Here is a 51043-nt window from a genome sequence, read left to right as displayed (position 1 = left end):
CCCTCCCACCCCCCCCCCCCCTCCTCCCCCCCCGCACCCCGCCCCCGCACCTCCCCCCCCCCCCCGCCTCCCCTCCCTCCCGGCCGCCCCGCGGCGCTGATGGAGCAGGGCGACGTGGTTCAGGCGGCGATGTGTGCAGGTCGACTGCCGGTCATCGCGGAGCGCAGTGCGGTTCGGACCCGGGCGGCACCCGCGGCTGCCACGTCCGCCCCCTGGCCGACCGTGAGGGATCGGGTTGTCAGGCCGGCGCACGGGCGGCAGATGCCCGGTCGGGGCACGGGGTCGTGGCACTTAGCGCACTCGGAGTACCGGGCTGGTGGCCGTGCGGCGGGCCGCGCGGGCGGCATCTTGTGCTCCAGGCGGTAGCGGAGCACGGCGGCCGCCGAGTGCACCGGGGTGGGCAGGCCCGGCAGCAGGGCCTGGGCGAGGTCGGTGTGGGCCGCGCCGCGCTGCAGCCACTGTGCGACGAGGGGCGCGAGTTCGGCGGCTTCGGCCTCGCCCAGGCGCAGTCGGGGCTCGGGGCGGATCACCCGGAACAGCGTGGCGACCGCCTCGCGGACCTCTTCGGTCTCGAAATCCTCCTCCCGTCCTTCTGATTCGACGTCATCGGCCGGACTCGCGGGGAGGGTGGGTTCTTGCTGCCGGTCCTTTACAACAGGGCTGCCAGCGCGCCCGGTGGCCGCTCCACCGGGCGCCGGACGGGTGACATCCGGCGCGAACCATGGTGTGTCGTACACGTGGGTCTCGGTGCGGATGGTGCCGTCCGGCATGCGGATCTTCTCAACGCGGTAGAAGCCCGCGTCGGTCAGCTCCTTCAGGGCCTTGCGGATCGCTCCGCGCCCCTGCGGGCTGGAGTCGGCCATGTGCCGACCGTCCTCCCGCCAGCCGTCGGGGCGGGAGAGGAGATCCGCGAGCAGGCCGCGGGCGGTGTAGCTCAACCGCCGGTACTGAAGCACGGCGTTGGGCAGCACGGTGAAGTTGCGCACGTGGGCGCTCTCTTGAAAATTACCCGGGGCTGGCGACGGTGGTTGTGGGCTTGGCGTGGAGGTCGACGTCGTAGCCGAGGGCGGCGAGTTGGGCGACGAGGCGTCGGGTCTGGCGGGCTTTTCCGAGGCGTTCGGTGAAGTGTTCGGGGCCGAGGTCCCGATAGGGAGTGTCGGAGCCGAGCATGTGCCAGGCCGCGATGAGTACGGAGTGTCCGATGGCCACCATGGTCCGGTTCCTGCCGAGGTGGCCGATCAGCCGCCGGTACCGGCCGGCCAGGTAGGTGCCTTTGGTGCGGGAAGCCGACAGGGCGACGATGCCCAGTGCCCCCTTGAGCCAGACGTCGCCGGGGCGGGTGGTGCCGCGTCGGCGCCTGCCCGCGGATTCGTGGTTGCCCGGGCACATGCCGGCCCAGGAGGCGAGGTGTCCGGCGGTGGGGAAGCGGCTCATGTCGGTGCCGATCTCTGCGAGGATGACCTGCGCGGCCGCGAGCCCCACACCCGGGATGGTGACCAGGAGTTCGATCTGGCGGCGGAAGGGTTCCAACTGCCGGTCGATCTCCCGGCCGAGGCTCTCGATCCGCTCCTGTGCGTGGTCCAGCGCGGTGAGCATCGTGTCGACGACGAAGGCATGGTGTTCGGTGAAGTGGCCGGCCAATGCGCGGTTCAGTACGGGGATCTTGCCGCGCATCGCTCCCAGGGCGAGTTCGGACAGGACCTCGGGGTCGCGTTCACCGGCCACGAGTGCGTCGAGCATGCGCCGCGCCGAGGTTCCGGTGATGTCGGAGACGACCGTGGACAGTTTGATCCCGGCGTCCTCCAGGAACGTGTTCAGCCGGTTGACGTCGCGGGCACGGTCGCGGACGGTCTCGGTGCGATACCGGGTCAGGTCCCGTAACTGGCGGATCTCACGCGGTGGCACGAAACTCGGGCGGACCAGGCCGTGCTCGACCAGCCTGCAGATCCACTGCGAGTCCTTGACGTCGGTTTTGCGGCCCGGAACGGCTTTCATGTGCTGGGCGTTGAGCAGCCACGGCTCGATGCCGTCGGTGGCTTCCAGCAGGTAGTACAGCGGCTTCCAGTACGCGCCGGTGGCCTCCATGCCGACGACCGTGATGCCGTTGTCCACCAGCCAGTCCCGCAAGGCCAGCAGGTCGTCGGTCATCGCGGAGAAGGTCCTCACCTCGCGGTGGGGGCGGACACCCTTGCCGGGTATGCGAATGGCGACCTTGCAGTCGATCTTGCTGACATCGACACCCGCACATCGCTCGTGCAGAACATCCATGTCCCGGGCCCCTCTCTCCCGATCCGTGCGGACACGGGAGACCGCCCGGCGGGGCCACAGGCTACAAAGAAGCTCTCTTGCGTGCTCAGGGCAACAATTCCGGGCGCCTGCATGAGCCCCTGCGTCCGACTACGATGCGGGCTCCACTCGCACCAAGCGCACACGACGTCAGCCGGACGGCCACCCAAGCGGATTTTCCCGCCATCAGGGCGGTACCGGAAGACCGGGGTGACTACGATGGACGCGCATCGGGAGATTCAGCTCCTGTTGCCGGACCCCGGGGTGTTACCAGCACCGCCGGGGTCGCCTGTTTTCTCTTGGAATGCGGAACGTACCACGGCACTTGACGCTGCGTGAGGTGTTTGTGACACCCAGTGCGCTGATACGGCTACCGGCCTGTGGTTACCCGGCGGCGAGGAGGTCCCCACGTTCGACGGCCTCGCGGAGGGCCGTGGCGAACTCGTGGGGCAGGAGGTTGACCGCGTCGAGGGCTTCGATTGTGAGGGGGATCTCCTCCAGGAGGTACTCGCCTCGGCCTTCCTGGCTGAACTCGGGACCGGTGCGGTCCTCGAAGTTCCACTTCTCGATGGTGGCGAGGTAGAACTCCTGGCGCTCGTCGCCGGCTTCGACGGTGTAGAGGAGGCGGACGATCTCGGCTTCGCCGGCGATCTCCTCGCGGACCTCGCGCAGCAGGGCCTCCTCGGGGGTGGCGTCAGTGGGCTCGATCCTGCCGCCGACGATCACCCAGTACGGGGCGATGCCGGGGCGGATGCGCTTGATCAACAGCATGGTGTCGTTCGGGGTGAGGAGTACGGCGCGGACGCGGTGCTGCATGGTGGCTTGCTTCCTGTTCGGTGGGATGGGCCGGTCAGTGGAGGAGCCGGCCGCCGTCGACGTGCAACGACTGGCCGGTGATGAAGGAAGCGCTGGGGCCGGCGAGGAAGGCGACGTCCTCGGGGTGGCCCCGGTCAAGGAAGGCCGGGGTCGCCGGCACCAACGCCACAGGAGCGCTCCCACCCGGCCCAATCGGGTGGGCTCGGCCCCAAGACCCGAGCCCGCTGCGTCCATCACGGCCCGCTCGCGTCGGCCGGCCAGGGTCAGGCGGCTTCGGTCCGATCCACTGCTGCCGCACTCGGCTGTGCGAGCCAGACCAGCCGTGCGGTGATCCCCGGTCGCCCGGCGAAATGGCGCAAGGCCCGATCGGGAGACGCGAGGGTCATTCGCGCCTGTCCGTCGATGCTGATCACGTGCGCTCGCCCACTGTGGTCGGCGACTCCCCAGGCCACGACTCACCCGTCGATGTCCGGGAGGCCCTCGCCCCAAACCTGGACGACAGCGAACAGGCGGGGTGCGGTGTCGAGCACGAGCCCGCACAGCTCCTGGTCGAAGGTCGGGCCGATCGGCAGCCGAGGCGTGACCGGATGAGGGCTTTGCGGCGGCGCAGCAGCCATGAAAGTCTCCAACGTGAATGGGGATCGGACGCGGCGCTGCCACCATCACGGGCAGCGGAACAGCTCGCACGGGCCGATGTCAGATCAGCGAGGCCAGGACGCCACGTGGCCAGTGGCCGAGCCAGAACGCGGCGGTGGACGGTTGGGGCTGGTCCTCGGTGGAGCCGTCGTGGGGCAGCAGTTCGGTGGGGGCGATGTAGCCCTCGCCGGGGTTGATCCGCAGCCGGAAGACACGCAGGGGCAGCCCGAGGGCGGCGTAGGCCCGCAGGTCGTCGGTGTGCGGATAGCGGTCCTCGGGGTCGGCGTGGAGATTGCGGCAGATGGCGCGGATGTCGAGGCCACTGAGCAGGAGGTAGCGGGTTCCGGGACCGAGGTTGAAGCACAGGCGTCGGCGACCGGTGTGCTTGGCCTGGCAGCGGAGTCTGTCCCAATTGTCGATGTGCAGGCCGATGCGGCGGCCGTCCTGGTAATTCGGGGTGGTGGTGAGGGTCTTGGCCGGGCTCCTGGCCTGGCCGAGGTGGACGGCGTCGGGGTCGCCGAGTTGGTCGGCGAGGGTAGCCGGTGGAGGGCCGTCGGGCAGCTTCACCAGTTCCACGAGCGCGCTGTCGGCGCTCCGCTCGGTCGGGCGGAGTTCTGCCGCCAGCACGGCGGTGAGGGGCTGCCAGGGGCCGGCCGGGAGAACGGCCCCGTCCTCGTAGTCGGGCTCGCCGCGAGCGGTGCGGACGCCGGTGCTGTCACACCTGGCGATGAGGGTGGCGGGATCGGTGTGGGCGATGGCGAGAGCCACGCGGGTTCCTCCCGGGCTGGGTTTACCGGTCGTCGAGGGTGTCAGCGAAGGTCACGTCCAGCTCGGCGACCAGGGCTTCGGCGAGTTCGGCCTGCTGGGTGCGGTCGATGAGGACCTTGTCGAGGTTGGCGACGCCCCGCAGTGTGGTGAGGTTGTTGCCTCGCAGATCGAGGCCCTGGTACTTGCCCCGGCCGAACTCGGTCAGCCGCAGGATGCAGGCGTCGAGGACCGCGCTGCCGAGGTCGCAACCAGTGAACGACGCCTCGGTGAGCCCGCACTTGGAGAAGACGACCGCGCCGGTGGCGCGGATCTGCTCAAAGGTCGCGTAGTCGAGCTTGCAGTTGTCGAAGAGGACGTTGTCCAGGGCCACGCCGATGAGCCCGGCACCCATGATCTTGCAGTTGCGGAAGACGACGCGGGAGAGCTTGCTGTCGGTGATGCGAGTGGTGGCGAGGTCGCAGGTGTCGAACTCGACGGAGTCGAGGCGGACCTGGTCGAGCTGCACGCGGTCGACCCGCAGGTTGGAGACGCGGCCGGTGACGAGGCGGGTCTCGGCGAGATCCAGGGCCCGCAGGTCGGCGTCGCCGTACTGGAAGTCCTGGACGATGCCCCGGGCGGAGTCCAGGGTCGTGACGTTGGACAAGTAGAGCCCGGGCTCGTTCAGGTGGGGCAGGGTCACGGTGACACGGCCGAAGGTGATGCCGCCCATGGGAGGCTCCGCTCTCTCGAAGGTCGGGCCGGGCCCGCACCAGCTGGTGTGGGCCCGGGGTGGTCCGGGGTAGCGCTACTTACGCTTGTTCTTGTTCGACCAGTTGTCCCAGGTAGGCCGGTTGTCGAACTTCGGCCCGTTGTTGTCCCAGGTGGGCCGGTTGTCGAACGGCCCGGCGGTGGGGTCCGTCACGTTGACGCCGGTGAGGTCGGCGACGACGGCAGTGTTGCTGGCGGCCAGCAGTTCGAGCAGGGTCATGCGACTTTCTCCTCTTGGACGGTATCGGACAGGGCGGTGACCAGGGCCTGCCGGGACACGCGGCAGTAGTTCGTCTCCGTGGTGTCCAGGCGGCCGTTCTCGAAGTAGCGATTGCCGGCCTGGGCCCCTCGGCAGAAGTCGAAGAGGTCGCAGGTGGCCTCACACGCGTCCAGGCCGGTCAGAAACTCGCGCACATAGCGCAGGCGGTGGGCGCGGTCCAGCATTGAGCCGATGCTCCGCTCCAGGACGTTCCCGGCCCGGAAGTCCTCGTAGGCAGGGTCGGTGATTCCAGCGAGTTCGGGCGAAAGCAGGACGACGTCGCCATTGGAGGCGACGGTCGGGATCGGGTCGATCAACACGCGGTCCCAGGCGGCCCGGTGTCCGGCGCGGACGTCCCGCAGGTAGCCGCCGAGTCGGTCGATCTCGCGGATGGTCAGGTCGCGGTTGCGGCGTGACCAGGCAATGGTGCGGCGCCAGAACGCGCGGGCCTGTTCGGCGGAGGGAACCGCCCGGTCGGTGTTGACGCCTTCCCTTTCCTCCATGTTCAGACCCACCATGTGGCAACCGAGGTCGGCCATGAAGTCGAGCAGGCCCTCGGGGTCGCCGATGCTCTCCGCGCTGACGACCGCGATCGCCGAGAACCGTACGCCGTACTCGCGCAGGCACCCAACGCCCTTCATGATCCGGTCGAAGGTCGGGCGTCCGGACCAGTCCACGCGCCAGCGGTTGAGGGCGGAAGGGCCGTCGACGCTCACCCCGACGCGGAACTCGTACGCGGTGAGGAAGTCGCACCAGGCCGGGGTGATCAGTACGGCGTTGGTCTGCACCGAGTGCTCGACCAACCCGGCCTGCCGCAACGGTTCGAACGGGGCCAGCAGCTCCGCGAGCCGCGTACGGCCAACGGCCAGTGGTTCGCCGGCGTGCCAGACCACCTCGACCGGCCCCGGTGATGCGGTATCGGCGAACTCGGCGACGGAACGGGCTACCGCCTCGGCGATCGCGACCGACATGAGGGCCCGCCGCTTGCGGTCGGGTAGGTAGCAGTAGGCGCAATCCAGGTTGCAGAAAGAGTCGGCTTGGACAACGACCGTCCTCGGACGACGGGCGATGCGGCGCCGATATCGGGCCGGGGAGTGCATCATGCTGCTCCTCCAAGGGTGGAGACTGAGCCGGCGCACGGCCGTTCACGGGGCGGGATCTTGCGCCGGGGCCGCCCGGGGCCGAGCGGCGTGCAATCAGTGAACGACCGTCATAGGTCGTACGGTGAGGCAAAGTTGCAGGCACTCTGGTCCATCTCGACCGGAAAACTTGACCGTCCCATTACCCGGCCCTCTGTACGGACGTAACAACACGACTACGTTGGCCGCATGCTGGCCAATGTCCCGCTCCGCCTCCGGATGTCCGAACGCCGCATGACCAAGGCCGAGTTGGCACGCGAAGTGAACACCGAGATCAGGACCCTCACGGGGAAGCTCGGCTCCGTGTCAGAGCGTACGGTGCACAACTGGCTGACCGGCGCGACCCGGTGGCCGCCCGTGAAGATCCGCCTCGCACTCAGGGCAGTATTCGCATGTGCGCCCGAAGACCTGGGCTTCGTCCCGACCGGGCGGGCCCGCACCACACCGGAGGACGACGTGAGGCGACGCGACTTCATAGCTGCGGCCGGAGGCGCGGCCGTGACCGTGCTCACGAGCCCCCCTGCCGTGGCGGCGGGCGGCCGGATCGGCGTCGGTGACGTGCGGAGACTGCAGGCCCGCTTCGCCGAGGTCATCGCCAGCGACCACCGCCACGGCGGTCGGCTCAGCATCGAGACCAGGGCGACCGCGCTCGCCGAGGAAGCCCTCGGCCTGCAGAAGAACGGCACCGCGACCCAGCGGGTCCGGGCCCAGCTGTACGCGTGCGCGGCATCGTTCATGTCCTCGGCGATGTGGGCCGCGATCGACGGCCGTCGCTTCGACGCCGCCCTCGAACACCACCAGAAGGCAGCCACCCTGGCGGCGATGTCCGGCGACTCCGGCATCCAGTTCCGCATCTGGTCCCACGCGGGGAGCCTGTACCGGCACCTCGGGCAGACAGGCGACGCGCTCGCCGCCAATGAGGTCGCCCGCAGCCTACCGATCGCCCGACGTGACCCGCTGTTCGCCTCTCTCGGACACGCCCGCCACGCGGCCATCCACGGCCTGACCGGGGACTCCAACGCGGTCCGTCGGTCCATCGGGCACGCACAGGACGCCCTCAACCGGGCCGACCTCGACGTCTCCCGACCGGTGTGGATCACCGCCTTCTACGACCAGTCCGAACTCGACTCCCTCGCCCTCGCCGCCCACCTCGCGGCCGGGAACTGGGAGGACGCGGAAGCACACGCGCACCGCAGCATCGCCCAGCGGCGCGACACCATGCAGAGGTCCCGAGCGATCACCACAGTCCGGCTCGCCCGCGCCCAGCTCGGGCAGGGCGATCTGGAGCCCGCGATCGCAACCGCCATGTCCGTCCCGGTCGAGGACTCCGCGCATCCCCGCGTCACCCGGATGCTGGCCGCCTTCGGCAACTCGCTGAACGGGCGGGCCGGCGGTAGTGGCCCGGACCACACTTGGACGGCGTACGCCCACAACACCTGGAGGACCACCGCGTGACCGTCGAACTCCGTCACCACACCACCCTGCCCCCCGGGGCCCGGCAGGACCTGCTGGACGTGTACACCGACGTGCGGGCCCCACTGCTGCACCTGCCGAACTACCGCGTCGACGTGTTCGCCGAACGCCTCGACCGGCATGCCACCGAGCCCGGCTTCGAGCTCGTCCTCGGCTACGACGGCGAGGTACCGGTCGGCTACGCCTATGGCAACACGGTCGAGGCGAGCGACCGGTACTGGAAGCGCATGACCGAGCCCCTTCCAGAGGGCTACACCGAAGCCCCGGCTCTGGCCATCAAGGAAATCGGCGTCCGGAGCCCATGGCGGGGCACGGGTGCCGCCCGCCGAATCCACGACGACCTGCTGCGCCGCCGCGTTGAGGGCCGTGTCACCCTCCTGGTCAACCCGCTCGCCGGAGACGGCAAGGTCCAGCGGCTCTACGAGATGTGGGGCTACCAGGCGTTCAACGCGCAACAGCCCTCTCCGGAGTCGCCCCGGCTGACCGCGATGATCCGCCCGATCCACTGAGCCTCGGGCGTCACCATCTCCTCGGCCACGACGCCAACCACATGTGGACGGCCTTCGGGCCCACCAACGTGGCCATCCACCGGATCTCGACCGCCATGGAGCTCCGCGACGTCCAGATCGCCCTCGACCCAGGGCCGCGCGTGGACTCCTCGACCCTGCCGCTCGAACGCCGGGTACGGCACACACTCGAAATCGCCCCCGAGCAAGTCCGCTACCACTTCATCCCCCGACACCTGGTGACCAACTGGGTCCGCCAACAGCGCGGCAAACCCAGCTGTTTGCCGGCGGGCGTCGCACAGCGGCTCAAGATCGTCACGTGGCGGGGTCGGGCGGCTACAGTCGTCGCCATGAGCGACTCCCAGCCTCACGAGGTCGTGGCCCGGCCCCGCACCGCCGCCGGCGTGCTCTTCTTCGACGAGGACGACCGTGTCCTCCTCGTGCAGCCGACCTACAAGCCCGGCTGGGAGATCCCCGGCGGCTACCTGCACGCCGGCGAGACCCCGAGCGAGGGCGCGGCCCGGGAGGTCAAGGAGGAGCTCGGCATCACCCCGCCGATCGGGCGCCTGCTCGTCGCCGACTGGGCACCTCACCCCACCGAGGGCGACAAGCTGCTCTTCGTCTTCGACGGTGGCATCCTTCCCGCCGACGAGCTCGACAGCATCACCGTCGACCGGGTGGAGATCGGCGAGTACGCCTTCCACGCCGCCGACCAGCTCGACGACCTCCTCATCCCGCGCCTCGCCCGCCGCGTCCGCGCCGCCCGCGTGGCCAGGACCCAGTTCGAGACCGTCTACCTGGAGCACGGAGCGACCCGCCCGTAGGGCCACGCCGCACAGTGGTTGCACGGCGCTTCTTCCTCGGCTGCGACTGGACGTGACTACCTCGTCTCAGCGAAGACGAAGGCTGAGGGCCGGCCCCGAGCGTGTCCGAAAGATCGCTTATGCGCCCCCTGGCCGTGCGACGCGCGGCGGGGGGTGGGGGTGGATGGCGGGGAACGGCGGTGAACCTGCTCAACGAAGCAGATGGCGCGCGGGTGTCCACCCGGCGGCGGGCGAACCCCAACCTGGGCCTGATCTACGGCATCCACATCGACGAGTCCGACGTGGCCACCATCGACATGACGCTCACCTCGGCGGCCTGCCCGCTGACCGACGTCATCGAGGACCAGGCCAAGACCGCCACCGACGGCCTGGTGCAGGACCTGCGCATCAACTGGGTCTGGATGCCGCCGTGGGGCCCGGACAAGATCACCGACGACGGCCGCGACCAGCTCCGCGCCCTCGGCTTCAACGTCTGAGGACGTTCGCCGATCGTCAACCTGCTGCCGCGCAAACCTCTCCTTCGAGGGAAAGGTTTGTGCGGCAGTGGTATATCTGCGACCGGGCGGCCAGGCTGGAGCCGCGACCGTGGAGGGAGCGACGAATGGCTGTGGAAGCAACCGGGCACTGGACGTTGCCCGACTCGCCGTACGCCATGTGGGTCCGGGGCGAGCTCCAGGGGTATCTGCGGATTCCGGACGACGGCACTCGGGTCGAGGTCATCGGAGGGGAGTTCGTCGTGTCACCGGCGCCGGCAGTTACTCATGCGGTGTTCCTCTCGCACATTGAGCGACGGTTCGCGCTGGCCCTGGGTTCGGATCCGGCCTTCCCGTGGAGGGCACTGCAGACGGTCAATCTGGACCTGGTGGAGATCGGTGACGGCTACATCCCGGACCTCGTCATCGTGGGCACCGAGGTGGAGGAGCGGGCTCTGAACGGAGACGTCTCCCGCCTCCACCCGGACGACATCGGCATGGCGGTCGAGGTGACCTCCCCGTCCAATGCCCGCTACGACCGCCGCCCGATGTTCGGTCGGCAGATCAAGTCCACCAAGTGGAACGGGTACGCCCGGGGCGGAGTGCCCTACTACCTGCTGGTGGACCGCGACCCGCGGCAGTCCGGTGTCACCCTGTTCGGGGAGCCGAACCGGGGCGAGGGAACGTACGAGGTGCTGGGCGAGTGGAAGTTCGGTGAGACCGTCCGGCTGCCGAAGCCCTTTGACGTCGAGATCGACACCGGCAAATGGAAGCCCTGGGAGTAGGGACCGAAACGCCGGCTGCCCGGGACTTCTTCGGAAGTCCCGGGCAGCGGCTTTTCTCGTGGGGTCAGGCCGTGGGCCTGGGCTTGCGGGCGACGGCCATCGCCAGGCCGGTGCAGGCGAGGGCGGCGAGGGCGGCGAAGCCGCTGACGGAGGGGAGGAGGCCGTAGGTCTGGACGAGGGCGCCGAGGGCGATGATGGGGGCGGAGCTGCCGAGGTAGACGATGACCCAGAGGGTGCTCAGCTCGGAGCCGCGGCGTTCCGGGTTCATCGCACCGACGGCGGCGGTGAACAGGGAGCGGAAGGCCACGCCCTGGGAGATTCCGCCGAGGACGCTGCCGATGAAGAGCAGCGCCGGGGTGCCGGTGTACTGGGCGGCGACGACCAGGCCGAGGCCGGCGGCCAGGCCGGCCATGCCGAGGGCGGTCACCACGCGGTCCGAGGTCGGCGGGACGAGCAGCTGGGTGGCGGCCGAGGAGCCGAGCAGGAGGGCCGCCACGATCGCGCCGACCAGCTTGGAGTCGGTGTGCAGCAGCTGGGCGGCGAAGGCCGGGGCCAGGCTGAGGTAGACGCCGAACACCGCGTAGGAGATGAAGCCGGCGGTGGCGGCGAGCAGGAACTCGCGGCGCCCGGTGCGCGGCAGCCGCAGGCGCTGCGGGCGCAGGTGGGCCGGGGTGGTGATGCGGGGCGGGGAGGCCGGCGGGCGGCTGCGGCCGGGCATCCGGGGGTGGAGGAGGGCCAGCGGCACGCAGAGCGCCAGCAGGGCGACGGCGTGCAGCAGGAACGGGGTGAGCAGCGGGTCGGAGCCGCCGGCCAGCAGGGCGCCGACCACCGGGCCGAGCGCGACGCCGCCCGCCGAGCAGGCCAGGGTGATCTTGGCGGCCTGGGTCGGCCGGTCGGGCAGCAGGTCGCCGAGGGCGGCCCCGGCGGCTCCGGTGGACAGGCCGACGGCGATGCCCTGGACGGCTCGGCCGGCGGCGAGCTGCCAGAAGCTGCCGGAGGTGGCGAACACGACGTCGCCGGCGGCGGCCAGTGCGACGGCGGGCAGGATCAGGGCGCGTCGGCCGAGGTGGTCGGACCAGTGGCCGACCACGGCCAGCACCGGGACCAGCGCCAGTACGTAGATCGCGAACAGGACGGTGGTGTCGAGCGCGGTGAGGTGCAGCCGCTGCTGGAGGAGCGAGTAGATCGGCGTCGCGAGGTTGGCGCCGATCAGCATCAGCAGCAGGGCGGCGGCCACCAGGCCGACGCGGACGCCGCGCAGCGCGTTCCAGCGGCTGATCGCGGCGAGCTGGAGCTGGGCGCGCGGCGCGAGCTCCAGGGGAAGCAGGGCCTCCGACAGTCGGCGTCCGTCGAGCTGCGCGGTGCGCAGGCCGGAGCCGGCGGGGGAGAGGTCCGCCATGGCAGGGGTCTCCTGTGGCCGGGCACCACCGGGGTCGGCGGGGTTGTGCCGGCGCGCCCGTCCGGAGGCGCTGTGGTGGTGGCCGCGGGTACGGGCTCCCTGGTGGGGCGAGGTGAGCTGAAGAGGGCCCCTCCGGCCCGGGGTCGGGCGGAGGGCGGTTGGGCTTCGTTGCCCCGGTGGCAGGCGCGGGGTGTGCGCGCTACCAGACCGAAGGATAAGGGGTGGGCGCACGTCCATGGCGCGCGCCCCTGGGTGCGCCCCGTACGGCCGGGCATCGGGGGTGCCCGGCCTATACGCTGAGGTGATGGATCGGTACGCGGCGCTGTTGGGCTGACCGCTGGCTGAGGGAGAGCGCACAACGATGGCCGGACGACGTCGCAAGAACACCGGGGCTTCGGCGGGGGAGGGCGCGGCCGAGGCGGTGCTGCCCGCGGACCTGGAGCTCCAGGACCTCTACGGGGCGTTCGCCGCGCACGGGCTGGACGACGAGGACCTGGACGACGCGGCCGTCCTGGTCCCGCCGGTGAAGCTGCCCGCCGAGCGGGAGCTGGCCGAGCAGGCGAAGGCCGTACCGATGTTCGGGTACGCGCTGGCGCTGGCCCGCTGGGCCGCCCCGCACCGGGAAGTGGACGAGTTCGGCGACCTGGTCGAGGCGGACCGGGCACCCGCGGCCCGGCTGCTGGGCCTGGCCCCGGCCGAGGGCGAGGTGCCCGAGGAGGCCGAGGTCGAGGCGCTGCGGGCCTGGTCGCTGGCCTGCGACCTGGACCTGGTGGAGCTCGGCACGACCGCGGACGGCGAGCACGTCGCCGTCCCGGGCCCGGACCTGGAACCCGCCGAGCAGGGCGACCCGGAGACCGTCCTGGAGCTGTGGCTGACCGCCGCCGGGATCGTCCGGGAGCTGGCCGTCGAGGCGGACTCCGTCCCGGAGGGGGCCGAGGGCGCGGCGGAACCGGCCGGGGACGGCGCGGACGAGGAGGAGGACGAGGACGGGCTCTCCGAGGTCGAGGAGGCCCGCGACGAGGCCGCCGAGCTGCTGGACGAGGCCCTGCAGGTGCTCTACGAGACCACCGCCTTCGCCGAGCCGGGCAACGAGACCGTGCCGCTGGGCGTGCTGGCCGCGCTGCTGGTCGTCCCGGAGGGCGAGGAGCCCAGCGAGGAGCTGCTCGGCGACATCACGGACGTGATGGTCGCGCTGGACCCGATGCTGGGCGACCTCGCCGAGCTCGGCCTGCTGGACTACCGCCCGATCGACCCCGAGCTGTTCGACGAGGAGGACGGCGAGGAGTCCGCCGTGGTCGGCGAGGAGCCGCTGGACGAGGAGGAGTCGGCCCGCTTCGGGCTGGTCCGGCTCACCCCGCTCGGCCAGTACGGCATCCGCCAGTGGCTGCTGGAGGACGGCTACGACGCCCCGCTGGTCGGCGACCTGGCCCGGGGGAACGCGGCCGAGCTGCTGCGCGGGGTGTGCGAGTCCGCCAACGTGCTGCCGGAGGAGGAGCTGCGGGTGTGGACCGCCGACCGGGAGCCGGTGGCGGCGGCGCGCGAGCTGCTCGCGGCGGCGCGCGGCACCGACGGCTACGGCCCGCTGCGCCGGATGCTCTGCGTCTCGGCGCTCAACCTGCTCGGGCCGGACGCGGAGCCGGCCGTCCGGGAGGCCGTGGACGACCCGGAGCTGGGTGGCGCGGCGCGGGCCTGGCTGGCCGCGCAGGGCGCGACGGACGTGCCGGTGCCGGACCGGGCGATGGCCCTGTGGACGGTGGTCGACACCTTCGCCGCCCAGCTGCTGGACAACGGCGGGGACGCCGAGCTGCTCCGCGAACTGATCACCGACCTGCCGGTGAACGGCGATCCGGCCGGGTGGTTCGGCGAGCTGTGGCGGGTCGACCACCCGTACACGGCGGACGTCCTGGAGGCGATCGGGGAGCTGCACCCGGACCGGGCGCTGGCCAAGGAGGCGCGCAAGGCCGCCTTCAAGGCGCGCTCCAGGAGCTGATCCTCCCGCCCTTCACGGAGTGCGCCGAGCCGGGCCCGGGTCACGGAAGGTCCAGTGAGCCGTCCTCGGTGAAGGGGAAGAACGGGTTGTGGGCCAGCTCCCAGAGGTGGCCGTCCGGGTCCTCGAAGTAGCCGGAGTAGCCGCCCCAGTCGGTCGGGACCGGCGGCTTGACCACCACGGCGCCGGCCTCCACCGCCGTCCGCAGCGCGGCGTCCACCAGGGCGGGGGACTCCAGGTTCACCGCGAGGGTGACGCCGCGGAAGGAGGGCTCGCCGGCGGGGGGCAGGCCCGCGTCGGCGGCCAGCTCCTCGGTGGGGAAGAGCCCGAGCGCCGAGTCGGCGGTGCGGAACCAGACGATCTCCGGGCTGGAGGCGGCGGAGCGCTTCCAGCCGAGCGCCTCGTAGAAGCGGGCGCTGCGGTCGAGGTCGGTCACCCCGAGGGTGACGATGCTGATCCGGGCGGGGAAGACGCCCTGCTGGGTCCGGTCCTGGGCGGCGCCGTCGTGCGCCGCCCCGTTCTGTGCTGCCTCGTTCTGTGCTGCCTCGTTCTGTGCTGTCATGCCGCCAGGTTAGGGAGGGCCGCTGACAACGGGCGTCCTGACACGGCCACCACCCCCGTCCGGAGGCGGAGCTGATGACCCGGCAGCTGCGGGCACGTAAGGTGGCGTCAGCGGTGCGGGTGCGAGGAATCGGGGGTGCGGCACAGGATGATGCGGGAGAACGGCGGCAGGCACCAGAAGCGGAACACCGGGCCCTCGGAGTCCGTCCCGGCTCCGGACCGGCCGGTCCGGGAGGACCGTTTCGCCGGTCGGCCCGCGGAGCGCGGCGCGGACCGGACCGCGGAGCAGCCCGCCGACCGGCCGTCGGGCCGGGCGGCCGAACCGCCCGTGGACCGGACCGCCGGCCGGCCCGTCGACCCGTTCGCCGATCAGGAGGCGTTCTCCCGCCGGACCCTGGCGGCGGCCGACTTCCCGGTGTACGGCGTGGTCGCCGGTCGAACGGTGGCCGGGGACGTGCGGACCGGTGACGCGGCGGCCGGTGACGGGGCCGACGGTGAGGCGCTGGACGGTGAGGCGCTGGCCGCCTTCGAGACCTCCGGCGGCGAGCTGCGCTGGGTCGAGGTCCAGTGCGGTGACTGGCGCTCGGCGGCCGGCCCGTACGTCACCGTGCGCACCTACCGGCCGGGCGCCGACCGGGGCGAGCGGCTGCCCGAGCTGGAGGACCTGGTCGAGGACGAACGGGACCGCGTCTACGAGCAGTTGGGCATCGACGAGGGCGACGGGCCGGGCCGGGTACGGGCGTTGCGCGCCTGGATCACGGTGGACGGCGAGCCCTGCGCGGTGGAGGTGCACGAGGACCGGCCGGTGCCGGAGCCCGGCGCCCCGGCGGCGTCCGGGCCGGAGGCGGTGTGGGCCGGGCGACTGCGGGTCGGCGGGCTGACCGTGACGGTCTGCGGGCGCGGGGTGGCCCCCGGCGCGGTGGAGCTCGGCGCGATCGGCGACTTCGAGCGCTGCCTGCGCGGACGCACCGGACTGCTGCGCGACCTGGCCGCCCGGCGGGCCCGCCACGTGCCGGTCGAGGAGCGCGAACTGCCGCCCGCCGTCGGGATGGAGGCGCACCGGGCGCTGATCGCGCAGACCGTCGCCGAGTCCGCCGCGATCGAGGCGCAGGTGCGGGTCGGGCGCACGCCGCGGCTGCCGCGCGGGCTGCGCGGGGACGTCGGCGCGGTGCGCTGGGAGACGGCGGTGCGCCAGCAGATGCGGCTGGCCACCGAGACCCGGGAGGAGGCCGCGGCGGCGGTGACCTCGATGGTGAACCACCTCAACCGGCTGTCCCAGCAGACGCACTGGCTGGTCGGCACGGCGGAGGGCGAGGCGGCCGTCGAGGAGGTGGTCCGGTACACGGTGTTCGCGAGCGAGGTGGCGAGCCTGCCGGCGCAGCGGGCCTGGGCGCAGCTGTGGCGGGAGCGGCCGGGCGGCGGCGGGGCGGGCGTGTGGGAGGAGCAGCGGCTGTCCGAGCAGCTGTGGCTGGCGGCCTGGGAGCAGTGGCGGGCGGCGCGGCACTGACGGGCTGTCGGCCCGCGCGGCGTCCGACGGAGCGCCCCTCCGGAGGGGGCCGGCGTAAAGCCGAGGTCATGTGAAGGTCATCGGTCGGCAAATGGCCGCCTGGGCGTGAGGTGGACGTCATGCCGGGTTCACCCGTCCGGCGGAGCCTGCTGGGCGTCGGCATCCCGCACCGACGCCCCCGCTCATCCTCAGGAGTTGCTGCCATGTCGCTGTCCCGCCGGGACTTCGTCAACCGTTCCACCCTCGTCGGGGCCGGCGTGCTGATCGCCGGCAGCGCCGAGGCGCTGGCCAGCGCCCCGGGCGCGATCGCCGCCCCGGTCGGCGGCGAGGCCCCGGTCGCCGCGGCCGCCGGGACCAACTCGGCCGCCGGCACCGCCGTCGGCTACGGCCCGCTGGTCCAGGACCCGGGCGGCCTGCTGTCCCTGCCGAAGGGCTTCTCGTACAAGGTCCTCAACCGGGCCGGCGTCACCAAGCTGCGCACCGGCGAGTTCACCCCGAGCAACCACGACGGCACCTCCGCCTTCGAGGACGAGCGCGGCGGCAACTACATGGTCGTCAACCACGAGCTGGCCGGCGCCCGCGCCAACTGGCCGCACCCGGTGCCGCTGACCGAGGGCCACGTCTACGACCCGGGCGCGGCCGGCGGCTGCACCATCGTGCACGCCAAGCGGGACGGCTCGGTCGAGCAGTGGGTCGGCATCGCGGGCACCGCCACCAACTGCGCCGGCGGCGTGACCCCGTGGGGCACCTGGCTGTCCGGCGAGGAGACCGAGGACAAGGCCGGCAAGAACGGCTTCACCAAGGACCACGGCTACATCTTCGAGGTCGACCCGTTCGACGACGACTACAACCGCGACCCGCAGCCGGTCAAGGCCTTCGGCCGCTACGCCCACGAGGCCGTCGTGGTGGACCCCAAGCGCGGCCAGGTCTACCTGACCGAGGACGCCTCGAACCCGAACGGCCTGCTGTTCCGCTGGACCCCGCCGGCCGGCTTCAAGCACGGCCGCTACAAGCTGCGCCGGCTGGCCGCCGACGCCGGCGTGCTGGAGGCCTTCAAGGTCTTCGACGCGCAGGGCAAGTTCATCGACGACCTCTCCCGCGCCACCGCGGTCGGCACCACCTACGGCGTGGACTGGGTCAAGGTCGCGGACCGCGACGCCAAGACCGTCTCGGTGCGCAAGCAGTTCAAGGACGGCGAGGTCACCCGCGCCCGGAAGCTGGAGGGCATGTGGTGGGGTGACGGCGGCTTCTACTTCGTCTCCAGCTTCGCCCGCTCGGAGAGCCCGCTCCAGCACGACGGCCAGGTCTGGTTCTACAACCCGGCCCGCCGCACCATCACCCTGAAGGTCCTGCTGGGCGTCAACACCGACGTCTGGGGCGACCACGACAACTTCGACGGCCCGGACAACATCACCGTCTCGCCGTACGGCGGCATCGTGATCTGCGAGGACGGCGAGGGCGTCTCGCACCTGTTCGGCGCCACCGAGGAGGGCCTGGTCTTCCCGATCGCCCGCAACGAGCTGAACATCGGCACCGCCGAGAAGCCCGAGTTCAGCGAGTTCACCGGGGTGACCTTCTCGGACGACGGCAAGACCCTCTTCGCCAACATCCAGACCCCGGGCATCCAGCTGGCCATCAGCGGCCCGTGGCGCCGGCTGAACGAGCACAAGCGCGGCCAGGGCTACGGCGAGTGACCCTCCGAGCGTGAAGGGCTGCCCGCGGACCACTCGTCCGCGGGCAGTCGCAGTTGCAGCATGGCCAGCAGGCGCTGCTGCGGCTGGGCGAGGTCGATGCCGGTCAGCTGCTCGGCCCGGCGGACCCGGTAGCGCAGGGTGTTGGGGTGGATGTGCAGGGCGTCCGCGGCCACCCGGACCTCGCCGAGCGCGTCCAGCCAGGCCAGCACCGACTCGGCGAGCCGGGTGCCGTGCCGGCGGTCGTACGCGGCGAGTGCGGTCAGCCGCGGGTCGCGCAGGCCGGAGCGTTCCTGGAGCAGCGCCAGCATCTCGCTGACCAGCACCTCCGCCTGGACGTCGATCAGCGCCGCGACGTCGAGGTCCACCCCGCCGCGGCCCATCGCGTCCAGGATCCGGTCCGCCTGCGCGCGGGAGTCGGGCACCTGGGCCAGGCCGTCGACGGTCGAGCCGATCGCGGCGCGCAGCGGGACGCCCAGGTGCTCGCGGGCGGCCGTCACCACCTCGGAGGCCCAGTCGCGCACGGTGGTCATCGGCAGGCCGGGCGGCAGCTCGGGCAGCAGCACGTACACCCGGGACTCGATCGGGGCGAGCAGCGCGGTGCGGTGCCGGGCCGCGGTGTGCACCGAGATCAGGCCGGTGACGTCGGAGCGGTGCAGCGCGTCCGTGGTGCGCGCGCTGTACGCCAGCACGGTGGCCGGGCGGCGCAGGTCCAGGCCGAGGTGGGTGGCGAGCGACTGGGGGCCGGTGGAGCCCTCCAGCAGGCCGGTGAGCAGGGTCTGGGTGAGCCGGACGTCGGCGGACAGCTCCCGGCGGCGGCGCACCAGCTGGGCGGCCGCGACCCGGGCGGCGCCGACCAGGGACTGCTCGGCCAGCGGGGCCAGCGGCTGGGCGCCCTCCTGCACCCAGATGGTGCCGAGCGGCTGCGCCCCGGCCCGGATGCCGACCGCCAGGCGGCGGCGCAGGCCCAGCTCGGGGTGCGGCTCGACCGCGATCGGGGCGTCCGAGCTGCGCAGGTGCTGGAAGATGCCCCACTCGCGGAGCTTGGAGAGGTACGGCTCCGGGCCCTGCCAGCCGAGGATGGACAGCCGGCGCAGGTCGTCGACCTCGTCGGAGTCGGAGGAGCGGGAGTAGGCCAGCACCCGGCTGGAGGTGTCCTCGATCGAGACGATGCCGTTGGTGAGCACGGCGACGGTCTGGGCGAGGGAGAAGAGGTCGCCGGCGTTGGGTTCGGGGGAGCCGGGGGCGTCCGGGGCGTCCGGGCCGGCGATGATCGCCCGGGCGAGCGAGTCGAGGTGCTCCCAGCGGGTCTCGCGGCGCACCGAGAGCAGGGCGACGCCCGCGTCGGTGGCGGCCTCGCGCAGCGCGTCGGCCTGGCCGGGGCCGTCCAGCTTGACCGCGACGGCGGCGGCCCCGGCCCGGCCGGCCGCGCGCAGGGCGGGCAGGGCGGCGCGGCCGCGGGCGCCGATCGCGAGGACGAGCTCGCCGGGGGCGGCGGTCGGCGGGTCCTCCGGGTCGAGGATGGCGACGTCGCGCACCGCGACGTCCAGGCCCTGCGGGGCGGCCTGCAGTTCGACCAGCGGTTCGCCGAGGGACATCAGGAGTTGACGGAGCGGCAGGCCGGAGGTGGTCACGCCGGTCCTCCTTCATCCGCCCGGACAACGTTTCGCGGTCGATTTTAGCCGGGCGGACAGAGTTCGGGGCTGTCGTCGGGCGGAAGGCCGTCCGTGACCCCGCCGGCGCACCGCGTGCGCCGTCCGCGCACCGTTCGGAGGCCGAGCGCTGTTCGGAGTCCGAGCGCCGGAGCGCGAGCCGGTGGCCGGGGCCAGGAGTGTGAGCCGGTGGTGCACGGAGGTGTGAACCATGGGGTTGGAGGGGACGATTCGTGACCGCGGCGTGACCAGGTTCGTCGGGCCGGACAACGCCGTACGGGGGAATTTAGCCGCGCGGCCAATCAAGTGGCCCGGTGGCCAGGAATAGCGTTCGTGCTGTGGTCGGCGTGCAACCCGCGCCGGCAGTCCCCCCGCACTGAACGAAGGAGAGCGTGCGCTCTATGGACGCTGTGACCCAGGTCCCCGCGCCGGTGAACGAGCCGGTCCACAGCTACGCCCCCGGGAGCCCGGAACGGGCTCGCCTGGAGGCCAAGCTGAAGGAGCTGGGCGGCCAGGAGCCGGTCCAGCTGACCATGACGATCAACGGTGAGCGCCGGATGGGCGGCGGCACCGAGATCCACGTCGTCCAGCCGCACAACCACGCGGCTCGGCTCGGCACCCTGCGCAACGCCACCCAGGCCGACGCGCAGGACGCCATCGACACTGCCCTGGCCGCTGCCCCGGCCTGGCAGGCGCTCTCCTTCGACTCGCGCGCCGCGATCTTCCTCAGGGCCGCCGACCTGCTGGCCGGCCCCTGGCGCGAGACCCTGGCCGCCGCCACCATGCTCGGCCAGTCCAAGACCGCCCAGCAGGCCGAGATCGACACCCCCTGCGAGCTGGTCGACTTCCTGCGCTTCAACGTGCACTTCGCCCGCCAGATCCTGGCCGAGCAGCCGATCTCCTCGGACGGCGTGTGGAACCGCAGCGACCACCGCCCGCTGGAGGGCTTCGTCTACGCGATCACCCCGTTCAACTTCACCGCGATCGCCGGCAACCTGCCGACCGCGCCCGCGCTGATGGGCAACGTGGTGCTGTGGAAGCCCTCCCCGACCCAGCAGTTCTCCGCGCACCTGCTGATGCAGCTGCTGGAGGAGGCCGGCCTGCCCAAGGGCGTCATCAACATGGTCACCGGCGACGGCCTGGCCGTCTCCGAGGTCGCGCTCAAGCACCCGGCGCTGGCCGGCATCCACTTCACCGGCTCCACCGCCACCTTCCAGCACCTGTGGCGCGAGGTCGGCAACAACATCGCCGGCTACCGCACCTACCCGCGGATCGTCGGCGAGACCGGCGGCAAGGACTTCCTGGTCGCCCACCCGTCCGCCGACCCGAAGGTCCTGAAGACCGCGATGACCCGCGGCGCCTTCGAGTTCCAGGGCCAGAAGTGCTCGGCGCTGTCGCGGGCCTACGTCCCGGCGTCGATCTGGGCCGGCCTCAAGGACGAGTTCGCCGCCGAGGTCGAGGGCCTCACCATGGGCGACGTCAGCGACCTGAGCAACTTCATGTCGGCCGTCATCGACGACCGCTCCTTCGCCAAGAACAAGGCGGCCATCGACCGCGCCCAGGCCGACCCGCAGGTCGAGGTCCTCGCCGGCGGCAGCTACGACGACTCGGTGGGCTACTTCGTGCGCCCGACCGTCCTGGTCTGCCAGGACCCGGCGAGCGAGTACTTCAAGGACGAGTACTTCGGCCCGATCCTGGCCGTGCACGTCTACGAGGACGAGAAGTACGAGGAGATGCTGGCCCAGATGGAGTCGGTGTCCCCGTACGGCCTGACCGGCTCGATCATCTCCCAGGACCGCGCCGCGGCCCAGGACGCGATGCACAAGCTGCGCTTCGCGGCCGGCAACTTCTACATCAACGACAAGCCGACCGGCGCCGTCGTCGGCCAGCAGCCCTTCGGCGGCGGCCGGGCCTCGGGCACCAACGACAAGGCGGGCGCCAAGCAGAACCTGGCGCGCTGGACCTCCACCCGCTCGGTCAAGGAGACCTTCGTCCCGCCGACGGACTACCGCTACCCGCACATGGGCTGACCAGCCCCGTGCCGCTGATCGTACGGCTCGTCCAGTAGCCACCGGTCACCCGCGACGCCCGGTCCCGCAGCCGGGCGCCGCCCGCCGGGGCGGCGGGGCCCACCCACCCGTCGCCCGCCGCCACCCTTCTTGGGACGCGCTGCGCGCGGCTCCCCGGATGCCCGCCGCCCCGGCCCTTCTGCCACCCTTGGAAACACCAGCTCCAGGAGTCACGATGCTCCGTTCCGCCCTTCTCGCGGCCTCCCGGTCCCCGCAGGTCCGCACCGTGGTCGAGAAGTTCCCGCCGACCCACGCGATAGTCGAGCGCTTCGTCGCCGGCGACGTCCTCGACGACGCCGTCACCGCCACCGACGACCTGATCGCCACCGGCCGCAAGGTCACCCTGGACCACCTCGGCGAGGACACCCAGGACGCCGCCCAGGCCGCCGGCACCGCCGAGGCCTACGAGCACCTGCTCAAGGCCCTCAAGGACACCGGCCTCGCGGCCGGCGCCGAGGTGTCGGTCAAGCTGTCGGCCGTCGGCCAGTTCCTCCCGGTGGACGGCGAGAAGATCGCGCTGGAGAACGCCCGCCGCATCTGCGAGGCCGCCGCCGACGCCGGCACCACGGTGACCCTCGACATGGAGGACCACACCACCACCGACTCCACCCTCGCCATCGCGCGCGAGCTGCGGGCGGACTTCCCCTGGCTGGGCGTCGTGCTCCAGGCCTACCTGCGCCGTACCGAGGCCGACTGCCGCGACTTCTCGGGCGAGGGCTCCCGCGTGCGCCTGTGCAAGGGCGCCTACAAGGAGCCCGAGTCGGTCGCCTTCCAGGGCAAGCACGAGGTCGACCTCGCGTACGTCCGCGCCCTGAAGGTCCTGATGGCGGGCGAGGGCTACCCGATGATCGCCTCGCACGACCCCAACATGATCAAGATCGCCGGCCAGCTGGCCCAGTGGAACGGCCGCAAGCGGGACTCCTTCGAGTACCAGATGCTGTTCGGCATCCGCCCCGAGGAGCAGCTGCGCCTCGCCGGCGAGGGCAACACGATGCGCGTGTACCTCCCGTACGGCCAGGAGTGGTACGGCTACTTCATGCGCCGCCTCGCGGAGCGCCCGGCCAACCTGACCTTCTTCCTGCGCGCCATGGCCACCCGCGGCTGACCCGGCGCCCCAGGCCACGGCCCGCACCCCTGACGGGGGGTGCGGGCCGTCCGCGTTCCCGGCGTCAGAGGAAGGGCTTGGTGTCGAGGTCGAATGCGAACGGCGCGGGGATGGCGAGCGGTTCACCGAAGGCGGCGAGGTGGGCCTCGGTGTACTCCTCGCGATGCGGTTTGCCGAAGAGGCTGACCTGGGACTTCTCGCGGTCGATCAGCAGGTAGAGCGGGATGCCGGCCCGCGCGTAGCAGTGCCGCTTGGTGATCCGGTCCTGATCGGGTTTGGCGGACGTCACCTCCGCGACCATGGCGACACCGTCCGGTTCCATCCAGGACGGCGCGCCGCGGAAGAGGCGGAGCTCCTCGGGAGCGAACGTGGCGTCGGGGATGACGTGGTTCTTCGGGCAGAGCCCGCCGCTCACAAGGCGCAGGCCCTTGCCGCCCGAAACGCTCATGTCGGTCCTGGAGAGGCGGATCACCTGCTTGAGCAGGTGATTGATGTGGTCCTCGTGATCGCCGTCCGGCGGTGGTGCCACGATGATCTCTCCCTCGATGAGCTCGGCTCGGAAGCCTTCGGGGGAGTGCAGGCTCAGGAAGCTCTCCAGCAGGATGTCGGCCTGCGTCGGGGAGCCCGTGATCGGTTGCTCATGCGCCACAGCACTCATGATGCCCCTCCTTCAGAGGGTGGTCACGCTATTGGCGGCTCGACCGGGCTGTGCCGTAGACGGCGGAGTTTCACTCGATGGTGTGAGTTTGAAGCCTGGCATAGGATCCGGGCTGGTGAACTGGGCTGTCGGTGAGAGGAGTTGGCGATGCTGAAGGCTTTCGCGGAGCTGTCCACGCCGTTGGTGGCGGACGCCTGTGTGCGGCTCGGGGTGGAGCCGCGGGTGGCGCCGGTGGGAGTGGGGGCGGTGGTGGCCGGGGCCCGGGTGGCGGGGCGGGTGCTGCCGGTGCGGCACTACGGGAGCGTGGACGTGTTCCTGGAGGCGTACGGCGCGGCCCGGGACGGGGACGTGCTGGTGGTCGACAACGGCGGGCGGACCGACGAGGCCTGCATCGGGGACCTCGCGGTGCTGGAGGCGCGGGCCGCCGGGGTGGCCGGGATCGTGGTGTGGGGGCTGCACCGGGACACGCCCGAGCTGCTGGAGATCGGGCTGCCGGTCTTCAGTTACGGGGCGCTGCCGCTCGGCCCGGTGCGGCTGGACGGCAGGGAGCCGGAGGCGCTGCTGACGGCGAAGTTCGGCCCGCACCCGGTGAGCGCCGAGGACGTGGTGTTCGCCGACGCGGACGGGGTGCTGTTCGTGCCCGCCGACCGGGTCGGCGAGGTGCTGGAGACGGCCGGCGCGATCGCCCGGACCGAGCGCGCGCAGGCCGGGCGGATCGCGGCCGGGGACACGCTGCGGCGGCAGACCGCCTTCGACGAGTACCTGCGGCGCCGCGCCGCGGACCCGGCGTACAGCTTCCGGCAGCACCTGCGGCGGGTCGGCGGGGCGATCGAGGAGTAGGACGGTTACAGCGGCCGGTGCATGACGTGCAGGCCGACGTATCCGTCCACCGGGTGGAGGAAGGCCTCGGGGACGGTGCCGACGATCTCGAAGCCGAGCGATCGGTAGAGCTTCACGGCGTGGTGGTTGCTGGCGACCACCGCGTTGTACTGCATGGCGCGGAAGCCGGCCCGGCGGGCCCAGTCGAGGGTGTACTCGACCAGGGCCCGCCCGATCCCCTCGCCGTGGTGGGCCGGGTCGACCATGTAGCTGGCGCTGGCCACGTGCGAGCCGTTGCCGGGGCGGTTGCGGTTCATGTTGGCGGTGCCGAGGACCCGTCCGTCCTCGTCCACCGCGACCACCGTGCGGTTCGGGGCGGCGAGCATCCACCACTCGCGGCCCAGCTCGGAGGGCATGTCCAGCGGGTAGGGGAAGGTCTCGCCGGCGGCGACGACGGCGTGGAAGAACGGCCAGATGGCGGGCCAGTCCTCGGGGGTGGCCTCGCGGATGTCGATGGGCATCGGACCAGGATGATCCCCGACGGGCGGGCGGGCCACCGGTTTTCGGTGGTCCCGCCCGTCGGGCCGGTCGTCGGGGGCCGCGTCGCGGGGCGGGTCAGCCGCCGAGGAGGGCGTCCTCGACCAGGGCGGCGGTGTGGGCCTGGCCGCGGGCGTTGGGGTGCACCACGGCGTATTCGAGGGGGATGACGCTGGTCAGCACGCCGTCCAGCCAGTGGTCGGCGTCGCAGACGCTGTGGCCGGCGCTGGCGGGGTAGAGGTTCACGAAGGTGTCGCCGCGGGCGGCGGTGTCCTGGGCGATGAGCGCGTTGAGCGGCTCCAGGAGCGCGGTGCGGGCCCAGGCGAGGTCGCCGGTGGTGAAGGTGCCGAACTGCAGGGGGTTGCCGAACTGGCAGAGGGTGGCGTCCTCGGGGACGAGGTGCGGGTAGCCGACGGTGAGGACCCTGGCGGACGGGGCCTTGGCGTGCAGCGCGGTCAGCATCCGGGCGTAGTCGCCGCGCAGCCGGTTCAGGCGGTCGGGCAGGCTCGCGTCGAACTTGTTCTTGCAGGGCGTGCCCCGGCCGAGCTGGACGGCGCCGAGTTCGATGCAGCTCTTGAGGATCTCGGCGAAGCCGAGGTCGTTGCCGCCGATCCCGACGGTGACCAGGTCGGTGGCCGGGTCGACGGCGTCGATCTGCGGCGGGACGGACGGGTAGGGGCCGTTGGGGTCGGTGCCGAGCGGCGGGAGCGGCCGGCCGAGCGGGGACTGCGCGCCGGTGTCGACGCTGCCGGTGGTGGCGCCGCTGCAGCTGACGTTGCGCAGGGCGACCAGGGAGCCGAGGTCGCGGCGGAGGATCTCGGGATAGGAGTCGACGGTGCGGGCGCAGCCGTCGCGCGGTTCGGTCTCGTCGCCGGTGGCCACGACGACCCCGGCGGTGTAGGAGTCGCCGAGGGCTGTCCACCGCAGTGCGGCGGCGCGGTCGCCGGGCCGGGCGGCGGCCTGGGCGGTGGTCGGGGTGATCAGTCCGGCGGCGAGCACGGTGGCGGTGCCGGCGACGGCGAGGCGGGACAGGAAGTGTGGCACGGCTCTCCTCCTCGGGGGCGCGGGGGAGAGAGCGGATTCACCCCCCTGAGAGTCAATCGAGTCGCCGTGGTGGTGACTTGATGCCTCAAGGGGGTGAATTCACGGGCGCGGATGTGACGTCGTGAGGTCGTCGCGTGGCGTCGCGGCCTCGCGGGACCGGCGGCGGTGTGCGGGCTACAGCGCCGCGGCGGCGGGCTCGATCATCGCCCGCGCGGTCTTGCCGTCGACGTACTCGCCGATTGCCGTCATCTCCCACTCGCCGCCCGGACGGCGGACCAGCTTGCACATCATCACACCGGTGTGGGGCTCGGAGTTGGTGAGGTCGAAGCGGACCAGCTCCTCCTCCGTCCGGGCGTCCAGCAGACGGCAGTAGGCGTCGCGCACGTCGGTGAACTTCTGGCCGGAGAAGGAGTTCACGACGAAGACCAGCCCGTGGACCTCCGCCGGCAGGCCCTCCAGGTGGACGGTGATCGCCTCGTCGTCGCCGCCCTCGCCGCCGACCAGGTTGTCGCCGGAGTGGGAGATCGCGCCGTTGAAGATGCTCAGCTTCATGAACCAGGCCGTCTCCAGCCGCTTGTGCCGGGCGTCGAAGGCGAGGCAGGAGGCGTCCAGGTCGATGTCACGGCCGCGGCCCGCGGACTTCCAGCCGAGAGCCATCCGGACGGAGGAGAGGAACGGGCGGCCGTTCTTGACCAGGGAGACCGAGCTGCCCTTGACCAGGTTGACCCGGCCCTTGTCCAGGGTGATCTTGGCGGGGGCGGCCGGGGCCGCGGGCGCGGCGGGGGCCGGGGGAGCCGCGGGCGGGGCCGGGACGGCGGTCTGGCCGGTGGCGAGGGCGATCCGCGGGTCGACCGGGGTACCGGAGACCGGGGTGGCGGTCGGGTGCCCGGCCGGTGCGGGCGGCGCGGGCGGGGCGGCCGGCGGAGCCGGGAGCTGGACGGTGCGGTCCACCGGGGCCGGCGGCGCGACCGGCGCGACCGGCGCGGCGGGGGCCTGGGCGGCCGGGGCCGGGGCCGAGGAGGCGGGGGCCGGGGAGTCCTCGACGGAGACGCCGAAGTCGGTGGCGATGCCCGCGAGGCCGTCGGCGTAGCCCTGGCCGACGGCGCGCACCTTCCAGGCACCGCCCCGCAGGTAGACCTCGACCACGATGAGCGCGGTCTCCAGGCCCAGCCGGGGCGGGGTGAAGGTGACCAGCACCTCGCCGGTGTCGGCGTCGCGGACGGTGGCGGTGGGCTCCATCCCGGCGAAGGTGGAGACCTGGTCGGCGGGGCTCGCGGTGACCACGATCTTGGTGATGCCGGCCGGGACGGCCCGGGTGTCGACGGTGATCGCGTCGGGGGTGCCGGCGGTGGCCGGGCGGTGGCTGACGCCGGGGCCGTTCGGGGCGTTGAAGAAGACGAAGTCGTCGTCCGAGCGGACCTTTCCGGCATCGGTCAGCAGCAGGCCGGAGACGTCCAGCGCCTTGGGCGCGGTGACCTCGACGCTCACTCGCGCGGCGGTCAGCGGTGCGTTGCCGCCTTGGGTCAGGACGGTGGACACGGACTCCTCCTCGGGTGCGGAACGGCGGCCCGGCCGGGGCCGTCGGGGCGCCGGGCCGGGGTGCTGCCCACAGTAACGAACGAGGTTCGGGGATGTGCCCGTCCGGAACGGCCGACCGCGGATCGTCGAACGACCGTTACACCCGGCCGTCGGCAGGTCAGCGCGCCGCGGTGGCCGGGGCGGTGGACGGTGCGGAGCCCGGGGAGGGGGCCGGTGCGGGGGCCGTTGCGGAGGCCGTTGCAAGGGCCGGGCCGTCGGCCGGTTCGGGGAGCTGCGAGGCGGCCCGGGCGCGGGGCGCGCACGGCTCGACGGGCGGCGGCTGCGCCGGGCCGAAGCCCCCGAGCGCGGCGACCGCGCGGGGGTGGCCGAGGGCGAAGGCGGAGACGCTCCAGCTCTCCGCCGGGGCCGCCTTGCGCGCCGCGGCGGACGGCTCCGCGGCCGGACGGGCGCCGCGGACGCCGAAGGTGTAGTGGCCGGGCCGGACGTCGGTGCCGGGCGGGGTGGTGAAGCGGTAGACGAGGGTGCCGCGCTCCTGCTGGGCGGTGACCACGGCGCCCGGCAGGTCGGTCCAGGCGGCGCCGGCGCCGGGTGCCGACTCGCCCGGGGCGAGCCGGAACTCGGCCTGGAACGCGGTGACCGGCTCGGCCACCGCGAGGGTGAGCCGGTGGCGCAGGCCGTCCCGGCCGAGCGGGGAGAGCAGGGCGGCGCCGGACAGCGCGTGGTCGGTGTCCGGGGCGCTCCCGGGGTCGGCCGGGCCGGCGCCCTCGACGGGGTCGACGGGGGCGGTGGGCCCGGTGGGCGCGGTGGGCGCGTCCTTCCCCGGGGCGCCCGCGGCGCCGACGTCCGGGAGGGACGCGGCGGGCGGCGGCACCGGGCGGCCGGGCACGGTCGGTCGCAGCCCGGGGATGTTCGGTCCCTGGCCGGGGGCGGAGGGGTCGTAGCCGGGCTGCTGGGCGTTCCAGGGCGGGGCCGGGACGGAAGGGGAGGGCGAGGGGCCGGCCGGGGCGTCGGCGCCGGTGCCGGTGAGCTGGGTGCCGTGGGCCGGTGCGTCCTGCCCGGCCGAGGCCTGGCCGCCGGTCTGGGGCGTGCCAGGGCCCGGTGTGCGGGACGCGGGCGGGGTGGCGGCGACCGGCGCGGCTCCCGACGGGCGTGCCGAGAGGTGCGAGGAGGGGGCCGTCGAGGGGTGGCCCGCGGCGGGGCGGCCGGCGGCGGGGGCGGACGACAGGCCGTCGGTCGGGGTCTGCTCCGAGGCCGCCTCGGCCTGGTCGGTGGCGCCCGGCGTGGGCGGCGGGGTGGAGCCGACCCGGGCGACGCCGGCCCGGCGGCCGATCCCCTGCTGTTCGTTGAGCAGCAGGGTGGTGGCGATGCTGATGCCGACCACGGTGGACATCGCCATCGCGGCACCGGACAGGCGCAGGGTGGGCAGCCGGAACAGGCCGCCGAACGGGCGCGGCCGCCCGTGCCGACCCTGCCGTGCGGGCTCGTGGTGCACGTCCCGCGCGGTGTCCTCGCGCACAGCCACCGGACCCCTCCCTCCCCGAAGCCGCCGTCGCGTCGCCGTATTCTCCCACGCGTCGCCGCCGGGTCCGGCTCCGGCCGTCGCGGGCCGGTTCCGCGCGGGCCCGCCCGGGGAGAGGGCAGAGCGTACCAGTGGGTGATCACCTCCCGGTCGGCCCCCGTCCATTTCGTGGACGCCCTTTCGACACACGGAAGTTGACGGTCCGTCTGACAAGGGCTGGTAAGGAGCGGCCGCCCCGGACGGGGGTTATTGCAACCCCCTTGCAACCCTTGCCCGGTGCGCCGGGCGTGACGCAGGCTGAGGTCATCCCACGCCGTCCCGGAGAGACCGTCATGCCGCCCGACCCGCTGTCCGCAGCCTCAAGTGCACCCCTCGCCGCCACCCCCACGGGCGGCGATGGGGACGGCTCCACCGCCGCTCCGGCGGCGGTGGAGGAGGTGCTGATCCTGCGGATCTCGCTGGGCGAGGAGGTGGTCGGCGAGGTGCGCACCCGGTTCCGGTTCGTCGCCGCGCGCCCGTACGAGGTCCTGCTGACCTTCCACCTGGGGCGGCCCGACGAGGCCGACTGGGTGTTCTCACGCGAACTGCTGCGCGACGGGCTGCGCGCGCTGAGCGGCCAGGGCGACGTCAAACTGTGGCCGGCGTACTGCCCGTGCCACGGCGCGACGCTGCACCTGGCGCTCGAATCCCCGCACGGCAGCGCCCTGCTGGAGGCCTCCAAGCCCCGGGTGCAGGCCTGGCTGGACCGCACCTACGCGCTGGTCTCCGAGCACCAGGAGCGCCGCTGCGGTCCCACCGACGCCGAGCTGGCCGCGCTGCTCGCGAACGGCTGACGACGGGGCGCCGGATCCGCTCCGCCCGGCCGGCGGCGGAGCGTCAGCGGCGCTCCGTCGGCGCGGCGACGCGCGGCGGCGGCAGGGGCGGCGCACCGGGCAGCCGGGCCGTCCCCGCGGCCAGCGCGGCCCGCAGCCGCCGCACGGCCGGGGCCGAGGAGGAGGGCAGCAGGTCGTACGGGTCGTCCGGCCCGTCCACGGTGACCAGCACCGACTCGGCGATCCGGTACGGCCGGTGGGCCAGCAGCCCGCCCAGGTAGCGGCGCAGCCGGGAGAGCTCCGCGCGCACCGTCACCGTCCGGCCCGGGTCGCCGAACAGCGCGTCGGCGAGCTGGGCGGCCGTGCTGCCCTCGCGTCCGGTGGCGAGCAGGAGCAGCAGTTCGGCGTGGCGCGGGCTGAGCGGGTGCGACCAGCTGTCGGCCGCGCCCCGGACGGACAGCCCGGGGCGCTCCGGGCGGCGCAGGTCCAGCCGGAGGTGGGCGCCCTCGGCCTGCTCGGCGGTCACCGTGCCCGAGCCGTTCTCCCCGGGCGGCCGGACCGGGCGCACCAGCCAGCCGTCGGCGAGCGGCTCCAGCGCGCACTCGCCGAGGCCCGGCACCCAGTGCACGCCTGCCGGGGTCCAGCCCTCGCTGGGCACCCGCAGCCGGCTGGGCGGCGGCAGCCCGGCCGCGGCGGCGGTCCAGCCGGCCGCGTCCACCACCAGCGCCGGGCCGCCGACCCGGGCGAGCAGCGGGGCGGCCAGGGTGCGCAGCTGGTGCAGCGCCTCCAGCCGGTGGGCGCGCAGCTCGGTCTCGGCCAGCCGGGCGGCGGTCGCGGTGAGCTGGAGCAGGTACGGGCGGATGCTGTGCGCGGGGCCGCTCAGGTTGATGGCGCCGACCAGCTGCCCGGTGCCGGGGTCGCGCACCGGTGCGGCCACGCAGGTCCAGGAGTGGTGGCTGCGCAGGTAGTGCTCGGCGGAGTGGACGTGCATCGGGCGCCGGGCGCGCAGCGCGACCGCGATGCCGTTGGTGCCGACGCTCTCCTCGATCCAGCGGGCGCCGGTGATGAAGCCGATCCGGTCGGCGCTGCGGCGCAGGCCGCGTTCGCCCTCCTGCCAGAGCACGTGGCCCTCGGCGTCGGCGACGGCCAGCAGCAGCGGGGCCGTGCCGCCCGTCTCCACCAGGGTCTCGCGCAGCACCGGCAGGACGGTGTCGAGCCCGCTGGTGCGGCGTCGCTGTTCGATTTCGCCGGGGCCCAGCAGGACGGCGGCGGCGCCGGTGTCGGGGTCGAGGCCGAGGCGGCGCAGCCGGGCCCAGGAGTCGCCGATCTCGGGCCGGGGTTCGAGCAGGCCGGGGCCGCCGGTCTCCTCGGTGCGGGCGGGGGTGGACAGTTCCCGGGCGGCGGCGTCGGCGAGGGTGCGGTCGTGGACCTTGGCCAGCTCCGTCGCGGACGGCGGGGTGCGGCGCTCTGGTCGTCGGGACTGCCGTCCGGTCTGCCGCACTCGCTTCGCTCCTCGCCGCCGTTCGAGGACGCGTCGGGGCCGACGCGCTGACGAAAGCGTACGGGTGCGGTGGGCCGCTGGGGACGGGGTCGGGCAAGTCGGCATACCGGGCGGTACGGAACGCGGGTCCGGCCCCGGGCCCGGCCGTGCCCACCGGGGTGCGGGGCCCGACCCCCGGCGGCCACGGCCGGCGGTCAGCGCTGGGCGCCGGAGCCCTGCTGGGCCGCCTCCACGGTGTGGTGCAGGTCGGCGGTGGCCTCCAGGGCGGCGCCGGTGCTCAGCGCCAGGCAGGCGGCCAGGGCCACGGCGGCGGCCCGCAGCCAGGTGCCCGGGGCGGAGGCCGGGCGGGGCCGGAGCAGTGCGGCGACCCGGCGCGGGACCGGGCCGGAGTGGGCGGTGGCGACCGTCCGGGGGCGGGCCGGCCAGGGGGAACGGCTCGCGGCCAGGGCCGCCCGGCCGACCGCGCGGGCGGTCACGGCGCGGTCGCCGACCCGGGCCGCCGCGACCTCGTCGGCCCAGCGCTCCAGGTGGTACCCGAGGGGTGCGCGCAGCGGGCGCAGCGCCGGATGGACGTCGGCGGCGTGCTCGGCGAGGGCGAGGAAGAGGTGGTGGCGGGCGGTCAGGTGGGCCCGTTCGTGGGCGAGCAGGGCGGAGCGCTCGGGGCCGTCGAGGGCGCGCAGCATGCCGGAGGTGACCACGATCCGGCCGGGCTCGCCCGGTCGGCCGGGGCGGCCAAGGCGGCCGGGCAGGGCGAAGGCGTCGGCGCAGTCGTCGTCCAGCACGGTGAGCGGGTGGTCGGCGGGCCGGAACAGCGCGGCGGGCCGCAGGAGGGCGACCGGCCGCAGCCGGGTGAGCGCGGGCGGCGACGCCGAGGGGCGTGACCGGCGCACGGAGGCGCACGGGGGGCGCATGTCCGAATGCTGGGCAGAGGAGGGGGCGCGGCCCGGCCGGTGGGCGCCCGTCCGGTCCGTCCGGTCCGTACGGTGGCGGTCGGTGCGGTCGGTGCGGTCGGTGCGGTCGGTGCGGTCGGTGCGGTCGGTGCGGTCGGTGCGCTCGGTGCCGCCGGTGCCGTCGGTGGGTCGGCCGGGGTGGTCGTGGGCCGGGAGCGCGGCCCGGGCGGTGCGCAGCTCCCGCTGCCGCCGGTGGACGGTGCGCGCCGCCAGTGCGCCGAGTGCGAGGAGCGCCAGGGCGGCGAGCGCGGCCGCGAACGGCGCGCCGGGCGAGGCGGCGGTGAGCCAGGGCAGCGAGAGGTGGCCGAGGGCGGCGACGGGCGGGAGCTGGAGCAGCCCGTCGGCGGCGAGCAGGCCGAGCGAGCAGAGCGTGCCGCCGGCCAGCACGGCGGTGGTCGCGGCCAGCATCCAGGCGGCGGCCCGCGGCGGCAGCGCCTCGGCGAGGCGGCGGGCCAGCGGGGCGGCCAGGAAGGGCAGCAGCAGCGGGACCCAGACGGCGAGCATCATCGGCCGGCCGCTCCCGGGGTGCCCGGGCCCGCGGTGTCCGGGCCCGCGGCGCCGGCCCCGGTCGCCTCCGCGCCCGGGGCGCCGTCGCCGAGCAGTTCGCGGAGCAGCTGCTCGTCCTCGGCGGAGAGGTCGGAGACGAAGCGGGCCAGCACGGTGGAGCGGTCGGACTCGCGGCCGAGTTCGGTGTGCATCCGGCGGGCGGCGAGCCCCGCGGTGTCCTGGACGGTCGGGGTGTAGGCGTAGGCCCGGCCGGCCCGGGTGCGCACGACCGTGCCCTTGTCGAACAGCCGGCCGAGGATCGTCGCGATGGTGGTGCGGGCGAGGTCCCCGCCGAGCGCGGCCTGGACGTCCTGCGGCGTCATCGGCTGCCGGGCGGACCAGAGGGCGGCCAGCACCTCGGCCTCCAGCTCCCCGGCGGGCCGGCGGGCGGACGGTACGTCGGGCATGGCGGCGCTTCCTCCAAGTTTCGTCTACAGTCATGTAGACCGTCTACGCAACTGTAGACGGTCTGGGCGGGTTCCGATGCGAACCGCCCCCCAACGTACGGGAGGTCCGTCGGCCTTGCTCCAGTTCCTCGCCGATCCGGCCGTTCACCTCGCGGTGAACCCGCTGGACGCGTCCTCACTGCTCGCCGCCTTCGGCGCGCTCGGCATCGCCGTGGTGCTGTTCGCCGAGACCGGCCTGCTGGTGGGCTTCTTCCTGCCCGGTGACTCGCTGCTGTTCACCGCCGGACTGCTCTGCGTCCCCGGCGCCACCAAGGGCCCGCAGCTGCACCTGTGGCAGGTGCTGCCCGCCGCCCTGGTCGGCGCGCTCGTCGGAGCCCAGGTCGGCTACCTGATCGGCCGCCGCGGCGGCCGGGCGCTGCTGGCCCGGACCCGGAGCAAGAGCCTGCTGGAGGGCGTGGCGCGGGCCGAGGAGCTGTTGACCAAGTACGGGCACGGCAAGGCGATCGTGCTCGCCCGGTTCATCCCGGTGGTCCGTACGGTGCTGAATCCGCTCTGCGGCGTACTCGACGTGCCGGTCCGCTCGTTCACCCTCTGGCAGGTGCTCGGCGGCGTGGTCTGGACGGTCGGCGTGGTGCTCGCCGGGTACGGGCTCGGCTCGTCCGTCCCCAGTATCGACCGGTACCTGCTGCCCATCATCGGTCTGGTAGTAGTTGTCTCCGTGCTCCCCATTGTTCTCGAACTGTTCCGCGCCCGTAAGGCGCGACGTCACGGAGGTGACATGTGACGCCATCCCGGGCGCTCGCCGTGTACGACGGCAGCGGAATCGACGGCGGCCTGTACACCCGGGTCAACGGCTGGGCGCAGTCGGCCCCGCACTGGCTGGACGAGCTGATCAAGGTCTGGTCGGCGCTCGGCCTCGGGCTGTTCGCGGTCTTCATGCTCCTCGCGTGGTGGCGGGCGCGCGGCGCGGACTCGGCCGTGATGGCCAGGGTGCTCGCCTCGCCGGTGATCGTGGTCGTCGCCTACGGCGTCAACTCGGTGTTCAAGGGCATGGTCGAGGAACTCCGGCCGTGCGCCCAGATCCCCGGCAGCGTCGCGCTGGAGACCTGCCCGGGAACCGGGGACTGGTCCTTCCCGAGCAACCACTCGGTGATCGCCTTCGCCGCCGCGGCCGCGCTCTGGTTCGCCGACCGGCGGCTCGGCTGGGTGGCCGGCCTGTTCGCGGTGCTGATGGCCGCCTCCCGGGTCTGGGTCGGCGTGCACTACCCGCACGACGTGGCGGTGGGCGCGCTGGTCGGGCTGCTGGTCGCGGTGGTGCTGGCGCCGCTCGCCGGGCGCTGCGGACCGCTGGTGGACCGGATGCGGGCGGGTGCGCTGCGGCCGCTGCTCGGGCCGGGCGCGCTGCCCCCGGTCGACCGCGGCTACGCGACGCAGGGGCGCTGACCCCGCCGCCGACGCCGCCGGGCACTCCGACGCCGCTGCGCGCTCGGACGCCGTTTCCCGGGCCGCCCGCCCCTTGTCCGGTTTCGGACGACGGGTGGAGCATGTGAGCCGGGCGTGGGGCCTCCTCCGGGGGGGGGGCGCCCGCCCGGCTCAGTCGTGCTCGGGCGCGCGGGCGCCGGGCGTGCCAGCGGAGGGAGTGCCGAATGCCGTACCGACTCGACATCACGCAGGGGGACTGGCCGGGGGACCTGCTGCACAAGGGCGTCGAGGGGCTGCTGGCCGAGGCCATGGTGCTCACCCTCGCCACCGCGGGGCACGAGCACGGCCCGCACGCCAACCTGGCCTTCTTCGCGTACGACGACGACCTCGTCCTCTACTTCGTCAGCGAGCGCTCCACCCGGCACAGCCACCACCTGGCCGAGGAGGCCCGGGCCGCCGCCACCGTCTTCCTGCCGCCGCCGGTCTTCGGCGAGCAGCTGCGCGGCCTCCAGCTGACCGGCAGCGCGGGCGAGGCCTGGGGGCGGCAGGCCGAGGCGGCGCTGGCCGCCTACCAGGGGCGCTATCCGGCCTTCGCGCGGGACGAGGAGGCCCGGCGGCAGTTCCTGACCGGCGGCGGGGCGGCTGCGCTGTACCGGTTCCAGGTGGAGGAGCTGACGGCGGTGGACGAGCCGAACTTCGGCCGGCGCAACTACCTGCGGGCGCGGGTGGTGCGGTCGTAGCCGCCCCGGTCGTCCCGACGGGCCCGGCGGCTGCGACCGCCGGGGCCGCCGGGGCCGCCGGGGTCACGGGGCCGCAGGCGCGGCCGGGGCCGTGGGCGCCACCCCCGAATGGCCGTCGGGTTGTCTGTACAACTTCCCAGGTGGTTCATCTCCGGGACGGCAGTCCGACGCCCCTCGGACACCCGGGCGCATCAGCCTGGACGCATGAGAGTCATCGTCGTAGGAGCAGGCGTGCTCGGCAGCATGCACGCCTGGCAGGCCGTCGAGCGCGGCCACGAGGTCGTCCACCTGGAGCGCGAGACCGAGGCCCGCGGCGCCTCGGTGCGCAACTTCGGCCTGGTCTGGGTCAGCGGCCGGGCGCAGGGCGAGGAACTGGACACCGCGCTGCGGGCCCGCGAACTGTGGGAGTCCATCGGCGCCCGCGTCCCGGACCTCGGCTTCCGGGCGAACGGGTCGCTCACCGCGATCCGCACCGAGGCCGAACTGGCCGTCGCCGAGCAGGCCCTGACCCTGCCGGACGCCGCCGCCCGCGGCTACCGGCTGCTCGACCCGGACGAGACCCGCGCCGTCAACCCGGCCCTGCGCGGCAAGCTGCTCGGCGCCCTGTGGTGCGAGCGCGACGCCGCCGTCGAGCCCCGCACCGCCCAGCGCGCGCTGCGCGGGTACCTGGAGTCCACCGGCCGGTACACCTTCCTGCCCGGGCGCGAGGTGCGCGAGGTGGTCGGCGAGAACGCCGTCCGCGACGACCACGGCGACATCCACACCGGCGACCTGGTGATCCTCTGCACCGGAGCCTGGCTCGGCGGCCTGGTCCGCGAACTCGCCCCCGCCCTGCCGGTCCGCCGGGTCCGCCTCCAGATGATGCAGACCGACCCGCTCGGCGAGACCCTGACCACCTCCGTCGCCGACGGCGACAGCTTCCGCTACTACCCGGCCTTCGCCGGCACCGCCCTGGACCGGCTGCGCGAGACCCAGCCCCAGCCGCCGGTCGCCGCCGAGCACAGGATGCAGCTGCTGATGGTCCAGCGCCGCGACGGCGGCCTGACCATCGGCGACACCCACGAGTACGACCAGCCGTTCGGCTTCGACGTCGTCGAGGACCCGTACGACCACCTGGCCGGCGTGGTCGAGGAACTGCTCGGCCGCCCGATGCCGAGGATCCGCCGCCGCTGGGCCGGGGTGTACGCCCAGTGCGTCGACACCACCCGGGTCGTCCACCGCGAGCGCGTGCGCGACGGCGTCTGGCTGGTCACCGGCCCCGGAGGCCGCGGCATGACCTGCTCGCCCGCCATCGCCGAGACCACCGCCCAACTCGCCAACCTGTAAGGAACCTTGTTGTGACCACCGATATCCGCCTGGTCGTGCTCGACATGGCCGGCACCACCGTCGCCGACGACGGCCTGGTCGAGCAGGCCTTCACCGCGGCCGCCGCGTCGCTCGGCGTCGAGGCCGGCAGCCCGGAGTTCGACCCGATGCTGGCCCACGTCCGGGCCACCATGGGCGAGTCCAAGATCTCCGTCTTCCGGCACCTGTTCGGCGAGGAGGAGAAGGCCCGGCGGGCCAACGCCGCCTTCGAGGCCGCCTACGACGACCTGGTCGACGCCGGCCACTGCGCCGCCCTGCCCGGCGCCGCCGAGGCCATCGCCGAACTGCGCGGCCGGGGCCGCAAGGTGGTCCTCACCACCGGCTTCTCCCGGACCACCCAGGACCGCATCCTGGACGCCCTGGGCTGGCGGTCCGTCGCCGACCTGACCCTCTGCCCCGCCGAGGCCGGCCGCGGCCGCCCGTACCCCGACCTGGTGCTCACCGCGCTGCTGCGCACCGGCACCGACTCGGTCCACCAGGTCGCGGTCGCCGGCGACACCGGCTACGACATGCTGACCGGCACCCGGGCCGGCGCCGCGGTCGTCGCCGGCGTCCTCACCGGCGCCCACGACGAGGCCCGCCTGCGGGCCGACGGCGCGACCCACGTCCTCGGCTCGATCGCCGAACTGCCCGCCCTGCTGGGCTGATCCGGCACCCCGCCCCGGGCCCGGCCCGGGGCGGTTGCCGGTCGGCTCAGACGGTCGACGGCCCGGGCCGGCGCACCGACCAGAGCACGACGCCGTCGATCAGGACGTTGCAGCCGAGGAACAGCAGCAGGTAGGCGGGGGAGTCGACCTCGCCGGGGAGCTTGGGGGCGACCCGCCCGGCCGGGTCCATCCGGACGGTGACCACGTCGCCGCGCTTGAACAGCGCGTCGCGCTCCTCCAGCGGGCCGCCCGGGACCTCGTCGTTCAGCTCCGTGGCGGCCAGGGTGTACGCCCGCCCGGTGCCGTGGAGCGAGTCGGTGACCTTCTCGTCGACCACCACGGCCCGCACCGTCCGGCCCGAACCCAGGATCAGGTTGGTCCAGGCGGCGGAACCCGCGAGGTACGCGACGAAGGCGACCGCGCAGATGCCCGCGCTCCAGCCGAACATCCTCTTCTGGAACGCGGGGTTGGTGTCGGCGTCGCGGCGCAGGGCGAACGCGATCAGCATCACCAGGGGGTAGCCGAACCCGACCACGGTGGCGAGGAACGAGTTGACGTAGACGTCCAGCGCGATGACGGCGACGAGCACGGCGGTGGAGAGCGCGATGAGCGCCACCGCGCCCCCGAGCCGGCGCGGGCCGCTTCGGGTCTCCTGGGCGGGCGGAGCGACTGTCATCCGAAGGCCTTCCGGACGTTGTCCCACTGGTCGGGCGGCGCGGTGTCGCGGCTCTCGTCCCGGGGCGGGTGGAAGGAGATGCCCCGGTACGCGGCGGCGACCAGCGGCAGCCACTCGTCCCAGTGGTCGACGTCCTCGGTGGTGAAGACGGCGGCGACCACGTACGGGCTCCACGGGTGCGGGATCAGCAGTTCGAGCTGGCGGACCGTGCCGACGGCCGACTCCGGTACGCCGAAGACCGCGCCGGGCACCGGGACGGTCAGCTCGCGGGCGGCCAGGGCGGCGCGGCCGAGCGGCAGGTCCACCACGCCGACGTCGGCGTCCGGCCAGGCCTCGGCCAGCTCCGCGGCGACCCGCGCGGGGTAGCTGCCCGGCGCGCCGAGGTCCTGCGGGCGGAGGAAGACGGAGAGCACGCCGTGGATCGGACCGCCGTCCCCGGCCCGGACCAGACAGCCGGACACGTGGACGGCGCCCTCCCGCAGCTGGGCCTGGAGCGCGGTCTCGGAGGCGATCACGGCGGCGAGCTTCTGCTCGGCCCCGGCATCGGGGAAGAGCGCGTCCAACTGCTCCGCGGCCCGGGCCATCCGGTCGCCGGGGTCCTCGTCCAGGTCGACGGCGGTGAAGCCCGCGGGCAGGTCGAGCCAGAGCGGCGGGGCGGTGGCCCCCGGGGTCTCAACGGCCATAGCCGGCCGCCCATCCGCCCATGCCGAGCAGGTTGCCGACGGTGGACACGCTGCCGATGATGACGTTGGCCTTGCCGCCGCCGGCCGCCATGCCCGCCGAGCCGATGACGCTGTTGCCGCCGGTGGTGTAGTTGACCGCGCCGGCGAGGTTGTCGCTCGGGTTGTCCTGGGTGAGCGCGTACGCGGTCGGGGCGTTGAGCCCGGCGGTGGTGGCGGCCTGGACGCCGTCGGAGACGTTCATCGCGGTGGCCTTGGAGACGCCGAGCTTGATGGCCGGCTTCTCGATCGCCGTGGTGAAGAGCGGGTTGGCCGGGTCGATCCCCCGGGCGGCGGTCCGGACCTCGGTGGACCCGGCGGAGACCGCGCCGCGCACGCCCGCACCGGCGGCGCGGGCCTCCCGGACGGCGGTCACGCCCTTGGCCGCGACGCCCACGCCGGGGATCGCGCCGAGGACGTCGCCGCCCAGGGTCAGCCAGTTGCCGATGTTCTTCTGCGGCGGCCACAGCTGGCCCTTGGCGGCGTACTGGGTCGCGTGCGCGCCCGCGGCGGCGGCGCTCAGCAGGAGCGCCGGCAGCGCGAAGGCGGGGAAGAAGATCGCCGCGACGCCGCAGACGCCGGCCGCGACGGTCAGCAGGTCCGCGCCGTGGTTCTTGAACCAGTCGCCGACCTTGCTGAGCCAGCCGGGCTCCGGCGGGGCCTTGCTGTCGGCGGCCTTGCGGACGGCCTCGGCCGTCTTCCTCGCGTCCGACTGGTGGGTCCCGGCGAGCTCGTGGGCCTGCTTCTGGAGGCCGGCCAGCTCGTTGGAGGCGCTGGTGAGCAGGCCGGCGGCCGAGTCGAGGTGGCTCTTCGCCGTGTTGTAGCGCTGTTCGGCGGCGGCGAGGCTCGCGTCGTCGGAGTAGTGGCGGCCGGCCAGTTGGAGGTCGGGGGCGGCGGCCGCGGCGCTGTGCGCCCGGTCCGCTTCGTCCTTCTTCTTCTTGGCGGCGACCGCGGAGGCGGCCAACTCGGCCGCTTTGGGCTGGTGTTCGGTCAGCGCCTTGTACCAGACGTCGAGCGCCGTGTAGGCCGCGGTGATCGAGTCGGCGGCGTCCTGGAGGTAGCCGGGGAGCTTGTCGAACTGCTTGGCGAACTGCTTGGCGGCCTCGCCCGTCCACTCGCCCTGGTTGGAGGAGAGCTGGGAGAGCGTGGTGTGCACGCCGGTCAGGTGCTGGCCCACCCGGCGCAGGCCGGTGCTGAGCGCGGTGACGGCGGCGGAGTCGCCGGGGGTGGGGTTGAAGCCGAGGCCGGACCAGTCGGGCGCCGGCGGCGTCGGGGCGCTCACGACTGCCCCGCCGGGGTGAGGACCTTGACGATGCTCTGCTCGGTGCCGTCGTAGTTCTTCTGCACCTGCTCCAGGCCCTCGTCCAGGACCTTGACGCACTCCCGGACCTTCTTCAGGCCGAACTGCCACTTGTCCTTGAAGTGCCCGCAGGCCTCGTCCAGGAAGTCGAAGCCGGTGCCGGTGTGGCCGGCCGCTTCGAAGGCCTTGAGCCCCTGTTCGAGTTCGTCGCCGCAGCCTTTGAGGTCCTGGGCCAGCTTGGCGAGGAATTCTGTACTGACTTTGAAGTCGGACACTTTCGCCCCCCGATGCGTCGTTTGTCGGACCGGGCGAGCATAGCCCCGACCAGTGCGCCGATGATCGCCCGCGCCGGGGTCCGGGGGAGGATGTTTGCGGGACCTTTACGGGCCGTCGACGCCTTCTTGACGTCGGCGGCCCGGCCCGGTGGGACGTGCGAGGGTCGGTCTCAGCGGCGCCAGAAGCCGCGCTTCTTCGGGGTGACGAGCTGCACCACGGCCGTGACGAACAGTTCGGCGACGGGCGAGGGCCCCGGGCCGTGGTTGAGGTGGCTCTCGGCGGTCCACTCGCCGAGGACGGTGCCGGGGCTGCCGTCGAAGGGGCTGAACGCGTGCTCCAGGGTCACGTAGCGCACCGACCTGGCGCCCTGGGGCTGGACGGCGGCGACGAAGTGGGCCTCGGTGGCGCCGACCGCGGTGGGCAGGGTGACCAGCAGCATGTGGTGGCCGTCGACCGACAGGTGCCGGCAGTCGAGGCCGTGGTGTGGCAGGCGGTCCTCGGGCGGCAGGGCGGCGCCGAGGTCGTCCCAGATCTGGGTGACGACGGGCAGCAGGCTGCCGCCGTCCGGGGTCGGGGTGGCCACGCGCGGGCCGAACTCCAGTACCTGGCGGGCGAGTTCGCGGTGGACGAAGCGGTAGTGATGGGGTCGGGGGTCCGTCATGGGGGACACCGTAGCGAAGGCTTCGGGGCGGGAGGCCGGCACGTCCGACGTCCCGCCCCGACAGGGTGGTTGACCAGCGTATTCGGAACTTGACGGAGCGTCAGAACGGCGTCAGGAGTGTCCGCCCTTGAGGTTGAGCACGACCACCCCGACGATCACCAGCGCTATGCCCAGCCACTGGAGCCGCCCGAGCGACTCGCCGAAGGCGACCACGCCGATCCCGGCGACCGCCGCGGTGCCGGCCCCGGACCAGACCGCGTAGGCGACCGAGACCGGTATGTGCTTGAGCGCGCGGCCGAGCAGCACGAAGGAGAGCGCGTAGCCGATGCCGACGCCGAGGCTCGGCCAGAGCCGGGTGAACCCCTCGGTGAGCTTGAGGCAGCTGGTGGCGCAGACCTCGCTGACGATGGCGAGGGCGAGCAGGAGATAGGGCATGTCAGGGTCGAACCGCGCCGGGACCGGCGAGCTTCCCGAGCAGGGCGAGGTCGGCCTGCTCCAGGCTGGCGAGCAGGGTGATCCGCTCGCCCCGGGGCATCGGCACCGCGGTGGACGGCACGGCGAGCACGGCGCAGCCGGCCGCGGTGGCGGAGGCGACCCCGGTCGGGGTGTCCTCGACGGCGAGGCAGGCCGCCGGGTCCAGGCCGAGCCGCTCGGCGGCGGCGAGGTACGGGTCGGGCGCGGGCTTGGTGCGCTCGGTGTCCTCGGCGGCCAGGGTGACGGCGAACCAGTCCCGGCCGATGGCGGACAGCACCAGGTCCACCACCCGGCGCGGGGAGGCGGAGACCAGCGCGGTGGGCACCCGGGCGTCGCGCAGCGAGGCCAGCAGGGCCAGCGCGCCGGGGCGCGGAACCGTCTCGGCGGCGACCTTGCCGGCGAAGGACTCGCCGAGCCGGGCGGCGAGTTCGGCCTCGCCGAGCGTGGTGCCGCTGACCCTGTGCAGGTGGGCGGCGGTGTGCTCGATGGCCTGGCCGAGCACCTCGGGGGCGTCCTGGTCGGTGAGCGGGCGGTTCAGTTCCTCGGCGAGTTCGGCGGCGGCCTGCCACCACAGCTGCTCGGTGTCCACCAGGGTGCCGTCCATGTCGAAGAGGACGGCGGCGGGCAGGACGGCGGCGGGCAGCGCGGCGGCGGGCGGGGCGGAGTTCTCGGGCAGGACGGAGTCGGGCAGGGCGGAGTCAGGCATGGCGGTACCTTCGGTGGTTCTTCGGTGCCCCGGTGGACGGAGCAGGGAGGTACGAGGTTCTCAGGCGGTGCGGCGGTCCACCAGCACCGGGCGCTCCGGCAGGGTGAGCGCGGCCCGGGCGCCGGCCGGCAGGGCGGCGGCGGCCTCGGTGGGCAGGTCGGCCTTGACCTCGGTGCCGTCGTCCAGGCGGACGGTGAGCCGGGTGACGGCGCCCAGGAAGGAGGCGGTGACCACCAGCGCGGGGCCGTCCTCGGCCGGGGTCAGGGTGACGTTCTCCGGGCGGACCAGCACCTGGAGCTCGCCGTCGGCCGGGATCGCGCCGTCCACCGCGTGCCGGCGGCCGAGCACCTCGACGCCGTCCGAGGTGCGGGTGCACGGGATGCGGCTCATGGTGCCGACGAACTCGGCGACGAAGGCGGTGGCCGGCCGGCTGTACAGCTCGGACGGGACGGCGCACTGCTCCAGCCTGCCGGCCCGCAGCACCGCGACCCGGTCGGCCATCGACAGCGCCTCCTCCTGGTCGTGGGTGACGAACAGGGTGGTGATGCCCAGCTCCTGCTGGAGGCGGCGGATCTCGTCGCGCAGCTGGAGGCGGACCTTGGCGTCCAGCGCGGACAGCGGCTCGTCCAGCAGCAGGACGCGCGGCTGGAGGGCGAGCGCGCGGGCGAGCGCGATGCGCTGCTGCTGGCCGCCGGACATCTGGTGCGGGTAGTGGTCGGCGCGGTGCGGCAGGCCGACCAGCTCCAGCAGCTCCTGGGCCCGCTTGCGGCGCTCGGCCTTGCCGGTGCCGCGCATCCGCAGCCCGAAGGCGACGTTGTCCAGGGCGGTCAGGTGCGGGAAGAGGCTGTACGACTGGAACACCATGCCCGCGTCGCGCTTGTGCGCGGGGATCGCGGTGATGTCCCGGCCGTCGACCAGCACCTCGCCGGAGTCGTGCTGCTCGAAGCCGGCCAGGATGCGCAGCGCGGTGGTCTTGCCGCAGCCGGACGGGCCGAGCAGGGCGATCAGCTCGCCCGGGTGGACGGTCAGGTCCAGGCCGTCGAGGGCGGTGGTGGTGCCGAACACGCGGCGCAGGGAGCGGAATTCGACGGTGGCGCTGCCGGGGGAGAGCGAGACGCCGTTGGCGATGGCGGTGGCCGTGGTCATGACTGGTGACTCCGGGGGGTTTCAGGAGGTGGCGGTCTTGGCGCGGCGCTCGCGCCCGGCGGTGGCCAGCAGGAGCAGCAGCAGCCAGGTGAGCAGCAGGCTCAGGATGGAGACCGCGACCGACATGTGGGCCTGGCTGTTGCCGACCGAGTAGATCCAGACCGGGAAGGGCTGGAAGCCGAGGATCGAGGCGGTGGTGAACTCGCCGAGGACCAGGGCCAGGGTGAGGAAGGAGGCGTTCAGCAGGGCCCCGCGCAGGTTGGGCAGGACCACGGTGAACACCGCGCGCGGCCAGCTCGCGCCGCAGTTGCGGGCGGCCTCGACCAGGGTGCGCACGTCCATCGAGCGCAGGCCGGCGTCCAGGGCGCGGTAGGCGAGCGGCAGGGCCATCAGCACGTAGGCGATGACCAGCACCAGCGGGAAGTCCGGGTCCTGGACGAACACGAAGGTCTGGAAGAACGGGGTGTCCATCAGGTAGTCCGGGCCCCAGCGCAGCACGCCGATGAGGCCGGCGGTCAGGGCGACCGGCGGGACGACCAGCGGCAGGGTGCAGAGCACGTCGATGACCGGGCGCAGCTTCGGCGAGCCGAGCCGGACGGCGATCAGCGCCGGGACGAGCAGGAGCAGCAGCACCACGACGGTGACCACGGCGAGGCCGAGGGTCAGCCAGAGGCTGTCCAGGAAGCCGGGGGCGGAGAGCAGTCCGGTGTAGGCGGAGAAGGAGATGCCCTTGGGCTCGTCGATCGAGAACCAGAAGGAGGCCGCGAGCGGGACGACGAAGTAGACGCCGGCGAGCAGCAGCACGGCACCGCGCCACCAGCGCACGTCGCGTCGGCCGGGGCGGGCGGGGGTGGTCAGCTGAGCCATCGGGCGCTCCGGCGCTGGAGGGGGAGGTACACGGCCATCACCAGGACGGCCACGACGATCATGTTGAGGCTGAGGGCGAGGGCGAGGTTGCCCTGGCCGACCAGCACGTTGCCGGAGAGCGCGTCCGCGATCGAGCGGCTGACCAGCGGGACGGTCGCGCCGACCATGGCGGCGGCCGTCGCGTAGGCGGCGAAGGCGCTGCCGAAGAGCAGCACGAAGCCGCCGAGCAGGGAGGGCAGCAGGATCGGCAGGGCGACGTGGAGCCAGTACTGGACGGTGGTGGCCCGGTTGTTCTGGGCCGCCTCGCGCCACTGGGTCCGCAGGCCGTCCAGGGCCGGGGTGATGGTGAGCACCATCAGCGGGACGAGGAAGTACAGGTAGACGACCGTCAGGCCGGTGAAGGAGTACAGCGACCAGCCGTGGTCGGTGAGGTGCAGCAGCCTGGTGATCTCACCGGCGTTGCCGAGGGTGGCGACGAACGCGAAGGCGAGCGGCAGGCCGCCGAAGTTGGCGAGCACGCCGGAGGCGGTGAGCACCGCCTGGCGCAGCCAGCCGCGCCGGGAGGTGACGACGGCCTGGGCGAGCGGTACGCCGAGCACGGTGGCGAGCAGCGCGGTCAGCGCGGAGAGCTTGAGGCTGCTCAGCATGGCCGTCCGGTAGCCGCCCTGGACGGAGGCCGTCAGGTTGTCGAAGGTGAACTGCCCGGCGCCGCTCTCCGCGTCGCTGGAGGTGGTGAACGCGCCGATCACGATGGCGACGCAGGGAAGTCCGAAGCCGATCAGGAAGAACAGCAGCAGCGGCACGGTGGCCAGCCAGGAGGCGCCGCCGAGGCGGGCGAGCGGCCGGCGCCGCGGGGCGGGGGCGGTGCTCGTGGGGGAGGTGGTCGTGGCGGTGGCGGACGCCCCCGCGCCGCCACCGGGGGAGGTGGCGGCGGGGGTGGTCGGCACCGGGGTGGGAGCCGTGGTCATGAGTGCCTTTTCTCAGCCCGAAGTGCGGTACGTGGCCGGGTGTCAGCCGGCGACGGCCTTGGTCCAGTTCTCGGTGACGACCTTCTTGGCCGCGTTGATCTGGTCGACGGTCGGGAAGGTGGTGAACGGCTTCTCGACGGCCGGCAGCTTGGCGGCGGCGGTGGCGTCCAGGGTGCCGTCCTTCTTCAGGGCCTCGAAGGTGGACGGGGTGGCGTAGCCGCCGAGGAAGAGGTTCTGGCCCTCGGTGCTGAACAGGTACTCCTGCCACAGGCGGGCGGCGGCCGGGTGCGGGGCCCACTTGTTGACGGCCTGGTTGTAGAACTGGGCGTAGGAGCCGTCGGTCGGGATGGAGACCTTCCAGTCGACGCCCTTGTCCTTGAACTCGTCGGTGTAACCGGCGTTCAGGTAGGACCAGTCGATCGAGATCGGGGTCTCGCCCTTCTCGATGGTGGCCGGGGTCGACTCGACCGGGTTGAAGTTGCCGGACTGCTTCAGCTTGCCGAAGAAGTCGATGCCGGGCTGGACGTTGTCCAGCGAACCGCCGTTGGCGAGCGCGGCCGCGTAGACGCCGCCGAAGGCGGAGCCGGACTTGGTCGGGTTGCCGTTGAGGGCGACCTGGCCCTTGTACTCGGGCTTGAGCAGGTCGGCGAAGGTCTTCGGGCAGTTGGCGATCTTCTTGGCGTCGCAGCCGATGGAGACGTAGCCGCCGTAGTCGTTGACGGCGGCGCCGTTCGCGTCCTTCATGGTGTCCGGCACCTTGTCGAAGGTGGCGACCTTGTAGGGGGCGAGGATGCCGTCCTTGACCGCCTGGAGGGCGAAGGCGCTGCCCAGGTCGACCACGTCGGGGGCGCGGTCCTGGCCCTTGCGGGAGTTGACCGCGTTGATCTCGTCCTGGCTGGAGCCGTCCGGGTTCTCCTCCTCGACCTCGATGCCGTACTTGGCCTTGAAGCCGTCGATGATCTTGCCGTAGTTCGCCCAGTCCCGGGGCAGCGTGATGACGTGCAGCTTGCCCTCCTTCTTGGCCGCGGCGATCAGGCCGTCCATGCCGCCGAAGTCGGCGGCCGAGGTGGCCGTCTTGGCGTCCTTGGCGCCGTCCTTGGCGGCGTCGCCGGACTTGGCGCTCGAACCGGCGGAGCCGCAGGCGGTGAGGGAGAGCGCGGCGGCGGTCAGTACGGCCGCGAAGGCGGCGGCGCGGGCGCGGTGCACGGTCACGGGGAAGTCTCCTGTTAAGGGGGCGTACTGCGAGGGGCGTTCGCGGGGGGTTCCGCGGGCCTGCGTCTCGCGAAGGGCGGCGGACCGGCCGGGTGAGCGATCGATCGACGTCGTCCGAGTTGACTAGCCAACTTCGCTGACAGCAGTAAGTACGCCGGAGGCCGGTGACGGGAAGGTGAACGGACGGCCCAGAACCGGGGTCGGCTGCGGGAACGGTGGAATCCGGCCATCGGAGCGTGAACCGTTCGGTGCGATGCTTCGAAGGCGCAGCGGGATAAGGTCGGGCTGTCCGCGCCGGTACGGCTGCGCAGGACACCGCCCCAGGAGGGACATTGACTGACGTGGCAACTGAGCCCCAGCGCCCCGGGGCCGAGGGGCGCCCGGCCGCCGGGGACCACTCGGCCGCCGGGGACCACTCGGCCGCCGCGGAGCCCGCGGCCGAGCGCCCCGGCGCGCTGTACCGGAAGGTCGCCGCCGACCTGCGCGAGGCGATCACCACCGGCGCCTACGGCGAGGCCGGCCGGCTGCCCGCCGAGGGCGCGCTGGCCGAGCAGTACGGCGTCTCCCGCGGCACCGTCCGCCAGGCCCTCGCGGTGCTGCGCTCCGACGGACTGGTCACCTCCCGGCGCGGCACCCGCCGGGTGGTCCTCGGCGGCGCCCGGGTGCAGAGCTTCTCCGAACTCCTCAGCTTCACGCACTGGGCGTACTCGATGGGCGAGGAGCCCGGCGGCATCCTGGACTCGCTGGTGCGCCGCCCGGCCGACGCCGCCGAGCGCGAGCAACTGCGCCTGGAGCCGGGTGCCGAGGTGTACGTCATCGTCCGGCTGCGGACGCTGTCCGGCACGCCGGTGATGGTCGAGCGCACCGTGTACCCGCCGCGGGTCGGCGAGATCGTCGCCGAGCTGCCGCCGGACGTGGTCTCGCACACCGAAGTGCTGCGCGAGCACGGCATCCTGTTCACCGACGCCGACCACACCATCGACGTCGTCCCGGCCAACGCCGAGGACGCCCGGCTGCTCGGCTGCCGCCGGGGCGGTCCGCTGCTGCGCGAGCGGCGGCGCACGACCGACCCGACGGGCACGCCGGTGGAGTGGTCCCAGGACCGCTACCTGCCGGGGACGGTGGCGTTCAGCGTGCACAACTCCCTGGCCACCTCGGCGCTTTCGCGGCACGCGCGAGAGCTGGACTGAGCCCCTCGCGCGTGCCGCCCGGGTGCCCCCGGCGCGGGGGCGTCACCGTGCGGGCGTCCTGACGGCGTGAGCAGTGAGCGCCCGCACGGCGTGAGCGCCCTCAGCACGTGAGCGCCCTCAGCGCGTGAGCGTCCTCACCGCATGAGGGCGGCGAGCAGCGGGCGGTAGTGCTCGAAGCCGGGCGTCGGGGCGCCCGCCACCTTCGCCCGCTCGTCCCAGCGCCGCACCGCCACCGCGTCCCGCGCGCCCGGGAGTTCGGCGAAGGCGGCGGCCCGGCGCTCGTCCATCGGGCCGCCCTGGACGCCCAGCGTGTACTCGGAGGCCGCGGAGAGCCGCTCCCGGTACCCGGGCTCGACCGCGCACAGGTAGCGCTTGGCGGCCACGTGCAGCCGGACCGGCTCGGTGACCTCCGGGCCGAACCAGCGGGCCAGCCAGTCGGCCCCGGAGTCGCTGTGGCGATTGTCCTGACCCTCCATCAGATCCCTTCCGTGCGCGGATCCCTGGCCGTGCTCGTCGAAGAAGTGGCCGACGTCGTGCAGCAGCGCGGCGGCGACCAGGTGCGCCGGCGCCCCGGCGGCCTCGGCGGCAGCGGCGGCCTGGAGCATGTGCTCGGCCATGGTGACCTCCTCGCCCAGGTACTCCCCGGCGCCCTCGCCCGCGAACAGGGCGGCGATCGCGTCCAGCGCGGCGGTGCGGCGGCGCAGCACCGCGAGGGTGCTGTGCAGGGAGTCGAGGTCGGCGTAGCAGCCCTGGAGGTGGCGGTGGCCGTCCTGCCGGAAGGCCGTCCGGGCGTGCATCAGGCGGGTGTTGTCGAAGATCAGGCAGTCGCCGGGGCCGAGGCGGAAGGTGAGCCGGAGCCCGGGGCGCAGGGTGATCGCGGCGAAGCGCCGGTAGGCGGCGTAGAAGGCGTTCAGGCCGTTCGGGGCGCCGGCCCGGACGGTGCCGATCGAGCGGTTGTTGAACCTGACCTCGCGGATCCGGCCCAGCGGGTCCACGTCGATCAGCGGGCGGTCGGCGCGCAGTTCGGTGCCCCGGTCGCGGAAGACGAACGGGACGGGCGTACGGGTGAGGACCTCGAACGCGGCCGGCGCCTCCTCCCGGAGGAGCGCCGCGGCCTTGAACCCGTCCACCAGCCCGGAGTCGCCGCCGGTCGCCGAGTTCTCCAGGCAGTGCAGCAGCTGGAGGGTCGGCACCGGGTCCCGGTACGGGTTGTCGGTGTGCGGGGCGATGGCGACGCTGGTGAAGGCGAGGTTGTTCGGGTCCGGCTCGACCCGGACGTCGAACAGCTCCCCGTAGTTGGTGACCCGTACGTGGCCGAAGCTCTCCGCCACCCGCAGCACCTGCCGCTCGACGGCCGGCACCCCGCGCAGCACGGCGAAGCCGTCATCCCGTACGGCGGCCAGCACCGCGGCCCGCTCGGCCGGGTCGGCCAGGTAGGCCTCCCACCGCGCCTGCGGGAGGCCGGACGCGAAGTCCGCCGCCGTCCAGAGCCGCTTGCCCCGCTCGGTGCGCCCGTCGCCCTCGTCGGCCCGGTCGAGCCACTCCAGCGGGTAGCGGGAGCGGTGGCCGTCCGACCAGTGCACCTCCAGGTGTCCGTCGGCCTCCGCGCTCCCGGCGACCGCCAGGTCCTCGGGCAGGTCGTCGATCTGGAACAGCTTCTGTCCGTTGCGCGGGTCCCGGCACTCGGCGCACGGGCAGTTGTCGCGCAGCCAGTACGGCGGCAGTTCGGTCATCGGTCTTCTCCTCGGCGGCACTACGGCTGTCGTATGGGCTGAAGTTGTATAGCCAACTTCAAGCACTGTCCGGGAGCCTGCCTGCCGCCGGTGAGTTCCACGTGCCGGGCGGGTGAACGCTTCGGAAACTGTGCCGGCGGGCGGTTCCCGCGGGCTGTTCGGGTGAGGGGCGCGGGGTGCGGGGCGTTTCGGGGAGGGGAGGCGCCCGGGCTGGGGCACTGTCGGAGGAATTCCTCCTGCTTCGAGAGGCGATCGGCCATGGCCCATTCCTCATCCAATCCGCCCGGCTCGGGGCACACCGGGCTGCGGCGCGAGGTCGGCGTCATCGGACTGCTCTGGGCCTCGGTCGGGGCGATCATCGGCTCCGGCTGGCTCTTCGGGGCGCAGAAGGCGGCGGTGGCCGCCGGGCCGGCGGCGCTGCTGTCCTGGGGCATCGGCGCGGTGGCGATCATCCTGCTGGCGCTGGTCCACGCCGAGCTGGGCGGGCTGTTCCCGGTGGCGGGCGGGACGGCGCGCTACCCGCACTACGCCTTCGGCGGGTTCGCCGGGATGTCCTTCGGCTGGTTCACCTGGCTGCAGGCCGCGACCATCGCGCCGATCGAGGTGCAGGCGATGATCAACTACGCCCAGCACTGGAGCTGGGCGGACGGCCTGCTGAACAAGAACCTGACCCTGACCGGCTGGGGATTCGTCGTCGCGGCCGCCCTGCTCGGAGTCTTCGTCGCGGTCAACTTCCTCGGCGTGCGGCTGCTCGCCCACACCAACAGCGCGGCCACCGTGTGGAAGGTCGCCATCCCGGTGCTGACCATCTTCGCGCTCGGCCTCACCGAGTTCCACGGCTCCAACTTCGACGTGCACGGCTTCGCGCCGGACGGCGCCAAGGGCGTGCTCACCGCGATCAGCAGCAGCGGGGTGATCTTCGCGCTGCTCGGCTTCGAACAGGCCATCCAGTGGGCCGGGGAGAGCCGCAACCCGCGCCGGGACATCCCCCGCGCGGTGCTCGGCTCGGTGGTGGTCGGCACCATCGTCTACGTGATGCTCCAGGTGGTGTTCATCGGCGCACTGCCGCCGGAGACCTTCGCCCAGGGCTGGAGCACCCTCGACTACCCCGGGATCAGCGGACCGTTCGCCGGCCTGGCGACCCTGATCGGCCTGGGCTGGCTGGCCACCGTGCTGTTCATCGACGCGGTCATCTCGCCGGCCGGCACCGGACTGGTCTACATCACCTCCAGCTCCCGGGTCACCTACGGCCTGAGCCGCAACGGCTACGCGCCGCAGGTGCTGCAGTCCACCGACAAGCGCGCGGTGCCCTGGCTGGGCCTGCTCATCGCCTGGGTGGCCGGGGTGATCTGCTTCCTGCCCTTCCCGAGCTGGCAGCGGCTGGTCGGCTTCATCACCTCGGCGGTGGTGCTGATGTACGCGGGCGCCCCGCTGGCCTTCGGGGTGCTGCGCAAGCGGCTGCCGAAGATGGAGCGCTCGTACCACCTGCCCGGCGGCTCGGTGATCTCGCCGCTGGCCTTCGTGGTGGCGAGCCTGGTCATCTACTGGTCCGGCTGGGACACCCTGTGGCGCCTGGGCCTGGCGATCGTGATCGGCTACGCGCTGCTCGGCGGGTACTCCTGGTACGCGCGCTCCAAGGGGCTGCCGAACGCGCCCCGGATGGACTTCCGGGCCGGGCAGTGGCTGCCGGTCTACCTGCTCGGCATGGGCCTGACCTCCTGGCAGGGCACCTTCGGCGCGGGCGCCAAGGGGAACCTGCCGCTGTGGTGGGACATCGTGGTCGTGGTGGTGTTCTCGCTGGTCGTCTACTACTGGGCGCTGGCGATCGCGCTGCCGACGGAGGAGATCGAGCGGAACATCCGCGGCGTCGAGGTGGTGGACGTCAACGGGCACTGAGCCCGGGCACGGCCGCGGCCCCCGCAGGAC

51 protein-coding genes are annotated in these 51043 nt (G+C 73.4%); 19 read left to right on the top strand and 32 right to left on the bottom strand.

The genetic code is table 11. The features are described 5' to 3' along the window. Positions 1 to 119: 119 nt before the first annotated feature. The 9 genes from ACFVGO_RS31380 to amcB all read right to left on the bottom strand — a co-directional run bounded on the left by ACFVGO_RS31380 (position 120) and on the right by amcB (position 6612). Entirely contained in the window at positions 120 to 986 is an 867-nt protein-coding gene (locus tag ACFVGO_RS31380) for a hypothetical protein (RefSeq protein WP_380635388.1), read from the bottom strand. Between the two features lie 19 nt (positions 987 to 1005). Then, the gene (locus ACFVGO_RS31375) at positions 1006 to 2268 is read right to left on the bottom strand and encodes an IS110 family transposase (RefSeq protein WP_380635386.1); all 1263 of its coding nucleotides are present in this window, start codon (positions 2266 to 2268) and stop codon (positions 1006 to 1008) included. A gap of 402 nt (positions 2269 to 2670) precedes the next feature. Next, entirely contained in the window at positions 2671 to 3102 is a 432-nt protein-coding gene (locus tag ACFVGO_RS31370; RefSeq protein WP_359905319.1) for an NUDIX domain-containing protein, read from the bottom strand. 34 nt (positions 3103 to 3136) lie between these two features. After that, entirely contained in the window at positions 3137 to 3271 is a 135-nt protein-coding gene (locus ACFVGO_RS31365) for a hypothetical protein (protein ID WP_359905322.1), read from the bottom strand. A 286-nt stretch (positions 3272 to 3557) separates the two neighbouring features. After that, entirely contained in the window at positions 3558 to 3719 is a 162-nt protein-coding gene (locus ACFVGO_RS31360; RefSeq protein ID WP_380635384.1) for a hypothetical protein, read from the bottom strand. Positions 3720 to 3798: 79 nt separating this feature from the next. Then, positions 3799 to 4506 (bottom strand): hypothetical protein, encoded by a 708-nt coding sequence (locus ACFVGO_RS31355; protein WP_380635382.1) that lies wholly within the window; start codon positions 4504 to 4506, stop codon positions 3799 to 3801. A gap of 22 nt (positions 4507 to 4528) precedes the next feature. After that, positions 4529 to 5215, bottom strand: coding sequence for a pentapeptide repeat-containing protein (locus ACFVGO_RS31350; protein ID WP_380635380.1), 687 nt, complete (start codon positions 5213 to 5215; stop codon positions 4529 to 4531). Positions 5216 to 5290: 75 nt separating this feature from the next. Further along, on the bottom strand, positions 5291 to 5473 hold the full coding sequence (amcA, locus tag ACFVGO_RS31345; protein WP_380635378.1) for a multiple cyclophane-containing RiPP AmcA: 183 nt from the start codon (positions 5471 to 5473) through the stop codon (positions 5291 to 5293). Beyond that, on the bottom strand, positions 5470 to 6612 hold the full coding sequence (gene amcB / locus ACFVGO_RS31340; protein ID WP_380635393.1) for a cyclophane-forming radical SAM peptide maturase AmcB: 1143 nt from the start codon (positions 6610 to 6612) through the stop codon (positions 5470 to 5472). The genes amcA and amcB overlap by 4 nt, the downstream gene beginning before the upstream one ends. 537 nt (positions 6613 to 7149) lie before the next feature. Here amcB and ACFVGO_RS31335 point away from each other — a divergent pair. The 5 genes from ACFVGO_RS31335 (at position 7150) to ACFVGO_RS31315 (ending at position 10712) form a co-directional block, all read left to right on the top strand. Next, positions 7150 to 8106: a hypothetical protein gene (locus tag ACFVGO_RS31335; RefSeq protein ID WP_359905336.1), complete on the top strand. Its 957-nt coding sequence runs from the start codon at positions 7150 to 7152 to the stop codon at positions 8104 to 8106. Continuing rightward, positions 8103 to 8633: a GNAT family N-acetyltransferase gene (locus ACFVGO_RS31330; RefSeq protein ID WP_359905338.1), complete on the top strand. Its 531-nt coding sequence runs from the start codon at positions 8103 to 8105 to the stop codon at positions 8631 to 8633. The genes ACFVGO_RS31335 and ACFVGO_RS31330 overlap by 4 nt, the downstream gene beginning before the upstream one ends. Before the next feature lie 347 nt (positions 8634 to 8980). Further along, positions 8981 to 9454, top strand: a complete 474-nt coding sequence (locus ACFVGO_RS31325; RefSeq protein ID WP_359905342.1) for an NUDIX hydrolase — start codon at positions 8981 to 8983, stop codon at positions 9452 to 9454. A 179-nt stretch (positions 9455 to 9633) separates the two neighbouring features. Continuing rightward, positions 9634 to 9930: a metal-sulfur cluster assembly factor gene (locus tag ACFVGO_RS31320; protein ID WP_380635376.1), complete on the top strand. Its 297-nt coding sequence runs from the start codon at positions 9634 to 9636 to the stop codon at positions 9928 to 9930. Between the two features lie 125 nt (positions 9931 to 10055). Then, positions 10056 to 10712 carry a Uma2 family endonuclease gene (locus tag ACFVGO_RS31315; protein WP_380635374.1) on the top strand — a complete coding sequence of 219 codons (657 nt, stop codon included), beginning with the start codon at positions 10056 to 10058 and terminating at the stop codon, positions 10710 to 10712. Between the two features lie 64 nt (positions 10713 to 10776). Here the strand turns inward: ACFVGO_RS31315 and ACFVGO_RS31310 are convergent, their stop codons facing one another. Continuing rightward, entirely contained in the window at positions 10777 to 12111 is a 1335-nt protein-coding gene (locus ACFVGO_RS31310; protein ID WP_359905349.1) for an MFS transporter, read from the bottom strand. A gap of 361 nt (positions 12112 to 12472) precedes the next feature. Here ACFVGO_RS31310 and ACFVGO_RS31305 point away from each other — a divergent pair, with 361 nt between their 5' ends. Beyond that, a complete protein-coding gene (locus tag ACFVGO_RS31305) occupies positions 12473 to 14101 on the top strand; it encodes a hypothetical protein (protein WP_359905352.1) in 1629 nt (542 codons plus the stop codon). Positions 14102 to 14141: 40 nt separating this feature from the next. On the opposite strand, the gene ACFVGO_RS31300 is transcribed toward ACFVGO_RS31305, so the two are convergent. Next, on the bottom strand, positions 14142 to 14660 hold the full coding sequence (locus ACFVGO_RS31300; RefSeq protein ID WP_380635371.1) for a VOC family protein: 519 nt from the start codon (positions 14658 to 14660) through the stop codon (positions 14142 to 14144). A gap of 135 nt (positions 14661 to 14795) precedes the next feature. On the opposite strand from ACFVGO_RS31300, the gene ACFVGO_RS31295 reads away from it, so the two are divergent. Together ACFVGO_RS31295 and ACFVGO_RS31290 are read left to right on the top strand one after the other, a co-directional pair. After that, the gene (locus ACFVGO_RS31295) at positions 14796 to 16166 is read left to right on the top strand and encodes a hypothetical protein (RefSeq protein ID WP_380635369.1); all 1371 of its coding nucleotides are present in this window, start codon (positions 14796 to 14798) and stop codon (positions 16164 to 16166) included. Positions 16167 to 16369: 203 nt separating this feature from the next. After that, entirely contained in the window at positions 16370 to 17860 is a 1491-nt protein-coding gene (locus ACFVGO_RS31290) for an alkaline phosphatase PhoX (RefSeq protein ID WP_359905361.1), read from the top strand. Here the strand turns inward: ACFVGO_RS31290 and ACFVGO_RS31285 are convergent. Then, positions 17848 to 19491, bottom strand: a complete 1644-nt coding sequence (locus tag ACFVGO_RS31285; RefSeq protein ID WP_359905364.1) for a helix-turn-helix domain-containing protein — start codon at positions 19489 to 19491, stop codon at positions 17848 to 17850. The two genes, ACFVGO_RS31290 and ACFVGO_RS31285, sit on opposite strands and share 13 nt — an antisense overlap. 419 nt (positions 19492 to 19910) lie before the next feature. Between ACFVGO_RS31285 and pruA the strand changes: the two genes are divergently transcribed. Both pruA and ACFVGO_RS31275 read left to right on the top strand, forming a co-directional pair. Then, positions 19911 to 21539, top strand: a complete 1629-nt coding sequence (gene pruA / locus ACFVGO_RS31280) for an L-glutamate gamma-semialdehyde dehydrogenase (protein ID WP_359905367.1) — start codon at positions 19911 to 19913, stop codon at positions 21537 to 21539. A 214-nt stretch (positions 21540 to 21753) separates the two neighbouring features. Further along, positions 21754 to 22683 carry a proline dehydrogenase family protein gene (locus ACFVGO_RS31275; protein ID WP_359905370.1) on the top strand — a complete coding sequence of 310 codons (930 nt, stop codon included), beginning with the start codon at positions 21754 to 21756 and terminating at the stop codon, positions 22681 to 22683. A gap of 64 nt (positions 22684 to 22747) precedes the next feature. On the opposite strand, the gene ACFVGO_RS31270 is transcribed toward ACFVGO_RS31275, so the two are convergent. Further along, positions 22748 to 23341 carry a Uma2 family endonuclease gene (locus ACFVGO_RS31270; RefSeq protein ID WP_380635366.1) on the bottom strand — a complete coding sequence of 198 codons (594 nt, stop codon included), beginning with the start codon at positions 23339 to 23341 and terminating at the stop codon, positions 22748 to 22750. Between the two features lie 147 nt (positions 23342 to 23488). Here ACFVGO_RS31270 and ACFVGO_RS31265 point away from each other — a divergent pair, with 147 nt between their 5' ends. Next, complete coding sequence (locus ACFVGO_RS31265) at positions 23489 to 24181, top strand: RraA family protein (RefSeq protein WP_359905375.1); 693 nt, start codon at positions 23489 to 23491, stop codon at positions 24179 to 24181. A gap of 5 nt (positions 24182 to 24186) precedes the next feature. Here ACFVGO_RS31265 and ACFVGO_RS31260 read toward each other — a convergent pair whose 3' ends face one another. From ACFVGO_RS31260 to ACFVGO_RS31245, 4 genes are all read right to left on the bottom strand, one after another. Beyond that, a complete protein-coding gene (locus tag ACFVGO_RS31260; protein WP_380548329.1) occupies positions 24187 to 24675 on the bottom strand; it encodes a GNAT family N-acetyltransferase in 489 nt (162 codons plus the stop codon). A 100-nt stretch (positions 24676 to 24775) separates the two neighbouring features. Continuing rightward, positions 24776 to 25741, bottom strand: coding sequence for an SGNH/GDSL hydrolase family protein (locus tag ACFVGO_RS31255; RefSeq protein ID WP_380635363.1), 966 nt, complete (start codon positions 25739 to 25741; stop codon positions 24776 to 24778). Between the two features lie 174 nt (positions 25742 to 25915). Continuing rightward, positions 25916 to 27268, bottom strand: a complete 1353-nt coding sequence (locus ACFVGO_RS31250) for a TerD family protein (protein ID WP_380635390.1) — start codon at positions 27266 to 27268, stop codon at positions 25916 to 25918. A 169-nt stretch (positions 27269 to 27437) separates the two neighbouring features. Continuing rightward, positions 27438 to 28802: a hypothetical protein gene (locus ACFVGO_RS31245; protein WP_380635361.1), complete on the bottom strand. Its 1365-nt coding sequence runs from the start codon at positions 28800 to 28802 to the stop codon at positions 27438 to 27440. A gap of 329 nt (positions 28803 to 29131) precedes the next feature. Between ACFVGO_RS31245 and ACFVGO_RS31240 the strand changes: the two genes are divergently transcribed. Next, positions 29132 to 29632 carry an SsgA family sporulation/cell division regulator gene (locus tag ACFVGO_RS31240; RefSeq protein WP_359905384.1) on the top strand — a complete coding sequence of 167 codons (501 nt, stop codon included), beginning with the start codon at positions 29132 to 29134 and terminating at the stop codon, positions 29630 to 29632. 43 nt (positions 29633 to 29675) lie between these two features. Here the strand turns inward: ACFVGO_RS31240 and ACFVGO_RS31235 are convergent, their stop codons facing one another. From ACFVGO_RS31235 to ACFVGO_RS31225, 3 genes are all read right to left on the bottom strand, one after another. Continuing rightward, on the bottom strand, positions 29676 to 31112 hold the full coding sequence (locus ACFVGO_RS31235; protein ID WP_380635359.1) for a GAF domain-containing protein: 1437 nt from the start codon (positions 31110 to 31112) through the stop codon (positions 29676 to 29678). 194 nt (positions 31113 to 31306) lie between these two features. Then, on the bottom strand, positions 31307 to 32569 hold the full coding sequence (locus tag ACFVGO_RS31230) for a M56 family metallopeptidase (RefSeq protein ID WP_380635357.1): 1263 nt from the start codon (positions 32567 to 32569) through the stop codon (positions 31307 to 31309). Further along, positions 32566 to 33015: a BlaI/MecI/CopY family transcriptional regulator gene (locus tag ACFVGO_RS31225; protein WP_359905392.1), complete on the bottom strand. Its 450-nt coding sequence runs from the start codon at positions 33013 to 33015 to the stop codon at positions 32566 to 32568. The genes ACFVGO_RS31230 and ACFVGO_RS31225 overlap by 4 nt, the downstream gene beginning before the upstream one ends. A gap of 115 nt (positions 33016 to 33130) precedes the next feature. On the opposite strand from ACFVGO_RS31225, the gene ACFVGO_RS31220 reads away from it, so the two are divergent. The 5 genes from ACFVGO_RS31220 (at position 33131) to ACFVGO_RS31200 (ending at position 37189) form a co-directional block, all read left to right on the top strand. Next, positions 33131 to 33799 carry a DedA family protein gene (locus ACFVGO_RS31220; protein ID WP_380635354.1) on the top strand — a complete coding sequence of 223 codons (669 nt, stop codon included), beginning with the start codon at positions 33131 to 33133 and terminating at the stop codon, positions 33797 to 33799. Next, positions 33796 to 34458 carry a phosphatase PAP2 family protein gene (locus ACFVGO_RS31215; protein WP_380635352.1) on the top strand — a complete coding sequence of 221 codons (663 nt, stop codon included), beginning with the start codon at positions 33796 to 33798 and terminating at the stop codon, positions 34456 to 34458. Before ACFVGO_RS31220 ends, ACFVGO_RS31215 begins: the two co-directional genes overlap by 4 nt. Positions 34459 to 34661: 203 nt before the next feature. Continuing rightward, the gene (locus tag ACFVGO_RS31210; RefSeq protein ID WP_380353729.1) at positions 34662 to 35177 is read left to right on the top strand and encodes a pyridoxamine 5'-phosphate oxidase family protein; all 516 of its coding nucleotides are present in this window, start codon (positions 34662 to 34664) and stop codon (positions 35175 to 35177) included. Between the two features lie 204 nt (positions 35178 to 35381). After that, positions 35382 to 36503 (top strand): TIGR03364 family FAD-dependent oxidoreductase, encoded by a 1122-nt coding sequence (locus tag ACFVGO_RS31205; protein WP_380353732.1) that lies wholly within the window; start codon positions 35382 to 35384, stop codon positions 36501 to 36503. An 11-nt stretch (positions 36504 to 36514) separates the two neighbouring features. Continuing rightward, positions 36515 to 37189, top strand: a complete 675-nt coding sequence (locus tag ACFVGO_RS31200; RefSeq protein WP_359905407.1) for a phosphonatase-like hydrolase — start codon at positions 36515 to 36517, stop codon at positions 37187 to 37189. 46 nt (positions 37190 to 37235) lie between these two features. On the opposite strand, the gene ACFVGO_RS31195 is transcribed toward ACFVGO_RS31200, so the two are convergent. The 11 genes from ACFVGO_RS31195 to ACFVGO_RS31145 all read right to left on the bottom strand — a co-directional run bounded on the left by ACFVGO_RS31195 (position 37236) and on the right by ACFVGO_RS31145 (position 46194). After that, positions 37236 to 37865, bottom strand: coding sequence for a hypothetical protein (locus tag ACFVGO_RS31195; protein WP_359905410.1), 630 nt, complete (start codon positions 37863 to 37865; stop codon positions 37236 to 37238). After that, positions 37862 to 38548 (bottom strand): hypothetical protein, encoded by a 687-nt coding sequence (locus ACFVGO_RS31190; RefSeq protein ID WP_380635349.1) that lies wholly within the window; start codon positions 38546 to 38548, stop codon positions 37862 to 37864. The genes ACFVGO_RS31195 and ACFVGO_RS31190 overlap by 4 nt, the downstream gene beginning before the upstream one ends. Beyond that, positions 38538 to 39866, bottom strand: a complete 1329-nt coding sequence (locus ACFVGO_RS31185) for a putative T7SS-secreted protein (protein ID WP_359905416.1) — start codon at positions 39864 to 39866, stop codon at positions 38538 to 38540. The genes ACFVGO_RS31190 and ACFVGO_RS31185 overlap by 11 nt, the downstream gene beginning before the upstream one ends. Then, positions 39863 to 40159, bottom strand: coding sequence for a hypothetical protein (locus ACFVGO_RS31180; RefSeq protein WP_359905419.1), 297 nt, complete (start codon positions 40157 to 40159; stop codon positions 39863 to 39865). Before ACFVGO_RS31180 ends, ACFVGO_RS31185 begins: the two co-directional genes overlap by 4 nt. Before the next feature lie 170 nt (positions 40160 to 40329). Continuing rightward, entirely contained in the window at positions 40330 to 40821 is a 492-nt protein-coding gene (locus ACFVGO_RS31175) for a hypothetical protein (protein WP_359905421.1), read from the bottom strand. Positions 40822 to 40932: 111 nt separating this feature from the next. Beyond that, entirely contained in the window at positions 40933 to 41256 is a 324-nt protein-coding gene (locus tag ACFVGO_RS31170) for a multidrug efflux SMR transporter (RefSeq protein ID WP_359905424.1), read from the bottom strand. A gap of 1 nt (position 41257) precedes the next feature. After that, positions 41258 to 42001: an HAD family hydrolase gene (locus ACFVGO_RS31165; RefSeq protein ID WP_380353740.1), complete on the bottom strand. Its 744-nt coding sequence runs from the start codon at positions 41999 to 42001 to the stop codon at positions 41258 to 41260. A 60-nt stretch (positions 42002 to 42061) separates the two neighbouring features. Continuing rightward, a complete protein-coding gene (locus ACFVGO_RS31160; RefSeq protein ID WP_380635345.1) occupies positions 42062 to 43147 on the bottom strand; it encodes an ABC transporter ATP-binding protein in 1086 nt (361 codons plus the stop codon). A 21-nt stretch (positions 43148 to 43168) separates the two neighbouring features. Then, complete coding sequence (locus tag ACFVGO_RS31155; protein ID WP_359905433.1) at positions 43169 to 44014, bottom strand: ABC transporter permease subunit; 846 nt, start codon at positions 44012 to 44014, stop codon at positions 43169 to 43171. Beyond that, positions 44002 to 44982 (bottom strand): ABC transporter permease subunit, encoded by a 981-nt coding sequence (locus tag ACFVGO_RS31150; RefSeq protein ID WP_359905435.1) that lies wholly within the window; start codon positions 44980 to 44982, stop codon positions 44002 to 44004. The genes ACFVGO_RS31155 and ACFVGO_RS31150 overlap by 13 nt, the downstream gene beginning before the upstream one ends. Positions 44983 to 45024: 42 nt before the next feature. Beyond that, positions 45025 to 46194, bottom strand: a complete 1170-nt coding sequence (locus tag ACFVGO_RS31145; RefSeq protein WP_359905438.1) for an ABC transporter substrate-binding protein — start codon at positions 46192 to 46194, stop codon at positions 45025 to 45027. A 341-nt stretch (positions 46195 to 46535) separates the two neighbouring features. Here ACFVGO_RS31145 and ACFVGO_RS31140 point away from each other — a divergent pair, with 341 nt between their 5' ends. After that, a complete protein-coding gene (locus ACFVGO_RS31140; RefSeq protein WP_380635342.1) occupies positions 46536 to 47384 on the top strand; it encodes a GntR family transcriptional regulator in 849 nt (282 codons plus the stop codon). Between the two features lie 134 nt (positions 47385 to 47518). Here the strand turns inward: ACFVGO_RS31140 and ACFVGO_RS31135 are convergent, their stop codons facing one another. Continuing rightward, positions 47519 to 49117 carry a TauD/TfdA family dioxygenase gene (locus ACFVGO_RS31135; RefSeq protein WP_380635340.1) on the bottom strand — a complete coding sequence of 533 codons (1599 nt, stop codon included), beginning with the start codon at positions 49115 to 49117 and terminating at the stop codon, positions 47519 to 47521. A gap of 258 nt (positions 49118 to 49375) precedes the next feature. Here ACFVGO_RS31135 and ACFVGO_RS31130 point away from each other — a divergent pair, with 258 nt between their 5' ends. After that, a complete protein-coding gene (locus ACFVGO_RS31130; protein WP_380353748.1) occupies positions 49376 to 51013 on the top strand; it encodes an APC family permease in 1638 nt (545 codons plus the stop codon). Positions 51014 to 51043: the final 30 nt, after the last annotated feature.

It is taken from the genome of Kitasatospora sp. NPDC057738 (assembly GCF_042798815.1).
Lineage (GTDB): Bacteria > Actinomycetota > Actinomycetes > Streptomycetales > Streptomycetaceae > Kitasatospora > Kitasatospora lactacystinica.
This window is presented reverse-complemented; position numbering and strand designations above follow the sequence as displayed.

Bases quoted from the DNA above. Each gene is read 5' to 3' on its own strand.
- ACFVGO_RS31375 (WP_380635386.1), bottom strand. From the start codon at position 2,268: ATGGATGTTCTGCACGAGCGATGTGCGGGTGTCGATGTCAGCAAGATC.
- ACFVGO_RS31370 (WP_359905319.1), bottom strand. From the start codon at position 3,102: ATGCAGCACCGCGTCCGCGCCGTACTCCTCACCCCGAACGACACCATG.
- ACFVGO_RS31360 (WP_380635384.1), bottom strand. From the start codon at position 3,719: ATGGCTGCTGCGCCGCCGCAAAGCCCTCATCCGGTCACGCCTCGGCTG.
- ACFVGO_RS31350 (WP_380635380.1), bottom strand. From the start codon at position 5,215: ATGGGCGGCATCACCTTCGGCCGTGTCACCGTGACCCTGCCCCACCTG.
- amcA (WP_380635378.1), bottom strand. From the start codon at position 5,473: ATGACCCTGCTCGAACTGCTGGCCGCCAGCAACACTGCCGTCGTCGCC.
- amcB (WP_380635393.1), bottom strand. From the start codon at position 6,612: ATGCACTCCCCGGCCCGATATCGGCGCCGCATCGCCCGTCGTCCGAGG.
- ACFVGO_RS31325 (WP_359905342.1), top strand. From the start codon at position 8,981: ATGAGCGACTCCCAGCCTCACGAGGTCGTGGCCCGGCCCCGCACCGCC.
- ACFVGO_RS31315 (WP_380635374.1), top strand. From the start codon at position 10,056: ATGGCTGTGGAAGCAACCGGGCACTGGACGTTGCCCGACTCGCCGTAC.
- ACFVGO_RS31310 (WP_359905349.1), bottom strand. From the start codon at position 12,111: ATGGCGGACCTCTCCCCCGCCGGCTCCGGCCTGCGCACCGCGCAGCTC.
- ACFVGO_RS31305 (WP_359905352.1), top strand. From the start codon at position 12,473: ATGGCCGGACGACGTCGCAAGAACACCGGGGCTTCGGCGGGGGAGGGC.
- ACFVGO_RS31300 (WP_380635371.1), bottom strand. From the start codon at position 14,660: ATGACAGCACAGAACGAGGCAGCACAGAACGAGGCAGCACAGAACGGG.
- ACFVGO_RS31290 (WP_359905361.1), top strand. From the start codon at position 16,370: ATGTCGCTGTCCCGCCGGGACTTCGTCAACCGTTCCACCCTCGTCGGG.
- pruA (WP_359905367.1), top strand. From the start codon at position 19,911: ATGGACGCTGTGACCCAGGTCCCCGCGCCGGTGAACGAGCCGGTCCAC.
- ACFVGO_RS31275 (WP_359905370.1), top strand. From the start codon at position 21,754: ATGCTCCGTTCCGCCCTTCTCGCGGCCTCCCGGTCCCCGCAGGTCCGC.
- ACFVGO_RS31270 (WP_380635366.1), bottom strand. From the start codon at position 23,341: ATGAGTGCTGTGGCGCATGAGCAACCGATCACGGGCTCCCCGACGCAG.
- ACFVGO_RS31265 (WP_359905375.1), top strand. From the start codon at position 23,489: ATGCTGAAGGCTTTCGCGGAGCTGTCCACGCCGTTGGTGGCGGACGCC.
- ACFVGO_RS31240 (WP_359905384.1), top strand. From the start codon at position 29,132: ATGCCGCCCGACCCGCTGTCCGCAGCCTCAAGTGCACCCCTCGCCGCC.
- ACFVGO_RS31230 (WP_380635357.1), bottom strand. From the start codon at position 32,569: ATGATGCTCGCCGTCTGGGTCCCGCTGCTGCTGCCCTTCCTGGCCGCC.
- ACFVGO_RS31225 (WP_359905392.1), bottom strand. From the start codon at position 33,015: ATGCCCGACGTACCGTCCGCCCGCCGGCCCGCCGGGGAGCTGGAGGCC.
- ACFVGO_RS31210 (WP_380353729.1), top strand. From the start codon at position 34,662: ATGCCGTACCGACTCGACATCACGCAGGGGGACTGGCCGGGGGACCTG.
- ACFVGO_RS31205 (WP_380353732.1), top strand. From the start codon at position 35,382: ATGAGAGTCATCGTCGTAGGAGCAGGCGTGCTCGGCAGCATGCACGCC.
- ACFVGO_RS31195 (WP_359905410.1), bottom strand. From the start codon at position 37,865: ATGACAGTCGCTCCGCCCGCCCAGGAGACCCGAAGCGGCCCGCGCCGG.
- ACFVGO_RS31190 (WP_380635349.1), bottom strand. From the start codon at position 38,548: ATGGCCGTTGAGACCCCGGGGGCCACCGCCCCGCCGCTCTGGCTCGAC.
- ACFVGO_RS31175 (WP_359905421.1), bottom strand. From the start codon at position 40,821: ATGACGGACCCCCGACCCCATCACTACCGCTTCGTCCACCGCGAACTC.
- ACFVGO_RS31170 (WP_359905424.1), bottom strand. From the start codon at position 41,256: ATGCCCTATCTCCTGCTCGCCCTCGCCATCGTCAGCGAGGTCTGCGCC.
- ACFVGO_RS31165 (WP_380353740.1), bottom strand. From the start codon at position 42,001: ATGCCTGACTCCGCCCTGCCCGACTCCGTCCTGCCCGAGAACTCCGCC.
- ACFVGO_RS31160 (WP_380635345.1), bottom strand. From the start codon at position 43,147: ATGACCACGGCCACCGCCATCGCCAACGGCGTCTCGCTCTCCCCCGGC.
- ACFVGO_RS31155 (WP_359905433.1), bottom strand. From the start codon at position 44,014: ATGGCTCAGCTGACCACCCCCGCCCGCCCCGGCCGACGCGACGTGCGC.
- ACFVGO_RS31150 (WP_359905435.1), bottom strand. From the start codon at position 44,982: ATGACCACGGCTCCCACCCCGGTGCCGACCACCCCCGCCGCCACCTCC.
- ACFVGO_RS31135 (WP_380635340.1), bottom strand. From the start codon at position 49,117: ATGACCGAACTGCCGCCGTACTGGCTGCGCGACAACTGCCCGTGCGCC.
- ACFVGO_RS31130 (WP_380353748.1), top strand. From the start codon at position 49,376: ATGGCCCATTCCTCATCCAATCCGCCCGGCTCGGGGCACACCGGGCTG.